Source organism: Microterricola pindariensis, assembly GCF_002936985.1.
In the GTDB taxonomy this organism is placed as follows: Bacteria; Actinomycetota; Actinomycetes; order Actinomycetales; family Microbacteriaceae; genus Microterricola; species Microterricola pindariensis.
On record NZ_MPZN01000024.1, the window covers coordinates 1 to 51,215 of the forward strand.

At 69.9% G+C, this 51,215-nt stretch carries 49 protein-coding genes and 7 tRNA genes; 42 read left to right on the forward strand and 14 right to left on the reverse strand.

The window, feature by feature from the left end; genetic code table 11:
- The 6 genes from dut to GY24_RS17635 all read left to right on the forward strand — a co-directional run.
- Positions 1 to 403, forward strand: a 403-nt coding sequence (dut, locus tag GY24_RS08765) for a dUTP diphosphatase (RefSeq protein ID WP_104475292.1), incomplete at its 5' end; no start/stop codon positions are given.
- Positions 400 to 1,026 (forward strand): DUF3710 domain-containing protein, encoded by a 627-nt coding sequence (locus GY24_RS08770; protein WP_083363754.1) that lies wholly within the window; start codon positions 400 to 402, stop codon positions 1,024 to 1,026. The genes dut and GY24_RS08770, both read left to right, overlap by 4 nt.
- Positions 1,027 to 1,037: 11 nt before the next feature.
- Positions 1,038 to 1,790 carry a DUF3159 domain-containing protein gene (locus tag GY24_RS08775; protein WP_233279282.1) on the forward strand — a complete coding sequence of 251 codons (753 nt, stop codon included), beginning with the start codon at positions 1,038 to 1,040 and terminating at the stop codon, positions 1,788 to 1,790.
- Positions 1,791 to 1,964: 174 nt separating this feature from the next.
- Positions 1,965 to 4,778: an aconitate hydratase AcnA gene (gene acnA, locus GY24_RS08780; RefSeq protein ID WP_104475293.1), complete on the forward strand. Its 2,814-nt coding sequence runs from the start codon at positions 1,965 to 1,967 to the stop codon at positions 4,776 to 4,778.
- 157 nt (positions 4,779 to 4,935) lie between these two features.
- On the forward strand, positions 4,936 to 5,880 hold the full coding sequence (locus tag GY24_RS08785; protein ID WP_104475294.1) for a hypothetical protein: 945 nt from the start codon (positions 4,936 to 4,938) through the stop codon (positions 5,878 to 5,880).
- Positions 5,881 to 5,956: 76 nt separating this feature from the next.
- Positions 5,957 to 6,265, forward strand: a complete 309-nt coding sequence (locus GY24_RS17635) for a 4a-hydroxytetrahydrobiopterin dehydratase (RefSeq protein WP_161498713.1) — start codon at positions 5,957 to 5,959, stop codon at positions 6,263 to 6,265.
- A gap of 66 nt (positions 6,266 to 6,331) precedes the next feature.
- Here GY24_RS17635 and GY24_RS08795 read toward each other — a convergent pair whose 3' ends face one another.
- From GY24_RS08795 to GY24_RS08805, 3 genes are read right to left on the reverse strand one after another with little or no spacing between them, the layout of a single operon-like run.
- Positions 6,332 to 6,796, reverse strand: coding sequence for a hotdog fold thioesterase (locus tag GY24_RS08795; RefSeq protein WP_233279283.1), 465 nt, complete (start codon positions 6,794 to 6,796; stop codon positions 6,332 to 6,334).
- 44 nt (positions 6,797 to 6,840) lie between these two features.
- Complete coding sequence (locus GY24_RS08800; RefSeq protein WP_104475296.1) at positions 6,841 to 7,512, reverse strand: class I SAM-dependent methyltransferase; 672 nt, start codon at positions 7,510 to 7,512, stop codon at positions 6,841 to 6,843.
- Between the two features lie 48 nt (positions 7,513 to 7,560).
- Complete coding sequence (locus tag GY24_RS08805; protein WP_104475297.1) at positions 7,561 to 8,592, reverse strand: alpha/beta fold hydrolase; 1,032 nt, start codon at positions 8,590 to 8,592, stop codon at positions 7,561 to 7,563.
- Positions 8,593 to 8,748: 156 nt separating this feature from the next.
- Here GY24_RS08805 and GY24_RS08810 point away from each other — a divergent pair, with 156 nt between their 5' ends.
- The 5 genes from GY24_RS08810 to GY24_RS08830 are packed head-to-tail and all read left to right on the forward strand — an operon-like array spanning position 8,749 to position 12,608.
- Positions 8,749 to 9,468: a GntR family transcriptional regulator gene (locus GY24_RS08810; protein ID WP_161498714.1), complete on the forward strand. Its 720-nt coding sequence runs from the start codon at positions 8,749 to 8,751 to the stop codon at positions 9,466 to 9,468.
- 20 nt (positions 9,469 to 9,488) lie between these two features.
- Positions 9,489 to 10,229, forward strand: coding sequence for a BtpA/SgcQ family protein (locus GY24_RS08815; RefSeq protein ID WP_104475299.1), 741 nt, complete (start codon positions 9,489 to 9,491; stop codon positions 10,227 to 10,229).
- Positions 10,226 to 10,726: an ureidoglycolate lyase gene (locus GY24_RS08820; RefSeq protein WP_104475300.1), complete on the forward strand. Its 501-nt coding sequence runs from the start codon at positions 10,226 to 10,228 to the stop codon at positions 10,724 to 10,726. Before GY24_RS08815 ends, GY24_RS08820 begins: the two co-directional genes overlap by 4 nt.
- The gene (locus GY24_RS08825; RefSeq protein WP_104475301.1) at positions 10,723 to 11,694 is read left to right on the forward strand and encodes a carbohydrate kinase family protein; all 972 of its coding nucleotides are present in this window, start codon (positions 10,723 to 10,725) and stop codon (positions 11,692 to 11,694) included. Before GY24_RS08820 ends, GY24_RS08825 begins: the two co-directional genes overlap by 4 nt.
- 8 nt (positions 11,695 to 11,702) lie before the next feature.
- Positions 11,703 to 12,608, forward strand: coding sequence for an ABC transporter substrate-binding protein (locus GY24_RS08830; RefSeq protein ID WP_104475302.1), 906 nt, complete (start codon positions 11,703 to 11,705; stop codon positions 12,606 to 12,608).
- A gap of 69 nt (positions 12,609 to 12,677) precedes the next feature.
- On the opposite strand, the gene GY24_RS08835 is transcribed toward GY24_RS08830, so the two are convergent.
- Together GY24_RS08835 and GY24_RS08840 are read right to left on the reverse strand one after the other, a co-directional pair.
- Entirely contained in the window at positions 12,678 to 14,198 is a 1,521-nt protein-coding gene (locus tag GY24_RS08835; RefSeq protein WP_104475303.1) for a carboxylesterase/lipase family protein, read from the reverse strand.
- A gap of 61 nt (positions 14,199 to 14,259) precedes the next feature.
- Positions 14,260 to 14,958, reverse strand: coding sequence for a DedA family protein (locus GY24_RS08840; RefSeq protein ID WP_104475304.1), 699 nt, complete (start codon positions 14,956 to 14,958; stop codon positions 14,260 to 14,262).
- Positions 14,959 to 15,145: 187 nt separating this feature from the next.
- Between GY24_RS08840 and dxs the strand changes: the two genes are divergently transcribed.
- A complete protein-coding gene (gene dxs, locus GY24_RS08845) occupies positions 15,146 to 17,062 on the forward strand; it encodes a 1-deoxy-D-xylulose-5-phosphate synthase (protein ID WP_104475305.1) in 1,917 nt (638 codons plus the stop codon).
- 3 nt (positions 17,063 to 17,065) lie between these two features.
- On the opposite strand, the gene GY24_RS08850 is transcribed toward dxs, so the two are convergent.
- Together GY24_RS08850 and GY24_RS08855 are read right to left on the reverse strand one after the other, a co-directional pair.
- Complete coding sequence (locus tag GY24_RS08850) at positions 17,066 to 17,596, reverse strand: dihydrofolate reductase family protein (protein ID WP_104475306.1); 531 nt, start codon at positions 17,594 to 17,596, stop codon at positions 17,066 to 17,068.
- Between the two features lie 41 nt (positions 17,597 to 17,637).
- Positions 17,638 to 18,303 carry an NUDIX hydrolase gene (locus GY24_RS08855; RefSeq protein WP_104475307.1) on the reverse strand — a complete coding sequence of 222 codons (666 nt, stop codon included), beginning with the start codon at positions 18,301 to 18,303 and terminating at the stop codon, positions 17,638 to 17,640.
- Positions 18,304 to 18,520: 217 nt separating this feature from the next.
- Between GY24_RS08855 and GY24_RS08860 the strand changes: the two genes are divergently transcribed.
- On the forward strand, positions 18,521 to 19,495 hold the full coding sequence (locus GY24_RS08860) for an aldo/keto reductase (RefSeq protein ID WP_104475308.1): 975 nt from the start codon (positions 18,521 to 18,523) through the stop codon (positions 19,493 to 19,495).
- Between the two features lie 82 nt (positions 19,496 to 19,577).
- On the opposite strand, the gene GY24_RS08865 is transcribed toward GY24_RS08860, so the two are convergent.
- From GY24_RS08865 to GY24_RS08880, 4 genes are all read right to left on the reverse strand, one after another.
- On the reverse strand, positions 19,578 to 21,716 hold the full coding sequence (locus GY24_RS08865; RefSeq protein ID WP_104475309.1) for a 3-hydroxyacyl-CoA dehydrogenase NAD-binding domain-containing protein: 2,139 nt from the start codon (positions 21,714 to 21,716) through the stop codon (positions 19,578 to 19,580).
- Positions 21,717 to 21,729: 13 nt separating this feature from the next.
- Complete coding sequence (locus GY24_RS08870; protein ID WP_104475310.1) at positions 21,730 to 22,929, reverse strand: thiolase family protein; 1,200 nt, start codon at positions 22,927 to 22,929, stop codon at positions 21,730 to 21,732.
- A 78-nt stretch (positions 22,930 to 23,007) separates the two neighbouring features.
- On the reverse strand, positions 23,008 to 24,210 hold the full coding sequence (locus GY24_RS08875; RefSeq protein ID WP_104475311.1) for an HRDC domain-containing protein: 1,203 nt from the start codon (positions 24,208 to 24,210) through the stop codon (positions 23,008 to 23,010).
- Positions 24,203 to 24,799 (reverse strand): DUF3000 domain-containing protein, encoded by a 597-nt coding sequence (locus GY24_RS08880; RefSeq protein ID WP_083363773.1) that lies wholly within the window; start codon positions 24,797 to 24,799, stop codon positions 24,203 to 24,205. Before GY24_RS08880 ends, GY24_RS08875 begins: the two co-directional genes overlap by 8 nt.
- Before the next feature lie 73 nt (positions 24,800 to 24,872).
- On the opposite strand from GY24_RS08880, the gene GY24_RS08885 reads away from it, so the two are divergent.
- A complete protein-coding gene (locus tag GY24_RS08885; RefSeq protein WP_104475312.1) occupies positions 24,873 to 26,066 on the forward strand; it encodes an alpha/beta hydrolase family protein in 1,194 nt (397 codons plus the stop codon).
- A gap of 28 nt (positions 26,067 to 26,094) precedes the next feature.
- Here GY24_RS08885 and GY24_RS08890 read toward each other — a convergent pair whose 3' ends face one another.
- Positions 26,095 to 26,544: a SufE family protein gene (locus tag GY24_RS08890; protein ID WP_083363775.1), complete on the reverse strand. Its 450-nt coding sequence runs from the start codon at positions 26,542 to 26,544 to the stop codon at positions 26,095 to 26,097.
- A gap of 4 nt (positions 26,545 to 26,548) precedes the next feature.
- A complete protein-coding gene (locus tag GY24_RS08895) occupies positions 26,549 to 27,466 on the reverse strand; it encodes a sulfurtransferase (RefSeq protein ID WP_104475313.1) in 918 nt (305 codons plus the stop codon).
- Between the two features lie 138 nt (positions 27,467 to 27,604).
- Between GY24_RS08895 and zapE the strand changes: the two genes are divergently transcribed.
- From zapE to GY24_RS09035, 28 genes are all read left to right on the forward strand, one after another.
- Positions 27,605 to 28,645, forward strand: a complete 1,041-nt coding sequence (gene zapE, locus GY24_RS08900; RefSeq protein WP_104475314.1) for a cell division protein ZapE — start codon at positions 27,605 to 27,607, stop codon at positions 28,643 to 28,645.
- A 127-nt stretch (positions 28,646 to 28,772) separates the two neighbouring features.
- Entirely contained in the window at positions 28,773 to 29,993 is a 1,221-nt protein-coding gene (locus GY24_RS08905) for an ammonium transporter (protein ID WP_104475315.1), read from the forward strand.
- A gap of 81 nt (positions 29,994 to 30,074) precedes the next feature.
- Positions 30,075 to 31,142 (forward strand): ammonium transporter, encoded by a 1,068-nt coding sequence (locus GY24_RS08910; protein WP_104475316.1) that lies wholly within the window; start codon positions 30,075 to 30,077, stop codon positions 31,140 to 31,142.
- A 5-nt stretch (positions 31,143 to 31,147) separates the two neighbouring features.
- Positions 31,148 to 31,645, forward strand: a complete 498-nt coding sequence (locus tag GY24_RS08915) for a type II toxin-antitoxin system PemK/MazF family toxin (RefSeq protein ID WP_104475317.1) — start codon at positions 31,148 to 31,150, stop codon at positions 31,643 to 31,645.
- 43 nt (positions 31,646 to 31,688) lie between these two features.
- Positions 31,689 to 32,333 carry an SOS response-associated peptidase gene (locus GY24_RS08920; protein ID WP_104475318.1) on the forward strand — a complete coding sequence of 215 codons (645 nt, stop codon included), beginning with the start codon at positions 31,689 to 31,691 and terminating at the stop codon, positions 32,331 to 32,333.
- Between the two features lie 824 nt (positions 32,334 to 33,157).
- Complete coding sequence (locus GY24_RS08925) at positions 33,158 to 34,594, forward strand: HNH endonuclease signature motif containing protein (RefSeq protein WP_104475319.1); 1,437 nt, start codon at positions 33,158 to 33,160, stop codon at positions 34,592 to 34,594.
- A gap of 216 nt (positions 34,595 to 34,810) precedes the next feature.
- Positions 34,811 to 34,883: transfer RNA gene (locus GY24_RS08930), tRNA-Val, on the forward strand.
- Between the two features lie 131 nt (positions 34,884 to 35,014).
- A complete protein-coding gene (locus tag GY24_RS08935; protein ID WP_104475320.1) occupies positions 35,015 to 35,296 on the forward strand; it encodes a hypothetical protein in 282 nt (93 codons plus the stop codon).
- 85 nt (positions 35,297 to 35,381) lie between these two features.
- A tRNA-Gly gene (locus GY24_RS08940) sits at positions 35,382 to 35,453 on the forward strand.
- 52 nt (positions 35,454 to 35,505) lie between these two features.
- Positions 35,506 to 35,576, forward strand: a tRNA-Cys gene (locus tag GY24_RS08945).
- 35 nt (positions 35,577 to 35,611) lie between these two features.
- Positions 35,612 to 35,686: transfer RNA gene (locus GY24_RS08950), tRNA-Val, on the forward strand.
- Between the two features lie 70 nt (positions 35,687 to 35,756).
- Positions 35,757 to 35,828 (forward strand) — tRNA-Gly (locus GY24_RS08955).
- A 93-nt stretch (positions 35,829 to 35,921) separates the two neighbouring features.
- A tRNA-Val gene (locus GY24_RS08960) sits at positions 35,922 to 35,996 on the forward strand.
- 32 nt (positions 35,997 to 36,028) lie between these two features.
- A tRNA-Gly gene (locus GY24_RS08965) sits at positions 36,029 to 36,100 on the forward strand.
- A 150-nt stretch (positions 36,101 to 36,250) separates the two neighbouring features.
- Entirely contained in the window at positions 36,251 to 38,218 is a 1,968-nt protein-coding gene (gene thrS, locus GY24_RS08970) for a threonine--tRNA ligase (RefSeq protein WP_407662166.1), read from the forward strand.
- Positions 38,219 to 38,782 (forward strand): HIT family protein, encoded by a 564-nt coding sequence (locus GY24_RS08975; RefSeq protein WP_104475322.1) that lies wholly within the window; start codon positions 38,219 to 38,221, stop codon positions 38,780 to 38,782.
- A 38-nt stretch (positions 38,783 to 38,820) separates the two neighbouring features.
- Positions 38,821 to 39,912: a DUF4232 domain-containing protein gene (locus GY24_RS08980; RefSeq protein ID WP_104475323.1), complete on the forward strand. Its 1,092-nt coding sequence runs from the start codon at positions 38,821 to 38,823 to the stop codon at positions 39,910 to 39,912.
- 56 nt (positions 39,913 to 39,968) lie between these two features.
- Positions 39,969 to 40,871 (forward strand): pyridoxal 5'-phosphate synthase lyase subunit PdxS, encoded by a 903-nt coding sequence (gene pdxS, locus GY24_RS08985; RefSeq protein WP_083363787.1) that lies wholly within the window; start codon positions 39,969 to 39,971, stop codon positions 40,869 to 40,871.
- 9 nt (positions 40,872 to 40,880) lie between these two features.
- Positions 40,881 to 41,474 (forward strand): pyridoxal 5'-phosphate synthase glutaminase subunit PdxT, encoded by a 594-nt coding sequence (pdxT, locus tag GY24_RS08990; RefSeq protein ID WP_104475324.1) that lies wholly within the window; start codon positions 40,881 to 40,883, stop codon positions 41,472 to 41,474.
- Positions 41,471 to 42,040: a DUF1697 domain-containing protein gene (locus GY24_RS08995; protein ID WP_233279284.1), complete on the forward strand. Its 570-nt coding sequence runs from the start codon at positions 41,471 to 41,473 to the stop codon at positions 42,038 to 42,040. The genes pdxT and GY24_RS08995 overlap by 4 nt, the downstream gene beginning before the upstream one ends.
- A 56-nt stretch (positions 42,041 to 42,096) precedes the next feature.
- Complete coding sequence (locus tag GY24_RS09000; protein WP_083363789.1) at positions 42,097 to 42,855, forward strand: YebC/PmpR family DNA-binding transcriptional regulator; 759 nt, start codon at positions 42,097 to 42,099, stop codon at positions 42,853 to 42,855.
- 10 nt (positions 42,856 to 42,865) lie between these two features.
- A complete protein-coding gene (ruvC, locus tag GY24_RS09005) occupies positions 42,866 to 43,468 on the forward strand; it encodes a crossover junction endodeoxyribonuclease RuvC (protein ID WP_193953545.1) in 603 nt (200 codons plus the stop codon).
- Between the two features lie 9 nt (positions 43,469 to 43,477).
- Complete coding sequence (ruvA, locus tag GY24_RS09010; RefSeq protein WP_104475326.1) at positions 43,478 to 44,104, forward strand: Holliday junction branch migration protein RuvA; 627 nt, start codon at positions 43,478 to 43,480, stop codon at positions 44,102 to 44,104.
- Entirely contained in the window at positions 44,101 to 45,147 is a 1,047-nt protein-coding gene (gene ruvB / locus GY24_RS09015) for a Holliday junction branch migration DNA helicase RuvB (protein ID WP_233279285.1), read from the forward strand. Before ruvA ends, ruvB begins: the two co-directional genes overlap by 4 nt.
- 75 nt (positions 45,148 to 45,222) lie before the next feature.
- Positions 45,223 to 45,609: a preprotein translocase subunit YajC gene (yajC, locus tag GY24_RS09020; RefSeq protein ID WP_083363793.1), complete on the forward strand. Its 387-nt coding sequence runs from the start codon at positions 45,223 to 45,225 to the stop codon at positions 45,607 to 45,609.
- Between the two features lie 66 nt (positions 45,610 to 45,675).
- Positions 45,676 to 47,424: a protein translocase subunit SecD gene (secD, locus tag GY24_RS09025; protein WP_104475327.1), complete on the forward strand. Its 1,749-nt coding sequence runs from the start codon at positions 45,676 to 45,678 to the stop codon at positions 47,422 to 47,424.
- Positions 47,424 to 48,440: a protein translocase subunit SecF gene (gene secF, locus GY24_RS09030; protein ID WP_104475328.1), complete on the forward strand. Its 1,017-nt coding sequence runs from the start codon at positions 47,424 to 47,426 to the stop codon at positions 48,438 to 48,440. Before secD ends, secF begins: the two co-directional genes overlap by 1 nt.
- 39 nt (positions 48,441 to 48,479) lie before the next feature.
- Positions 48,480 to 50,732 (forward strand): RelA/SpoT family protein, encoded by a 2,253-nt coding sequence (locus GY24_RS09035; protein ID WP_162842930.1) that lies wholly within the window; start codon positions 48,480 to 48,482, stop codon positions 50,730 to 50,732.
- Positions 50,733 to 50,760: 28 nt separating this feature from the next.
- On the opposite strand, the gene GY24_RS17640 is transcribed toward GY24_RS09035, so the two are convergent.
- Positions 50,761 to 51,215: hypothetical protein (locus GY24_RS17640; RefSeq protein WP_104475330.1), on the reverse strand; the 455-nt coding region annotated here is incomplete at its 5' end.

Consider the following 51,215-nt stretch of genomic DNA (forward strand, 5'->3'; position numbering starts at 1 on the left):
AGCCGACCTGCACTCCGCCGAGGAGGTGACCCTCGCCCCGGGCGAGCGCGCCCTCGTCGGCACCGGCGTGTCGATCGCGCTCCCGGCCGGATTCGCCGCATTCGTCGTGCCGCGCAGCGGCCTGGCCGCCAAGCACGGCATCACGATCGTGAACAGCCCGGGCACCGTCGACGCCGGCTACCGCGGCGAGATCAAGGTCGCTCTGCTCAACACCGACCAGAGCGAGCCCTTCCAGATCGCCCCTGGCGACCGCATCGCACAGCTCATCATCATGCCCGTGACCCGGGCGACCTTCATCCCCGTCGAGACGCTGCCGGGCAGCGCGCGCGGCGAAGGCGGCTTCGGATCGACCGGCACTGCCGCCATCGGCAGTGGCACCCCAACTTCAGGAGGCATCGCGTGAGCGACGTTGAGAACATCGGCGACCTGCCGGTGGAGCACCCCAAGTCCGCACCAGAGGACCGCGCAGAGAACGGTCCGCTCGACGACAGCGAGGCGAACCCCGTTCGCCCCTACGTCGACCTCGGCGGCGTCAAGATCCTTCCGCGCGAGGGCCTGCACCTCCGCCTCGAGATCGAGGAGGAGAGCAAGCGCGTCGTGGCGATCGGCCTCGACTACGCCAACTCCACCCTGCAGGTGCAGCCGTTCGCCGCACCGCGCTCGAGCGGCCTCTGGCACGAGATCCGCGGCCAGATCTCCGAGCAGATCGCGCGTCAGGGCGGAACGACTACCCTCCGTGAGGGAACGTTCGGGCCCGAGCTGCTCGCCCAGATCCCTGTCGCGGCCGGCTCCGGCACGGCCGGCGGCACGCGCCTCGCCCGTTTCGTCGGCGTCGACGGCCCGCGCTGGTTCCTCCGCGGCGTCATCGCGGGTGAGGCGGCGGTGAACCCCGACGCCGCCGCAGCCGTCGAGGAGCTGTTCCGCAGCATCGTCGTCGTGCGTGGCACCACGCCGATGCCTCCGCGCGACCTGATCCCGCTGCGCATGCCCGCCTCGCCGGCATCCGACGCCCCGAGCAACGTCTGACCCGCGGGACAGTGGCTGCCCCAGAGGACCAGCACGGCGACGAGCCTCGTGAGCACGAGCCGCTCGAGCCGGTGGCCAGTTTCGGCAGCCAGCTCGCCGACGCCGCCCGCAAGGCGGGGCTCGGCAAGCTGGCCGAGGACGAGCGGCTCTCGCCGCGTGACATGCTCGCGGCGCTCGGCGGCATCCGCGGCCTGGCCGAGACGATCCTGCCCGGCCTGGTGTTCCTCATCATCTACACGTTCAGCCAGGAGCTGAGCTGGGCGCTCGGCGTCTCCGTCGGCCTCGCCGTCGTCTTCACGACGCTCCGCATCGTGGGCAAGACGCCCGTCATGCAGGCCGTCGCCGGCCTGATCGGCGCCGTCGTCTCGGCTGCGCTCGCGCTCTGGACGGGGCGCGGCGAGGACAACTTCGTCCTCGGGCTCATCACGAACGCGGTCTACGCGATCGCGCTGCTCGTCTCGATGCTGGTGCGCTGGCCACTGATCGGGCTCGCCGTCGGCTACCTGATGGGCGACGGCCTGGCCTGGCGGGAGAACAAGCGCCGCTTCCAGGCGATGCAGCTGCTCACCGCCTGCTGGTTCGGCCTGTTCGCGCTGCGCCTGCTCGTGCAGGTGCCGTTGTACTTCGCCGGCAACGTCGAGGGCCTCGCCATCACCAAGCTGCTGATGGGCGTCCCGCTCTATGCGCTGCTGCTGATCCTGTCCTGGCTCATCGTCAAGGCGATCTATGCCAAGCCCGCGGATGCCGCGGCGCGGCGCCCCTGAGCGACCCGTCCCTCCTGCTAGAGTTATCTCGACATCGAGATAAAATCTTCCGCCGAATCAGCCCTGACCGGTAGAGCCGACTTAGGCTAACCTTGCTGGCAGAACGCGCAGTGCGGCCGCGAAGATTGAAGATATGCCGCGCATTTGGCGGCGCCCAGCAAAGGAGACGGCCACGTGTCTGCAGTAAATAGCTTTGGAGCAAAAGACACCCTCCGGGTCGGTGAGACCGACTACGAGATTTTCCGTGTCGACACCGTCGCCGGCTACGAGAAGCTCCCGTTCAGCCTCAAGGTGCTTCTGGAGAACCTCCTCCGCACCGAGGACGGCGCGAACGTCAGCAAGTCGCAGATCGAGGCCCTGGGGTCCTGGGTCCCCGAGTCCGAGCCGGACACCGAGATCCAGTTCACCCCCGCCCGTGTGATCATGCAGGACTTCACCGGTGTTCCCTGCATCGTCGACCTGGCCACCATGCGTGAGGCCGTCGCCGCCCTCGGTGGCGACCCCAACAAGATCAACCCGCTCGCCCCGGCCGAGATGGTCATCGACCACTCCGTCATCGCCGACCTCTTCGGCACCGAGAACGCGCTCGAGCGCAACGTCGAGATCGAGTACGAGCGCAACGGCGAGCGCTACCAGTTCCTCCGCTGGGGCCAGACCGCGTTCGAGGACTTCAAGGTCGTCCCGCCCGGAACCGGCATCGTGCACCAGGTCAACATCGAGTACCTGGCCCGCGTCACCATGACCCGCGAGGTCGGCGGCGTGCTGCAGGCCTACCCCGACTCCTGTGTCGGCACCGACTCGCACACGACGATGGTCAACGGCCTCGGCGTGCTCGGCTGGGGCGTCGGCGGCATCGAGGCCGAGGCGGCCATGCTCGGCCAGCCCGTCTCCATGCTCATCCCGAAGGTCGTCGGCTTCAAGCTCACCGGCGCCATCCCCACGGCCGTCACCGCGACCGACGTCGTGCTCACGATCACCGACATGCTGCGCAAGCACGGCGTCGTCGGCAAGTTCGTCGAGTTCTACGGCGAGGGCGTCGCCTCCGTGCCGCTGGCCAACCGCGCCACCATCGGCAACATGAGCCCGGAGTTCGGCTCCACCGCCGCCATGTTCCCGATCGACGACGTCACGCTCGACTACATGCGCCTGACCGGCCGCGACGCCGAGCAGATCGCCCTCGTCGAGGCATACGCCAAGACGCAGAAGCTCTGGCACGACGCCAGCGCCGAGCCCGTCTTCAGCGAGTACATGGAGCTCGACCTCTCCACCGTCGTGCCCTCCATCGCCGGCCCGAAGCGCCCGCAGGACCGCATCGAGCTCAGCGTCTCCAAGTCGGCGTTCGAGCGCGACCTGCTCAACTACACCGACATCGAGCACGACCTGGTCGACCTCGAGATCTCCGAGTCCTTCCCGGCATCCGACCCGCCCGCGAACACGCCGGAGAGCGAGCACAGCCAGCACCACCACGTGCACCACAGCCACGCCCCCGCCTCGGCCTCCAAGCCGACCGCGGTGTCGCTGGCCAGCGGCGAGAACTTCGTGCTCGACCACGGTGCCGTGGCCATCGCCGCGATCACCTCGTGCACCAACACCTCGAACCCCTCGGTGATGCTCGCCGCCGGCCTGCTCGCCCGCAACGCGGTCAAGAAGGGCCTCAAGGCCAAGCCGTGGGTCAAGACCACGCTGGCTCCCGGCTCCAAGGTCGTCACCGACTACTACGCCAAGGCTGGCTTGACCGAGGACCTCGAGGCGCTGGGCTTCTACACCGTCGGCTACGGCTGCACCACCTGCATCGGCAACTCGGGCCCGCTGCTCGACGAGATCTCGGCCGCCATCAACGAGCAGGACCTCGCCGTCACGGCCGTCCTCTCCGGCAACCGCAACTTCGAGGGTCGCATCAGCCCCGACGTCAAGATGAACTACCTGGCCAGCCCGCCGCTGGTCATCGCGTACTCCATCGCCGGCTCGATGAACTTCGACTTCGAGGTCGACGCCCTGGGCCAGGACCAGGACGGCAACGACGTCTTCCTCAAGGACATCTGGCCGGACGCCGCCGAGGTGCAGGCCACGATCGACAGCTCGATCAACGAGGGCATGTTCAAGACCCAGTACGCCGGTGTCTTCGAGGGCGACGAGCGTTGGCGTTCGCTGGAGACCCCCGCAGGTGCGGTCTTCGAGTGGGACGAGAAGTCGACCTACGTGCGCCGCCCCCCGTACTTCGACGGCATGACGATGGAGACCACCCCGGTCAGCGACATCCAGGGCGCCCGCGTCCTGGCCAAGCTCGGCGACTCGGTCACCACCGACCACATCAGCCCCGCCGGCAACATCAAGGCGGACAGCCCGGCCGGCCAGTACCTCGTCGAGCACGGCGTCGAGCGCAAGGACTTCAACTCCTACGGCTCGCGCCGCGGCAACCACGAGATCATGATCCGCGGCACCTTCGCCAACATCCGCCTGCGCAACCAGCTGCTGGACAACGTCGAGGGCGGCTACACCCGCGACTTCACCCAGGAGGGCGCACCGCAGTCGTTCATCTACGACGCCAGCCAGAACTACCAGGCCGCCGGCATCCCGCTGGTGATCTTCGGTGGCAAGGAGTACGGCTCCGGCTCCTCGCGTGACTGGGCAGCCAAGGGCACCAGCCTGCTGGGCGTCAAGGCCGTCATCACCGAGAGCTTCGAGCGCATCCACCGCTCCAACCTCATCGGCATGGGCGTCGTGCCGCTGCAGTTCCCGGTCGGCGAGAGCTGGGCGACGCTCGGCCTCGACGGCACGGAGTCCGTCTCGATTCTGGGCCTGGAGGAGCTGAACAACGGCGCCACCCCCAAGACGGTTCGTGTCGTCGCCACCCCGACCGAGAACTCGCCGGCCGGCAAGGCCGTCGTCGAGTTCGACGCCGTGGTGCGCATCGACACCCCTGGTGAGGCTGACTACTACCGCAACGGCGGCATCCTGCAGTACGTGCTGCGCTCGCTCGTAGCCTAGTCGTTACTCCGAGTACCAGAAGGGGCCGGATTCCTGTGGAATCCGGCCCCTTCTCCGGTCCCGGACGCACCCAGCCCGCGTCGAACGCTGATTCGAGGCTGCCAGTGGGGAGTGAGGGCAGCGCTCAGAGCAGGCTTTCGATGCGCAATGATGAGGGGTGGACTTTCTCGAACTGCAGCAGAATCTTCGTGACGCCCGGCTCGACCCCTTCTTGGCCTACGACGGGCGGTACAACCGGCTGAGCCCCCGGGACTACGTGCCCCGGTATTGCCGTTTCGCTTGGTCTGTGCAGGTACATGACGACCTGCCCCTGCCGTTCAGTGTGTCCCAACGAGAACTCTTCAGGCCGTCGCGATTCCCGGCCGACCGAGAAGGTCCTGAACCGGTCTATTTCAGCACGGCCGGGCAGGCCTACGCCTACATTTGGGAGCTCATCGAGCCGACCTCTCATGCGGGTCCAGTCGACGCCATCACGATCGCCGACTTACCGGGTGAGGTATCGGAGTGGCTGGCCGCCGTGGGATGGGCGCCGCCGCAGGAGCTCTTCGGCAATCCGTTTGTGGCAAGTTCCGGCACCCAGTCTCTGCGAATTGCTCTCACCGCTGCGGGCTACCAGGTGCAGTTGGTGGATCACATCGTGCTCAGGAACGATCCGCCGAGTTACAGCTCCGAGCTTCTCGAAGATGTCTGCCGGTGGCTCATGCTGTTTGTCGGTGCGCGTTACGAACGCCCCCTCGGCCACGCCATCTGGGGCCTCCTGGATCGGGCCAGCGCGATGGAACGCGTCCAGCGATTCACCCTGCGTCAACTGGGCAATGCGTTTTTGGACAGCGAGGGTGGCGGCATCCTCGACTTCCTCTCTCACGGCCCGGCGCTGGATCTCGTGACCCCCGCGTTGCTCGCTGAAGCTCAGTCGGCCGGCTTCATCGTCGCGCAGCGGGCGGAGCCTCGTTCGATTCGATTCTCTGACTACACGCTGCGTGAACAGAGCGATGGCTACACCATCAGCTATCGGGAACGAAACGACGATGAGTTGCTCGTGCGCGTACACACTGTCGACGAGTTGCGAGAGAAGTTTTCCGAGATCGTACGCAGTCGCTGACTGCTTTCCCGGGCTGCGTGTGAGCCGCTCTGGGCTGCCCGTTGTGCTTTCGGCACGCCGGGCGCAGCATGGAGGCATGCGCGCACACCACTCACTGCTGCTGCCCAGCGACACCGCCGACGCCCTCGCCGGGACGGCGTTCACGCACAAGCCGGGGAGGCTGGAGGCGGCCTACCAGACCGGTGACTTCTCCGGCGCCGTGCGCCTGCTGGACGCCGTCGCCCAGATCGCCGACCAGATCAACCACCACCCCGATGTGCGACTCGGCTACGGCCGCATCGCCTTCGAGCTCAGCTCGCACGACGCCGGCGGCGTGACGGAGCGGGACGTCGCGCTGGCGCTGCGGATCCAGGCCCTCGCGGACGCCGCGGGCCTCCCGGCCTGATCGCGGGCCGGATCGCGGGCCGGGCGTGCGCCGGATCGCCAGGTGCGCCGGCTCGTCGTGTCGGTGCTACGCCCGCTGTTCGGCGCCCAGGTACGTGGTCGGCACCTCGAGCACCGCGAGGGTGCACCGCGAGATGCAGACCAGGCGATCATGGTCGTCGGCGATCCGCACCTCCCAGACCTGGGCCCGCCCGCCACGGTAGACCGGGCGGGCGACGCCGGTCACCCACCCCTCCGCAACGGGCCGCAGGTGGTTCGCGTTGATCTCCATGCCGACGACATGGAAGCGTGCGCGGTCGACCGCCAGGAATCCCGCAATCGACGCGAGCGTCTCCGCGAACGCGACGGAGGCGCCGCCGTGGAGCATCCCGGCTGGCTGGGTGGTCCGAGAATCGACGGGCATCCGACCCTGCAGGGAATCGGGCAAGACCGCGGTGACCTCGATTCCGAGCGTCTCGATGAGGGTGCCTCGCCGCATGCCGGTGAGGACGTCGGGTGGCACATCGCCGTGCCAGATGGGTGGGGTGTTCATCATGGTTTCCTTTCGGGGGAGGCGGTCGGCCGCCGGCCCGGGGGTCAGGCCCGCGCGATGCCGGCGATGTGGGTGTTGAACGGGAGAAGCGGGGTGTGCACCCGGTAGCGCGTGATGGTGACGCTCGCGAACCCGGCGGCGCGCACGGCGGATTCCAGATCGCGTTGACACGAGCAGCCCTCGAACGCCCAGGCCCACGGTCGGCGCAGCAGCCGTTGTGCGGCATGGGTGGGTGTGCCGCTCCGGGCGGCGACATGTTCGAGGAACCGGAAGGTGCCGCCCGGGCGGAGGATGCGCCGGATTTCTGTGAGCACGGTCGCCGGGTCCTGCACCGAGCAGAGCACGAGCGAGGAGATCACGGCGTCGACGCTGTCGTCGGGGAGGCCGGTGTGCTCGGCCATGCACTCGTGCAGGTCGAGGTGCACCCCTCTGCGGCGGGCGGCGGCGTGGAGGGGGCCGTGCATGTAGCGGTTCGGCTCGAAGGCGACGAGGGTGCCGCCGGCCGGGAGGTAGCGGAGGTTGGCGCCGACGCCGGACCCGATCTCGACGACCTCCCGCGGAAGCCCGGCGAAGACGCGTCGTTTCTGCCGGTGCAGGCTCCACTCCAGGTACGGGTCCATCAGCCAGAAGAAGGCGGCGTTGAACCGGCCACGGCCGGCGTGCAGCTCGAAGCCGGTCGATGCCGGCGTGGCGGTGGGTGTGACACTGATGCTCATGTCACCAGCGTGCCGGATGCCGTCCGCTCCGTCAGGCGTGGAACTACCTCAGTTCGCCGGTCCCGGCCGGCCGCGCTGCGCGACGTACCATGCGGCGATCTGGGCGCGCGACCGGAAGCCGAGGCGCAGGCGGATCCGTTCTACGTGCCCCTCGGCCGACCGCTCGTCTATGCCCAGCCGTGCGGCGATCTCGCGGTTGGTGCAGCCCTCGCTGATCAACGCCGCGACCTCGCCCTGGCGGGCCGTCAACGCTCGGGCGCCGCGCCTCGGCACCGGCAGTCCGAGGAACCGGCGGACCGTCCCGACGAGCGCGGCGGTGTCGCCAACGTACGGCAGATGGGAGCGGCCGGGCAGCACGACGAGCTGCGCGCCGGTGATCCCTGCTGCGAGTGCCCTCGCCTGTGCGACGGGAGCGGCCCGGTCGCGGTCCCGGTGCACCACCACTGTCGGGGCCTGCACGAGAGGGAGGAGGCTGCTGACGTCGAGCTCGTAGCTCAGCGCCAGGAGCGCTCGCGCCGTGGCGGCGGTCGCGCAGGCGCGTTGGTAGCGGCCGAACGCCCTGCGCGTCGCGTCATCGGCGTCCGGCGCGAAGATCTCGGTCAGAACGTCGGACCCCAACCCCCAGTGCGACTCGACCAGCCCCAGGACGTGCTCCCGGGCGCTGGGCGGGGAGATGTCCGCGCCGGACACCCAGCCGCCGTAGAGCACCAGCCGTCGGACGGCGCCCGGGTGCGCCGCCGCCCACGCCACGGCGACCAGCGCCCCCAGTGACGTCCCGACCAGGTCGAAGGGCTCCGCGTCGAGGGTTGCGACCACCGCGTCGAGCTGTTCGAGCTCGTACGCCAGTGACGGCGGCCGGGGCGATGGCGCCGACAGCCCAGATCCGGCGCGGTCGTAGCGGACAAGCCGGCAGCCCTGCGCGAGGCTCTCGTAGTAGGCCCGCTCGGGAGGCAGCTCCCAGCTCAGCTCCAGATGGCCGAGCCAGCCCGCGACGTACATCACCGGCCGGCCGGCGCCGATCGAGGCGTACGCCAGTCCGGTGCCGTCGGTCGTCGTCACCCGGGCCATCTCCTGCTGCACACTGTCAGTGTGAGCGCCGAGTCTGGCAAATCGGCGCGGAACCTCTTGTCGACGAGCCCCTCCGTCTCGGAAGCCCGAGGCCCCGCCGCACACCAGTCTTGCCTCGCACACCCCGTGATTGTATGGTCGTCTATACAAGCACACGAGGAGGCACCAATGGCTGCACAGGACTATCTGCCGCTGTACGCGCAGATCGGGCGCCACGTGCGCTCGCTCATCCTGAACGGCGAGCTGCTCGACGGTGAGGCCATCCCCTCTGAGCCCTCGCTCATGGAGACGTTCCAAACCACGCGCGGCACGGTGCGGCAGGCCATCGGCGAGCTCGTCACCGAGGGGCTCGTGCGCCGGGTCCAGGGCAAGGGCACCTTCGTGCAATTCCGACCGATGACGCACAGCATCTGGAACTTCGGCGGCTTCAGCGACACCATGCGCGGCCGCGGCGGCATCCCGATCTCCCGCGTCGTCGAGCACGAGGTCATCGAGGCGGGCGGCACGCCGCAGCTGCGCCTGGTGCGCCTGCGCGGCGTGCGCATCGCCGAGACGGAGAGCATCTTCTCGCTGGACACCTCGCACCTCTCGCTCGAGCTGTTCCCGGGGCTCGACACCGTCGACTTCGAGAACGCCTCGCTCTACGACACGCTGCGCGCCCACTACGGCGTGCACCCGTCGCGCACCGAGCTGACCCTCAGCACCGTGATCCCGGACGCCGCCATGAGCGCCGTCCTCGGCGAGACGCGCGCCGATCCGGCCCTCGTCACGCTGCACGGCGCTGCCTTCGACCAGCACGACCGCGAGATCGAGCAGATCGAGATCGTCTACTCGTCCACGGTCCAATTCAACATTTCCACCACGCTGCCGGCCGCGCGCCAGGCCTGAGACCCATCGGGACCCACCACATGACTTCCAGACGCACCGCCTTCCTCGACCGCCTCGCAGCGGCCCCCGTCGTTCTCGGCATGGTCCACCTGAAGGGTGAGACCGCCGAGGAGAAGCTCGACATCGCCCGCCGCGAGATCGAGACCCTCTACAGCAACGGCGTCGACGCCGTCATCGTGGAGAACTACTTCGGCACGCCGGCTGACGTCGAGGCGGTGCTGCGCGTGCTGCAGCAGGAGCGCCCGACGGCCTGCTACGGCGTCAACGTGCTCGACGACGACGAGCGCGGCTTCGCCCTGGCCGGGCAGTACGGCGCCAGCTTCGTGCAGCTCGACTCGGTCGCCGGCCACCTCGGCGCCGAGGACGAGCCGGCCTTCGCCGAACGGCTCGCCGGCTGGCGCGCGTCGACGGATGCCGCGGTGCTCGGCGGCGTGCGCTTCAAGTACCAGCCCTACCTGAGCGGCAACGACTTGGGCACCGACCTCGGCCTCGGCCGGGAGCGGGCAGACGCCATCGTCGTGACCGGAGAGGGCACCGGCATGGAGACGAGCCTCGAGCGCATCCGCGAGTTCCGCGGCATCCTCGGCGAGTTCCCCCTAATCGTCGGCGCGGGCATCACCGCCGCCAACTGTGTGGCCCAGCTCGAGGACGCCGACGGGGCCATCGTGGGCAGCTTCCTCAAGGACACCCGCAAGGATGACGGCGATGTGCTGGCCGCGCACGTCGCGGAGCTCACCTCCATCGCGCACGGTGCCCGATGAGCCCGCAGACGCGCACGCTGACCGCCGAGCCGCTCAGCGCCGACGCCTTCGCCGCCTTCGGTGAGTACCTCGACCTCGGCGCGGGCGGCGAGCGCGTCCTGACGACGCGCGGCGACGGCTGGACCGACCGCCGCTCGCTGCACGCGGTGCTGGAGACACCCGGCCACCTCGGGTTCACCCTCGGCGCCGCCACCCCCTTCCAGATCACCGGAATGGAGCGCCACCACCACACCCGCGAGGTGCTGCTCTGCGCCGCCGAGCCCGTCGTGGTCGCCGTCGCCGCCACCGCCGGCGAGCGGCCGGACGCCGCCGACCTCCGGGCGTTCCTGCTGCAGCCGGGCGACGTCATCGTGCTCGCCGAGGGCATCTGGCACACGGCCTGCCACGGCGTCGGCAAGCCCGCGCACTACTACTGGATGGCGACCGCCGACGACAGCATCGCCGACGAGTGGGTGCTGCCGACCGGGGCCGCGGTGACCGTGGAGGCCGCCGCATGAGTGCCCAGAGCACCATCTTCATCGGCGACGTCGCGCTCGACGAGTACTTCACGGCCGAGAGCTGGCCGGCCCTCGGTGACAAGGCGTGGCTCGACCCCCTGCCCGCGGTCGTCGGCGGCATGATCGCCAACGCCGCCTGCGTGCACGCCGCGCTCGGCGCGCCCACCCGCTTCGTGACCGCCATGAACGACGGGGCCGTCAGCCAGCGGCTGCTCGCCGACCTCGAGCAGAGCGGGGTGGACACCGCGCTCTGCCTCGTCGACAACGAGCTGGCCGACTCGCGCTGCCTGATCTTCCTCGCCGGGGGCCAGCACGTCGTGCTGACGCCGCGCATCGGTGACCAGCGCTTCGAGCTGGACACCGTGCGGATGGACCTGCTCGGCGCGGCCCGCAGTGTCTACAGCTCGATCGGCGACCTGCGCCGCCTCCGCCACGGCGCGCTCAGCCCGGCCGAGATCCTCCGCGCGCTCCGCGCCGCCGGCACCCGGATCGTGCTCGACCTGGACGTGGCCGACCTCGAGCCGGGCGACCTCGAGCTGATCGGCACGGTCGACCTCCTCTTCGTCAACCGGATCGGCTTCGAGCGCCTCCGCGCCGGTCGGAGCGCTGCCGACTGCGCCGCCGCCCTCCTCGCCGGCGGCCTGTCCCACCTCGTGGTGACCCGCGACGCCGACGGCTGCATCGTCTACTCCGGCTCCGAGCCCATCGAGGTCCCCGGCATCGCGGCCGCCGTGCTCGACGTCACCGGCGCGGGCGACGCCTTCTGCAGCGCCTTCCTGTTCGCCCTGGACCGCACCGCGGATTCCGGCCTCGCCGCGCTCTTCGCCAACGGCGCCGGCGCCCGGGCCACCGAGGCCCACGGCGCCCGCTCCGGCGCGGCATCCGTCGGCGAGGTCCTCGCCTACCTCGCCGCCGCCGGCACCGACATCGACTCCCTTTCCACAGCACTCACAGCAGAATCACACTAAGGAGCACCATGACTTCCGTTCGCCCCGCACGCCGCCTGCTCTTCGTGGCAGCCGCGTCCCTCCTCGCGGTCAGCCTCGTCGGCTGTGTCCAGAACGCGCCGACCACGGCCGCCCCGACCGGTGAAGCGGTGGCCGTCGGCGCCGACGACGCCGTCACCGCCCTCGTCCCGGCCGCGATCGCCGAGAGCGGCGCGCTCCGCGTCGGCGTCAACCTCACCTACTCGCCGAACGAGTTCAAGACGGCGGAGGGCGCCCCGACCGGCTGGGCCATCGAGCTGATGGACGCCATCGGCGCCAAGATGGGCCTCGAGGTCGAGTACCAGGGTGCGGCCTTCGACAACATCCTGCCCGGCGTGATCGGCGGCAAGTACGACGTCGGACAGGGCTCGTTCACCGACACGAAGGAGCGCGAGAAGATCGTCGACTTCGTCAACTACTACTCGGCGGGCACCCGCTGGGCGGCCGCGGCCGGCAGCACGCTGAACCCGGACGACGCCTGCGGCCTGGTCATCGCGGCGGGCGCCACCACCTACCAGGAGACCGACGACATCCCCGCACGCTCCGAGGCCTGCGTCGCCGCCGGCAAGGAGCCCATCAGCATCCTCAAGCTGGAGACACAGGACGACATCACCAACGCCGTCGTGCTCGGCCGCGCGGCCGGCTTCGCCGCCGACTCGCCCGTGACCGCCTACGCCGTCTCCGCCACGCAGGGCAAGCTCGAGCTGATCGGCGAGCAGTACGACTCCGCGCCGTTCGGCTTCGCCGTCGCCAAGGAGTCCGGCACGCTGGCCCAGGCCGTCGAGGCGGCCGTGCAGTCGATCATCGACGACGGCAGCTACGGCGCGATCCTCGCCAAGTGGGGCGTCGAAGACGGCGCCGTCAGCACGGCCGGCATCAACGGCGCGCTGTTCTAAACCCGCAGCACCCGATCCCAGCGGACGGCCGGCCCCGACGGGGCCGGCCGTTTCTGCTGTCAGGGGCACTCAGCGCCAGCGGGCGCGCTCGTCCTCCCGCGGCGCCAGCACGACGGCATCCGCGGCCCCGTCCCACACCTTGACCGGGCGCTCGGGCGACCAGGCCGGCCAGCCGGGGTCGCCGGTGGCGGCGAAGCGCACCCAGGCCGCGTGCATGTCGGTGGCCAGGCGTCGGGGCGCGTCGGGGCCGGCCATCGCGACGGCCTCCTCGCTCTCGATGTTGTCGAAGACGAAGCCGAGCTCAAGCGCGTGGCAGGCGCCCAGCCCGTCGACGGGGGAGCGCCAGGCGAACTCGTAGACGAAGCTCGGGGCCGCGCCCGGCACCCGCAGCCGGGCGTCCGCGAGCTTGTTCAGGGGGATCCGCAGCAGCAGGTCGGTGGCCAGCGCGCCGAACAGCTCGCCGAGGCCGGCGCCCGGCCGGTTGCGCCGGTACAGCCGCACCGTGCCGGGCGAGATCCCGAACTTCGCCATCGCGACGGCGATGTGCGCCCTGCCGATCTTCGCGAGCAGCCCGGTCGGGACGAACCAGAGCCGGTACTCCTCGGTGTTCGCGCCCATCAGCACGGGAATGCCGGAACCGGCCCCGCCCGTCAACGCGGCCATCGGATGCCGCGGCACGGTCTCTGTGCCGAGGGTGAGCGCGAACGCGGGGCCGCCGGTGATCGGCGTCGTGCCGGCCGTGGCCCGGCGCTGGGCGTCGAGCAGGCGGGCGGGGGAGAGCTCGGCAAAGGTGGCGCGGAGCGGTGCCACGCCGAGCAGTTTGGCCATGCGGCGGGTCACCGCGCCCGCGGTCTTCGCCGGTTTCGCGTCCGGCGGGCCGCTCTGCATGATCGCGCGGTCGAAGAGGCTCGCGGCGTCCGGCCGCGCCAGCAGGGCGGCGATCGTGATCGCGCCGGCCGACTCGCCCATCACGGTGACCCGGCTCGGGTCGCCGCCGAAGGCCCAGATGTTGCGGCGCACCCAGCGCAGCGCCGCGATCTGGTCGGCGAGGCCGAGGTTCGCCTCGCCGTCGGCGAAGACGGAGAAGCCCTCTGCGCCGAGGCGGTAGTTGACGCCGATGAAGATGACCCCGTCTCGGGCGAAGCGAGTGCCGTCGTAGGCCTCCAGGGCGTTGCTGCCGCGGCTGAGGGACCCGCCGTGGATCCAGACGATGACCGGTGCGAGGGCGGCGTCGCGCCGCTCCGGCGCCCAGATGGCCAGGTTCAGGATCTCCTCGCCCGGCACGCTCACACTGCCGAGAAGCCGCTCCATGCCGCCCGCGTAGGGCAGCTGCGGCGACGTCGCCCCCGGTGTGGTGCAGTCCCGCTCGCCGGGCCAGGAGGGGACGGGCTGTGGCGGCCGGAAGCGCAGGGCGCCGAACGGCGCCGCCGCGTATGGCACACCGAGGAAGCGGCGCACCCCGCCCGCCAGGCTGCCCCGGATGCGGCCGGACTCCGTGTCCACGCCGACGTCTGAGAGCTCACTGCTCCGCGGTCCGTCCGTGCTCTCTGGGACCTCTGTGCTCTCTGGGACCTCTGTGCTCTCTGGCATCTCGCTCCTTCGCGATCCGGTGGGATCACTCTGTCACAGGACGGCGTGAGAGCGGGCGGCCTCAGCGCGCGGCGAGCTCGTCTGCGGCCGGCTCGGCCGGGGCCGCGGCGGCCGGGCTCCGGCGCTTGGCCAGAGCCGCGCGGGCCGCCTTGCCGAGCTCGAGCAGGATCGGGATGCCGGAGAGCAGGATGATCCCGATGATGAAGAACTCGGAGTAGCGGGCCACGAAGTCGATCTGGCCGAGGAAGAAGCCGACCAGGGTGAGGCCGACGCCCCAGAGGAACGCGCCGATCAGGTTGAAGGTGATGAAGGTGCGGTAGGGCATCCGGCCCACGCCGGCCGCGACGGGCACGAAGGCTCGGAACACGGGCAGGAAGCGGGCCAGGATGATGGCCTTGCCGCCGTGCTTGTCGAAGAAGGCGTTCGTGCGCTCGACGTTCGCCGGGTTGAAGAACCGGCTCTGCTCGCGCTTGAAGATGGCCGGGCCGGCCTTGCGCCCGAGGTAGTAGGCCAGTTGGTCGCCCGCGAATGCGGCGACGAAGATGACGGATGCCGTCACCCAGATGGGGAACTGGACGAAGCCGGTCGCGGTCAGCAGGCCGACGGTGAAGAGCAACGAGTCGCCGGGGAGGAAGGAGAGCACGATGAGTCCGGTCTCGGCGAACACGACGGCGGCAACACCCAGCAGGATGAAGGGGCCGAACCAGTGGACGAGCCAATCGGCGTCGAGGAAGTCGATTCCGAGGAGGGTGGGCTGCATGGAGGGGCTGTTCCTTTCGGGTGGGCGCGAATGCGCGGTCCGCCGATCGACGCTAGCAGAGGGCGTCTGTGCAAACAGTGGGCGGCAGCGGATGCTTCGGCGCCGAATGCGGGGGTGGCAGCGCGATACGCGTAAACTCGATGGGTACCGCCGATGTGAGGCGGTCGCTTCTGAAAGGCGGTAGGGCGTGAGCCTTCTCGAGACGATCAAGGGTCCGCGAGACCTCGACGCACTCTCGAAAGACCAGCTCGTGCAACTCGCCGCAGAGGTGCGGGAGTTCTTGGTGCAGAACGTCGCCAAGACGGGCGGGCACCTGGGACCCAACCTGGGCGTGGTCGAGATGACGATCGCGATGCACCGCGTCTTCGACTCCCCGCGCGACGCCATGGTCTTCGACACCGGCCACCAGTCCTACGTGCACAAGCTGCTCACCGGCAGGCAGGACTTCAGCACGCTGCGCCAGCGCGGCGGCCTGGCCGGCTACCCGCAGCGCTCGGAGTCCGAGCACGACATCGTCGAGAGCTCCCACGCCTCCAGCTCGCTGAGCTGGGCCGACGGCATCTCGCGCGCGTTCAGCATGACCGGGCAGAACGACCGGCACGTCATCGCCGTCGTCGGCGACGGCGCGCTCACCGGCGGCATGACCTGGGAAGCCCTCAACAACATCACAGACGACAACGCCCGTCGCCTGATCATCATCGTCAACGACAACGGCCGCTCCTACGCCCCGACCATCGGCGGCATGGCCCGCTTCCTCAACACCGTGCGCACGCGCAAGAGCTATCGCGAGCTGTACATGTCCAGCCGCAAGGCCTTCGACAAGATGGGCGGCCCCGGCCGGGCCGTCTACCGCGGCGTCCGCGGCGGCCTGCACGGCTTCCTCAGCCGCTTCTCCAACAACGAGGCGCTCTACTCCAACCTCGACATCAAGTACATCGGGCCGGTGCACGGCCACGACCTGGTGGCGATGGAGGAGGCGCTGCGCCAGGCCAAGGGCTACGGCGCACCGGTGATCGTGCACACGATCACCGACAAGGGCCGCGGCTACGAGCCCGCCCGCCAAGACGCCGCCGACCAGTTCCACGCGGTCGGCCAGATCGACCCGGAGACGGGGGAGTCGCTGGACTCCTCCTCCGCGGCCTCCTGGACCTCGGTCTTCGCCGACGAGATGGTGCGGCTCGCCGCCGCCAATGAACGGCTCGTCGGCATCACCGCCGCCATGCTGCGCCCGACCGGGCTGCACCGCATGGCCGAGCGCTTCCCCGAGCGGGTCCTGGATGTCGGCATCGCCGAGCAGCACGCCGCCACCTCCGCCGCGGGCCTGGCGTTCGGCGGCATGCACCCCGTCGTCGCCGTGTACGCCACCTTCATCAACCGGGCGTTCGACCAGGTGCTGATGGATGTCGCGCTGCACAAGGCCGGCGTCACCTTCGTGCTGGACAGGGCCGGTGTCACCGGGCCGGACGGCCCCAGCCACCACGGCATGTGGGACCTCGCCATCCTGCAGGTCGTCCCCGGCATCCGCCTGGCCGCCCCGCGTGACGCGACCCGCCTGCGCGAGGAGCTCGCCGAGGCCGTGGCCGTCGACGACGGCCCGACCGTGCTGCGCTTCCCGAAGGGCAGCGTCGGCGTCGAGTTCGAGGCCGAGCGGCGCACCGAGGACGGCGTGGACGTGCTGCGCGAGTCGGCCACCAGCGATGTGCTCCTCGTCGCCGTCGGCCCGATGGCCAGCGTGGCGCTCGAGGTCGCCGATCTGCTCGCGGAGCAGGGCATCGGCGCGACCGTCATCGACCCGCGCTGGGTCGTCCCCGTGCCGCGGAGCGTGATCGAGCTCTCCCGCGGGCACCGCCTCGTGGTGAGCATCGAGGACGGCATCAAGGTGGGCGGCATCGGCACCCGCATCCGTCAGGACCTGCGCGGCGCCGGCGTCGAGACCGCCGTGACGGAGCTCGGCCTGCCCGACGAGTTCATCGACCACGCCACCCGCGGCCAGATCATGTTCGACATCGGGCTGACGGCACCGCAGATCGCCGCCGACATCGCCGCGATGTTCGCCGGCAGCAAGGTGCCGCACGTGGGCCCGCCGAAGAAGGCCGAGGGCTAGGCCCTAGCCCCGTCCGACCCGGTACCGCAGCTCGATCGCGCCGCCGGGGAACGGCGTCGTGCCCGTTGCGGTGAGCGCCGTGGTGCGGGCCAACGGCAGCAGCGGCCGGCCCGCGCCGAGCGCGATGGGCATGATCGTGACCAGCAGCTCGTCGAGCAGGCCGGCATCGGCGAACTGGGCCGCGACGTTGCCGCCGCCGATCACCCAGACATGCTTGTCGCCCGCCGCCGCGACCGCCGCAGCGTGCACCTCGGCGATGGGGCCCTGGGCGAAGCGGATGTCGGCCCCGTCGACCCCGGGCATCTCGCGGTGCGTGAGCACCCAGGCCGGCATCGTGTAGCCCCAGCCTGAGTCGTCGTCGAGCAGGAACTGATAGGTGTCCGCGCCCATCACGACCGCCCCGATGCCCGCCAGGAAGTGCTCGTAGTGGGAGCCGAACTCCTCGAAGCCGAACTGCAGCAGCCAGTCGATCGAATTGTCGCGGTCGGCGATGAACCCGTCCAGGCTGCAGGCGACGTAGTACTGAGTAGTCATGCACCCAGCCTAGAAGGGGCCTCCGACATCGGTGAGGGGTATCAGCTGTCTGGCTGCACGACCCGGCCATGGTCCCAGGGCTCGGCCCAGCCCAGCTCGTCGAACAGGCGCGCCAGCACGAGCGCGGTGAAGCCCCAGACCAGGCGCCCGCCGACGGTGAATGCCGGCATCCGATAGTCCCCGTGCGCGGTCACCGCCCTGTTCGCCGGGTGCACCAGCTCGGCGACCGGAACCCGGAACACCTCCACCGTCTCGGCATGGTCGATCGCGACGACCTCGGAGGGCCGGGTCCACCAGGCGAGCACCGGGGTGACGAGGTGGTTGCTCACCGCCAGCGGGATCTCCGGCAGGGCGCCCAGGGTGCGCACACCTCCCGGGTCCACCCCCGTCTCCTCGACGGCCTCGCGCAGTGCGGCCGCCGTCGCATCGGCGTCGGTCTCGTCCAGCCGGCCGCCGGGGAAGGCGATCTGCCCGGGGTGGCTGCCGAGCGTCGAGGCGCGCCGCACGAGCAGCACGTCGAGGTCCTGCGGCACCGGTCCGCCCGCCGCCGCCGGCACGTCGTCGAGCACCCCGAAGAGCACGAGCACGGCGGCGTGCCGAGCGTGGCCGGCATCCGGCAGGCTGCGGATCAGCGTGGAGCTCCAGTCCAGGCTGCGCGCGGCCAGCGCCTCGAGATCCGCGAGGGGGCCGTCGGGGGAGGGGTGCATGCCCCCAGCCTAGGCAGGAAACGTCGCAGCGTGCGCGCGCGTGGCGGCAGGCGCGCCGATGCCGGGCGCCCTCCGGACGCGGGCGTACTCGCGAGGTTGCTGGGTGTTGCCGCCCCGCCCTTGACCGGCGCCGCCGCCGCGGGTTTAGGTAGCGGTGTGCAAGGGTGCATGCGGGCTCACCCTGGCGCGGTTCGCGAACAGGACGGGGAGTCCAGCCATGAAGCACATCACGTTGGGAAGCACCGGGCTCGAGGTCGGCCGGATCGGCCTGGGCTGCATGGGGATGTCGGCGTTCTACTCGGGTGCCGGCTCCGACGAGGCGGAGTCGATCCGCACCATCCACCGGGCCGTCGACCTCGGCGTGACGCTGTTCGACACGGCGGAGATGTACGGGCCGCACCTCAACGAGGAGCTCCTCGGCCGGGCACTGGCCGCCCGCCGCGACGAGGTCGTGCTCGCCACCAAGTTCGGGCTGGTGCGCAGGCCGGACGGCAGTCGCGGCTACGACGGCAGCCCCGCGAATGTGCGCGCTTCCGTCGAGGGGTCGCTCCGGCGCCTCGGCACCGATCGGATCGACCTCTACTACCAGCACCGCATCGACCCGGCCGTGCCCATCGAGGAGACCGTCGGGGCGCTGTCGGAGCTCGTCACAGCCGGCAAGATCCACCACTACGGCCTCTCTGAGGCGTCGCCGGAGACGATCAGGCGGGCGCACGCCGTGCACCCGGTGACGGCGGTGCAGATGGAGTACTCACTGTGGACGCGCGACCCCGAGCGCGCCGTCCTGCCGGTGCTGCGCGAACTGACCATCGGGCTCGTGCCGTACTCGCCGCTCGGGCGGGGCTTCCTGACCGGTGCCATCCGCTCGATCGATGAGTTCGAGGAGGACGACTTCCGGAGGCACAACCCGCGCTTCATCGGCGACAATCTGGCGGCCAACCTGCGCATCCTCGAAGAGGTGGACGCCGTCGCCGACGAGGTCGGGGCGACGCCGGCGCAGGTGGCCCTGGCCTGGCTGTTGGCCCAGGGCGATGACATCGCACCCATCCCCGGCACGAAGCGCGTCTCACGGCTGGAGGAGAACGTCGCGGCGGACGCCCTCGTGCTGAGCCCGGAGCAGCTCGGGGCGCTGACCGCGATCGAGGCACCGAAGGGCGACCGCTACGCCGACATGTCGCCGCTGAACGGCTGAACGGCTGAACGGCTGAACGGCTGAACGGTTGAATGCGCAGAAGGGCCCGACCACACCGTGGTCGGGCCCTTCCGCGTGGCTGCTAGTTGCCTACGCCCCGAATCTCGGGGTCGTGGAACGTGGCGCCGAAGACGCGCCGGCTGGCGCCGACGCGGTCCAGGTATGGCGTCGCCCCGCCGGCCTGGAACGGCCAGCCGGCACCGAGGATCAGGCAGAGGTCGATGTCCTCGGCCGCGGCCACCACCTTCTCGTCCAGCATCAGCTTGATCTCGCCGGCGAGCTCGTCCTCGACGCGGCGCAGGATCGTCGCCTCGTCGACGGGCGTCGAGCCCACGCTCATCAGCTTCTTCGCCTCCTTGGTGAAGTCGGTGACCTTGCCGGCCTTGTTCTTCTCCACCACCTGGGACAGCTGGGAGAGCTTGTGCATGTTCTCCGAGGCGTAGAAGCGCTCCGGGAACTTGTCCACCATGGTGTCCTGCACGTGGGCGGCGACCGCCCAGCCGACCAGGTCGATCAGCTCGAACGGGCCCATCGGCAGACCGATCGGGGCCAGCGCCCGCTCGACGACCGGCACCGGGGTGCCCTCGTCGACCGCGCGCGCGGCCTCGCCCATCACCTTGGCCAGCAGGCGGTTCACGACGAAGCCGGGGGCGTCGGCCGTGAGCACGGCGCTCTTGCGCAGCGTGGCCGCGGTCGCGAACGCCGTCGCCAGCGTGGCGTCGTTCGTGGCCGGGGCCTTCACGATCTCCAGCAGCGGCATCACGGCCACCGGGTTGAAGAAGTGGAAGCCGACGACGCGCTCCGGGTGCTCGAGCTTCTCGCCGATCTGCTCGACCGAGAGCGAGGAGGTGTTCGTGGCGAGGATCGTGGTCGGGGAGACATGCTTCTCGATCTCGGCGAACACCTGCTGCTTGACGGCGAGGTCCTCGAAGACGGCCTCGATGACCCAGTCGCAGTCGTTGAAGTCGGCCTTGTCGGTGGTGCCGGAGACGAGGGCCCGCAGCCGGTTGGCCTCGTCCGGGGAGATGCGGCCCTTGGCCTCCAGCGCGCCGATCTCCTCGGCGATGTAGGCGAGGCCCTTGTCGACGCGACCCTGGTCGAGGTCGGTGATGACCACGGGCACCTGCAGGCGGCGCACGAAGAGCAGCGCGAACTGGCTGGCCATGAGGCCGGCACCGATGACACCGACCTTCGTCACCTTCTGGGCGAGCGCCTTGTCCGGGGCGCCGGCCGGGCGCTTGGCCCGCTTCTGCACGAGGTTGAATGCGTAGATGCTGGCCTGCAGCTGGTCGCTGATGATGCGATCGGCCAGGGCCTCGTCCTCGAGCGCGAAGCACTCCTCCCTGGTGCCGTTCTTGGCGGCCTTCAGCAGGTCGAGGGCGGCGTAGGGCGACTGCGGAACGGTGCCGATCTTGCTCTCGAGCATCTTGCGGGCGATGCCGATGGCGGCATCCCACTTGACCAGGCGCTCGATCTTGCCCGGCGCGTTCTTGCGCTCGATGGTGACCGTGCCGGAGAGCACGCCGTCGGCCCAGCGCAGCGAGTCCTCGAGGAAGTTCGCCGGGGCGAACATCGCGTCGGCCATGCCGAGCTCGAACGCCTGCGGGCCTTTGAGCATGCGGTTCTGCTTGAGCGGGTTCTCGACGATGACTTTGAGGGCGTTCTCGATGCCGATCAGGTTCGGCAGCAGGTAGGTGCCGCCCCAGCCGGGGATCAGGCCGAGGAAGACCTCGGGCAGCGCGATGGCGGGAACCGAGCTGTCGATGGTGCGGTAGTCGGCGTTCAGCGGCAGCTCGGTGCCGCCGCCGAGGGCGAGGCCGTTGATGAACACGAAGGATGGGACGCCGAACGTGGCCTGCTTGCCGAGCACGTAGTGGCCGAGCTGGGCCATCTGCAGTCCGACGGCGCGACTCGGGATCTCGTTGATCTTGGAGAGGTCGGCGCCGGCCGCCAGGATGAACGGCTTGCCGGTGGTGGCGACGGCGTGGATCTCGCCGCGCGCGGCGCGCTCGGTGAGCGCGTCGTAGGTGCGGCCGAGCTCGAGCATGGTTTTCGGGCCCATGGTGTTCGGGCGGGTGTGGTCGCGGCCATTGTCGAGGGTGACGAGGGCGAGCACCTTGCCGCTCGGCAGCGGCACGTCGCGCACGTAGGAGTGCGAGACGACCTCGTCGGGGTCGAGGGAGGCGATCAGCGAGAAATCGATCTTCGAGTAGTCAGTCATGTGTGCTCCCGCCTTAGTTCGCAGCGTTGGTGTAGTGGGGGTTCTCCCAGATGACGGTGCCGCCCTGGCCGAGCCCGACGCACATCGCGGTGAGGCCGAAGCGCACCTCGGGGTGCTGCTCGAACTGGCGGGCGAGCTGGATCATCAGCCGCACGCCGCTCGCGGCCAGCGGGTGGCCGATGGCGATCGCGCCGCCCCAGGGGTTGACCCGGGGGTCCTCGTCGTCGATGCCGAAGTGGTCCAGGAAGGAGAGCACCTGCACGGCGAACGCCTCGTTCAGCTCGAACAGGCCGATGTCGGTGATGCTGAGGCCCGCCTTGCGGAGCGCCTTCTCGGTGGAGGGAACGGGGCCGAGGCCCATGATCTCCGGCTCGACGCCGGCGAAGGCGAAGCTCACCATGCGCATCTTGGCGCGGAGGCCGAGCTCGGCCGCGGTCTCGGCGCTGGCCAGCAGGCTGGCGGTCGCGCCGTCGGTCAGGGGGGAGGCGTTGCCCGCCGTGACCCGGCCGTGCGGACGGAACGGCGTCTTCAGCGTGGCCAGGCCCTCCATGGTGGTCTCGGGGCGCATGCCCTCATCCTGTGTGGCGAGGCCCCAGCCGGCATCCGTGCGCAGGGCGACCGGCACGAGGTCGGGCTGGATCTCTCCGGCGGCGTAGGCGGCGGCGACCTTCTGCTGGCTGCGCATGCCGAAGCGGTCTGCGCGCTCCTTGGTGAGCTGCGGGAAGCGGTCGTGGATGCGCTCGGCCGTGTTGCCCATGTTGAGCGCGTCGGCGCTCACCAGCCGCTCCGCGAGGAAGCGGGGGTTGGGGTCGGCGTTCATGCCCATCGGGTGGCGGCCCATGTGCTCGACGCCGCCCGCGATGACGAGGTCGTACGCGCCGAAGCCGATGCCGGAGCCGAGCGTCGTCACCGAGGTCATCGCGCCGGCGCACATGCGGTCGATCGCGAAACCGGGCACCGACTTCGGCAGGCCGGCCAGCAGCGCGGCCGTGCGGCCGAGGGTCAGGCCCTGGTCGCCCTGCTGCGTCGTGGCGGCGATGGCCACCTCGTCAATGCGGTCCTTCGGAACGCCGGGGTTGCGCTCGAGCAGCCCGATGATCGCCTTGACCACGAGGTCGTCGGCTCGGGTGTTCCAGTACATTCCCTTTTCGCCTGCTCGCCCGAATGGGGTGCGAACCCCATCCACGAACACGACATCAGTTCTCTCGGCCACTTTGCCTCCATCGTTCAGATCGACTCTGAGTTGATCCTATGGAGTGCCCGGGGCGGCCCCGGAATCGTTTGCCGGTTCCTACGAGGGGGCTTCGGACGATTCGAGCAATGATTGGTGGGCTTCTACAAAGGCGTCACTGATTCTCTGTGCACAAGCGTCAATCTGCCACGGGCGCGCGCCGAGGTCGCGCAGCGCAGCGGCGAGCGAGTCGGGGTCGACGGATTCCGGGGGAGTCCAGGCCAGCCGGCGCAGGTACTCGGGGGTGAGCAGGTTCTCCAGCGGGATGTTCAGCTCCTCCGACACCTCGGCCAGGGCGCCGCGGGCCGCCTTCAAGCGCAGGTCGGCCTCCGGGTTGCGCTCCGACCAGGCGCGGGGAGGGGGCAGAGTGTCGTTGCTGGCGCGCACCGCGGGCAGATCGGTCGCGTTCAGCCCGCGCTCGACGGCCTCCCACCAGCGGGCGATCTCGCTGCGGCTGGCCCGCCCGGTGAACTCGCGGATGTCGGAGAGGGCCTTGCGGCTGCGCGGCATCGCCTTGACGACGGCGAGCAGCGAGGAGTCGGGGACGAGCCGGCCGGGAGCCGTGTCGATCTCCTGGGCGTAGGCGTCGCGGGCGAGCCAGAGCTCCCGGGCGACGGCGAGGCTGCGGCGGTCGCGCACCCCGTGAATCCCGGAGAGACGGCGCCACGGCTCGGCGGCGGCCGGCTTGGCCTCCTTGGTCAGGACGGCCGCGAACTCCTGCCGCGCGATCTCCTCCTTGCCGGACTCCACGAGCAGCTTCTCCAGCGAGTCGCGCAGGTCGACCAGCAGCTCCACGTCGAGGGCGGCGTACTCCAGCCAGGATGCGGGCAGCGGGCGGGTGGACCAGTCGGCGGCCGAGTGTTCCTTGGCCAGGTGGATGCCGAGCTGCTGCTCGATCACGGTCCCGAGGCCGACCCGGGCGAAGCCCAGCAGGCGGGCGCAGAGCTCGGTGTCGAAGATCGTCGCCGGGTCGAGGCCGACCTCGCGCAGGCAGGCGATGTCCTGGCTGGCGGCGTGCAGCACCCACTCGACGTCGGCGATGACGGCCTGCAGCTCCTCGAATCCGCCGACGGCCGGCGGGTCGAACAAGAACACGCCGGCGCCGCGGCGGAACACCTGGATCAGGTAGGCGCGCTGCGAGTAGCGGAAGCCGCTGGCGCGCTCGGCGTCGATGGCGATCGGGCCGGTGCCGGCCGCAATCAGCTCGACGGCCTCGAGGTACTCGGCCCGCGTGTCGATGACGTGGCGCTGCGGTTCAGCCACGGTTGTGTCGTTTCGGTGTCAGCATGCTCACGCCTTCCATTGTCGGGGGCAGCCCGGCGAGCATGCACAGGAGTTCACCCCAGCCTTCGACGTGAGGAGCAACGTTGTGATCGCGTGGCGTCCAGGAGGCGCGCAGTTCGATCTGGGCGCCATCGCCTTGTGCAGAGAGCTCCCCGAAACCGGTGGAGAGAATTTTGGTTGCCGTGCCGGATGCCGCGGAGTATTCCGCCCCACGGGCGTCGAGCGCGTCGACAAGCCATGACCATGCTACGTCGGCGAGGAACGGATCGAGGCCAATCTCGGTCTCCAATGGAGCCTGGGCGAAGCAGACGACACGGAACCGCCCACCCCATTCCTCCGGCTCCGAAGGGTCGTAGAGCAGGATGAATCGGCCCGTTCCGAAGTCGGAGTCGCTGCCGTGCCGGGAGGGCGAGACATCCGCCGCCAGGGCGAGCGCGTGCGGCGCCAGGCTGCCTGGCGCCGGGATCTCGGTGACGATCAACTCCGGGCGGGTCGCGGCCCGACGTGCCGCGTCGATTGCCGCTTGGAACTCCGGCGGGAGGTGAGGCTCAGACGGTGATTCGGGCACGAGTGCAGACTAGAGTTTTTTCATGGCGCTGTCGGTGAGGCACGCCGCACGATGTGGCTGACGGGGAATTCGCATGGATGCACACGGAACCGGTGGGAATGTGCGGGGTGGGCGTGCCCTCCGCCGCTGGCTGATCGGCGGCGGTATCGCACTGGGCGCCACCGTGCTCACCGTCGGCGCCGCGCTGGCCACCGTGGTCGCCGTCTTCGCCCGCACCGTGGTCACACCCCCGCGCGGCAGGAAGGACGAGCAGCGCATCCTCGACGCCAACCTGGCGGATGCCACCATCGTCCTCGCCGCGGACAACGACACGGTCGTCGACGGCCGTTACGGCCTCTGGTTCAGCGCCGACCAGGGCCACGCCCGTGTCGGCGAGGTCCTGCGGCGCTCCGAGTCCACCGTGACCCGGCGGCTGCTCGGGGTCGACTTCGGCCAGCTGGCGCTGGCCTCGGAAGGGCGGTGGAGCGGCTGGTTCTACCTCGGGCCGTGGGAGTTCGAGCTGCCCTACGAGAACGTCACCGTGCCGACGCCGGTCGGCCCGGCCCCCGCCTGGTGGGTTCCGGCGGCCGGGCCGAGCACCCGGTGGGTGGTGCAGGTGCACGGCCGCGCGGTGCGCAGGCAGGAGTGCCTGCGCGCGATCCCCGTCTTCCACGAGGCAGGCATGCACAGCCTCATCGTCTCCTACCGCAACGACGGAGAGGCGCCGGAGAGCCGCGACGGTCGCTACGGCCTCGGCGACACGGAATGGCAGGATGTCGCCGCCGCCCTGCGCTTCGCGCGCGAGCACGGCGCACGCGACATCGTGCTGATGGGCTGGTCGATGGGCGGCGCGATCGCCATGCAGACGGCGCTCAGGGCCGAGGAGCGCGATCTGCTGCGCGGGATCGTGCTGGAGTCGCCGGCCGTCGACTGGCACGACATCCTGCACTTCCAGGGGGCGGGCTACGGGCTGCCGCGCGCCGTCAACAGCGCCGCGATCCAGGCCATCTCCTCCCCGTGGGGGCGCGCCGTCACCGGCCTCGAGCGGCCGATCGACTTCGAGCGCCTCGACATGGCGGTCCGGTCGGCGGAGCTCACGCTGCCGATCCTGCTCATGCACAGCGTCGACGACGGCTTCGTCCCGATCGCGGGCTCCCGCGAGCTGGCGGCGGCCCGTCCGGACATCGTCACCTTCGAGGAGTTCGCGCGCGCCCGGCACACCAAGCTCTGGAACTACGACCCGGAGCGGTGGAACGGGGCGATCCGCTCCTGGCTGGCCGGGCTCTGAGCCGCGAGCGCTCCAGCCCGCGACCGCTCTAGCCCGCGAGGGCGAGGCGGGCGCGGATCTGGCGCTTGGTGCGGCCGAGCATGCCCGTCATCCCGCGGATCCGCAGCGGCGAGACGGCCTGGGTCAGGCCAAGCGTCTGCGGGAAGTCGTCGGGCACGGCGAGCACCTGCTCGGCGCTCAGGCCGGACAGGCCCTGCGCCAGGATCGACGCGAAGCCGCGCGTCGTCGGCGACTCGGCCGGGGCCGTCGCGTACAGCTGCACGGCGCCGGCGTCGTCGACCTCGACGAAGAGGAAGACGGGGGACTGGCACTCCTCGACGCGCTCGAACAGGTCCGGGTGGTCCTGGTAGCGCTCGGGCAGCTCGGGCAGCTCGTTCGAGAACTCGAGCAGAAGTTGCAGCCTGTCGCGCTGCTCGAGGGCGAGGAAGTCGTCGCGAATCTCGGCCAGTTGTTCAGGGAGCTCTGCTGTCGTGGTCACCCGACTATTTTGCCACGCTGGTGTGCGGAGCGGTCGCGCTGCCGGGCTCGGCGCCCTGGGCGATCGGCGCGCGCACGGCGCTGCCCCACTCCGTCCAGGAGCCGTCGTAGTTGCGCACGCCCTCGAAGCCGAGCAGGTGGGTGAGCACGAACCAGGTGTGGCTGGAGCGCTCCCCGATGCGGCAGTAGGTGATGACGTCGTCGCCCTCGGCGAGACCCGCCTCGCCCTGGTAGATGGCCTCGAGCTCCGCGCGGCTCTTGAACGTGGCGTCCGGGGCGGCCGCCCGTGCCCAGGGCACGCTGGCCGCGCTCGGGATGTGGCCGGCGCGCAGTGCGCCCTCCGAGGGGTAGCCGGGGATCTCGGTGCGCTCACCGGTGTACTCCTCGACGGAGCGCACATCGATCAGCGGGTTGCCGAAGTGCGAGAGCACGTCCTCCTTGAAGGCGCGCAGGGTCGCGTCGTCCCGCTCGACGACGGGGTACTCGACGGATGCCGGGGCCGGGGCCTCCGTGGTGAGCTCGCGCCCCTCCGCGATCCACAGGTCGCGGCCGCCGTCCAGCAGCCGCACGTCCTCGTGGCCGAACAGCGAGAAGATCCACAGGGCGTACGCCGCCCACCAGTTGTTCTTGTCGCCGTAGAGCACGACCGTGCTGTCGCGGCTGATGCCCTTCTCGCCGAGCAGGCGGGCGAACTCCTTGCCCTGCACGAAGTCGCGCAACACGTGGTCGTTCAGGTCGGTGTGCCAGTCGATCTTCACCGCGGTGGGGATGTGCCCCATCTCGTAGAGCAGGATGTCCTCGTCGCTCTCCACGACGACCAGACCGGGCTCGCCGAGGTGGGCGGCCAGCCACTCGGTGGAGACCAGCCGTTCGGGGTGCGCGTACTCGGCGAACTTCGAAGCGGTGTCGTTGTCGACGGGCATGGTGGCCTCCTGGCTGGCGCCCTGGCGGGCGAAAGAATGTGGGGGAGCAGATTAGGCTGGATGCCTGTCCACACCCCCAAATCTACGCGTCCTCGACAGAGCGTGCGCGTCTCCACAGCAGAAACGGCACGCGCGCGCATGCAGAGCTCCACCGCACTTCGTCTGATCGATCGTTCGCCGAGCATCACCGGCAGCGAGATCGCCGGTGGCCTCGTGCCGCCGCCCCAGTTCGCGCACGCCTCGTTCGAGTCCTACCGTCCCGACGCCGACTACCCCTCCCAGGCGGGGGCAATAGAGCACCTCAAGGAGTTCGAGGCGGTCTGGCGCGCCCAGCGCCCCGGCGGCTTCTTCTCGCGCAACCGCAAGCCCAAGGCTGCGCTGCCCGGCATCTACCTCGACGGCGGCTTCGGCGTCGGCAAGACGCACCTGCTCGCCTCGCTCTGGCATGCTGCGCCCGGCCCCAAGTACTTCGGCACCTTCATCGAGTACACGGCGCTCGTCGGGGCGCTCGGCTACGCCGAGACCGTGGCGCTGCTGCGCGGCACCCAGCTGATCTGCATCGACGAGTTCGAGCTGGACGACCCGGGCGACACCATGCTGATGACCCGCCTGCTCGGCGAGCTGATGGCCACGGGCACCCGCGTGGCCGCGACATCCAACACCCCGCCGAACTCGCTCGGCGAGGGCCGCTTCGCCGCCTCAGACTTCCTCCGCGAGATCCAGGCGCTCTCCTCCAACTTCATGACCGTGCGCATCGACGGCCTCGACTACCGCCGCCGCAACGTCGAGGGGCGGGCCACGACGGTCGAGGATGCCGCACTGGCACACATGGTCGGAACGATGGCCGAGCGCGGCAGCGCGGTCAGCTCCGACAGCTTCGACGAGCTGATGGCGCACCTGGCTACGGTGCACCCGTCCAAGTACATCAAGATGATCCGCGGCATCGACGTGATCTCCCTCACGGGCGCGCACGTGCTGCACAACCAGACCGACGCGCTGCGCCTCGTCGCCTTCATCGACCGCGTCTACGACGCCGAGATCCCCATCATCGCCAGCGGCACCCCGCTCAGCGAGGTCTTCGACGACGACATGATGGGTGGCGGCTACCGCAAGAAGTACCAGCGCGCCATGTCACGCCTGATCGCGCTGACCACGGGGGAGCTGCCCCCGCACGACTGAGCGCGAAACACGCCCGTTACGCGCGGCCGGCATTCGTAACGCCGCTGAAACACGAGCGGCACTCTCGCCGAAACCTCCGAGGGCCACTGTGGGCACGTCCCCAATGGAAACTTCGAGAGGTGCAATCATGGACACAGGCAGCATTGCTTGGGCGATCACGGCAACGGCACTCGTGCTGTTGATGACGCCGGGCGTCGCATTCTTCTACGGGGGATTGGTCAAGGCCAAGAGCGTCGTCAGCATGATGATGATGAGCTTTGGGGCACTCGGGCTGATCAGCGTGCTGTGGATCCTGTACGGGTTCAGCATGAGCGCGGTCGACGCGCCGACCGACTTCGCCGGCAACCCGTTCGCCGACTTCGGCCTCGGCTCGCTCGCGACCGGCGAGACGTCGAACACCGACCTGCTCGGCGCCACGTTCGGGGCGACCTTCGCGATCATCACCGTCGCGCTGATCTCCGGGGCGATCGCCGATCGGGCCAAGTTCGGCGCCTGGATGATCTTCGCCGGCATCTGGGCAACCCTGGTCTACTTCCCGGTCGCGGCCTGGGTGTGGGGCGGCGGCTGGATCATGGAGCTCGGCAACACGCTCGGCCTGCCCGGCGTCATCGACTACGCCGGCGGCACGGCGGTGCACATCAACGCCGGTGCGGCGGCGCTGGCCCTGGCACTCGTCCTCGGCAAGCGTGTCGGCTTCCAGAAGGGCATCACGAAGCCGCACAACGTGCCGCTGGTGCTGCTCGGCGCCGCGATCCTCTGGTTCGGCTGGTTCGGTTTCAACGCCGGCGCCGAGTGGCTGAACGGCCTCGCCAACGTCGGCCTCATCGTCGTCAACACGCTGGGCGCAACCGCCGCCGCCATCCTCGGCTGGATGGTCGTGGAGAAGATCAAGGACGGCAAGGCCACGGCAGTGGGCGCGGCATCCGGTGCGGTTGCCGGCCTCGTCGCCATCACCCCGGCCTGCGCCAACCTCGAGCCCGGCTGGGCGCTGCTGCTCGGCGTGCTCGCCGGCGCCGTGTGCGCCCTCGCGGTGGAGCTCAAGTTCAAGCTCGGCTTCGACGACTCGCTCGACGTTGTCGGAATCCACCTGGTCGGCGGCATCATCGGCACCCTCTACCTCGGCTTCTTCGCGATCGGCACCGGCCTGTTCACCGGCGGCGACCTCGGCCAGCTGGCGGTCCAGGTGATCGCGGCCGCCGCGGTGCTGCTCTACTCCTTCGCGGTGGCCTTCGGCCTCGGCTTCGCCATCGAGAAGACCATCGGCTTCCGCGTCAAGAACGCCGACGAGGTGGCTGGCATCGACACCGTCGTGCACGGCGAGGAGGGCTACGCGCTGAGCGAGCTCTAGACGACGACGGCCCCTGCAGCGCGCCCGCTAGGGTGTTCTGCAGGGGCCTTCTCGTGCGCCCGGCGCCCGGAGAGGACCCCAGTGAACTACGACGATCCCGGCTTCGTTTTGGCCTTCGCGGCGTTGCTGCCGGTGCTCGCCGCCGGCCTCGCGCTGCTCGGCGGGCTCCGCATGCAACAGCTGCCCTGGGTCGCCGCCGCTGCCGCCCTCGTGCTGGCGCTCTGGGCGCTGACCGGCGCCCAGAGCGTGCTCGGGGCCGATGCCTCGCCGGGGCTGAGCATCTTCTACGGCATGACGGTCGCGTTGACGGCGGTGCAGCTCGGTGCCGTGATGCCCCGCGAGTCCGCAGCAGCCGGCGGCAGGGTTCCGCTCATCGGCTGGCTCGTCTTCGTGGCGGTCTGGGCCCTGATCGTGGCGTTCCCCGTGGCCGGGTGGACCCTCAACCTCGTCGACGGCTGGCTGGTCGTCGGCCTCGGACTGCTCGACTTCGGCGGCGCCGCCCTGCTGTTCCTCGGCAGCTCGGCGGCCGGCCTGGGCTGGCTGCTCGTGGCCAGGAACCGGGGGCCCATCGTGGCCGTCGCCGCGCCGCGGCGGGCCATGCTGACGATCGCCGCCCTCTGGATCGGCTTCTTCGCGGTGACGGTGGGCTCCGAGGCGGTGCCGGATGCCACGGCGCTCGTCGCCGCGGCGAACACCCTCGTCGCGCCGCTCTGCGCGGCGCTGGCCTGGGCCGTGGTCGAACGCATCCGACACCGCCGCTTCAGCCTTGACGGGGCGGTGCGCGGCGTGTTCGCTGGGCTCGTCGCCATCACGGCGGCGGCCGACGTGCTCACCCCGTTCTGGGCCGGGGTGCTCGGCCTGGCGGCCGGCGCCGTGGCGTCCGCCATTGCTGGCCCGCGCGGCTCGGTGTTCGGGCTGCTGCTCACCCAGTTCGCCGCGGCCGCGCTCGGGCTCGTCTTCATCGGGATCCTCGGGGACGGGGTCGGCGGGCTGCTGACCGGCAGCTGGATGCAGCTGGGCGCGCAGCTGTTCTCCATCGCCGTCGTGACCGCGTTCGCGTTCGCGTTCGCCGCGACGCTCGCCTTCGTCATCCGCCGGGTCAGTGCGCAGCTGGTCTGGCTGCGCCAGCGACCCGAGCTGGCCGAGTAGGCGCCATGGCCGCGTTCACGGGGCTTTGGTCGGCGCTGCGGGGCGCGCTCCGGGGCCTGCCGCGCACCGACGGGGAGGCATCGCCGGGGCGGTACGGGAGGGAGGCGACGAGCGAGGTCGACCCGCGCACCGTCGGCCGCGTGCGGATGAGCTACAGCCCGAGCACCGACGGCAACCCGGATCCGGGCGAGATCGTCTGGACGTGGGTGCCCTACCAGGAGCACGACGGCCGCGGCAAGGACCGCCCCGTGCTCATCGTGGCGGGCGGCCGGGGCGGGGCGCTGCTGGCAGTGCAGCTCACCAGCAAGGGCCACGACGGCGACCCGGACCAGCTGGCGCTCGGCTCCGGCCCGTGGGATTCCAGCGGCCGGGCGAGCTGGGTGAAGATCGACCGGGTGTTCCGCGTCTTCCCGTCCGGGATGCGTCGGGAGGGGGCCTCGCTTGACCGGCGTCGTTTCGACGCGGTGGCGTCCGCCCTGCGCGCCCGATATGGCTGGAGGTAACCCGGGGCTGTGCTCTGTCGGCCGGTGGGGTTAGCCTGAGCGCATGTGTGCGAGCTACGGACTGGAAACGACCCCGGAAGAGCTGGACGAGCACTTCGCCTTCGACGAGCGCGGCCGCAACGACGCCGTCGTCGACTGGCTGGCGCAGAATGCCGGCACCGTGGTCAAGCCGACGGGCCCGCGCGCTCTGAACCTCAACCCGTTGGTGCGCGAGCGCCTGCTCGACGGTGAAGCGGTGCGCCGGGTGGACCTGGCCTGGTGGCAGCTCTGGGTGGGCGGCCAGCGGCCGAAGTTCTCGACCATCAACGCCCGCAGCGAGAACCTGCTGAAGGGCGCCTGGCTGGGGCCGGCGCGGGCGCGCCGGGCGCTCGTGCCCGTCACCCACTACTTCGAGAAGGGGCGCCGCTTCGACCTCGGGGGAGAGCTGTTCAGCCTGGCCGCGATCTACAACCTCGATCGCTCCGACGCGGCGGGCACGGATGACGGCTGGGTGGTGTCCTACGCAATCGTCACCAGGCCGGCCGCCAGCCACGTCGAGGAGATTCACGACCGGATGCCGCTGATCGTGCCGCCAGCGATGTACGCGGACTGGCTCGCCCCCGACGTCACCGCAGACGGCACGCTCATCGGCGCCACGCTCGCGGCCTCCAACGAGCTCGCCGACGCCGTCGTCCCGCACGCCGCCTGAGCCGCGCCGACGAGGCCGTGGAGCCCTGCCGAGGCGACGATCTGCGGACGACTGCCGCACCGGGCCGCGATCCGACGTCGGCTGCGCACCCGTCCCCACCCCCTCTCCACTGGCCTCTCCACGCCGGCTGAGCGAGGAACGAGCGAAGCCCCGGAGCCAACCCGACACGGTTGCTCGTGTGCGCACCAACGACGCACGAGGCTCGGGTGCCGTTCCCGTCGGATGCTGCGGGCGCCTGTTCCCTGTCAGCTCCCGGGCTTCGGGGGCTGCGCTGCTCGTTCCTCGCGGCGCGGCCCCCTCCAGCCGACGTGCGGACGGCCGCCGCGGGGGCAAGCTGCCGCCACCACCGTTGGTCGAGTAGGCGCGCCAGCGCCCGACGCGACAATCGCCCGAGCCTGCTCGCGCGGGAGAACTCGCGTCGACGCGGATGCCGGCGCAATCGTTCGTTGTCCGCTCCCGGGCTTCGGGGGCTGCGCTGCTCGTTCCTCGCGGCGCGGCCCCCTCCAGCCGACGTGCGGATGGCCGCGGCGGCGGGCTGTCGCCACCACCGTTGGTCGAGTAGGCGCGCCAGCGCCGTATCGAGACCCGGCGACCCGACCTCGCCAACCTGCCCCCGCGCTCCGAGTCCCCGCTCGTCTCCATGCCGGCTGAACGTCCCTCCCCACGTCGGCTGAGCGAGGAACGAGCGAAGCCCCGGAGCCAACCCGCAACGCTCGCCGCCGAAGGTCACGATTAGGTAACAGAACTCGAGCATCACTCAGAAACGGCCTGTTTTGGGCCTGTTTCCGCCACTCAGTGTCAGAGGTCGGTGAGACGCTTCAGTCATGGAAACGCAGCCAGCGCAGGCCCCCGGGATCGGGTCCGACCCGGTGCTGGATGCGTGCCTGGCCGAGCTGAGTTCGGGGGCTTCCGCAGAGTGTGTTCTGCAGGCGGAACGCTACCGGCGGATCGACGAGGCGGTGCGCCGGGCGGTGGCGATCGCCGACCCGCTCGGCGGCCGACCCTCCCTGGATGAGCAGTTCGCCCGGCGCAGCATCACCGCCGAGCTCGCCCTCATCCTGCGGGTGCATGAGCGGACCATGGTCGGCCTGATCTATGAGGCCGGCCAGCTCTGCGGGCCCTTCACCAACACGCTGGCCGAGCTGGGCTCCGGGACCATCACGCTCCGGCATGCCCGCGAGATCCTCGCCGCGGCCGTCTTCCTGCCGCCCGCCGTGCACGCCCGGTTCGAGCGGGAGGCGCTGGTCAAGGCCCGCACCATGAATGTGTCCGCCTTCCACAAAGCCGTCTCCCGCCTTCGCGACCGGCTGCACCCGGACGCCCTCGCCGAGCGCGCGGCCCGGTCGAGGGCGGACCGGCGGCTGGTGTTCGAGCCCGACGCCGACGGGATGGCCTGGCTGCACCTCTACCTGGAGGCGGAGAAGGCGCTGGCCATCAGCACCCGGGTGGGCGATCTTGCCACCGAAGCGCAACGCGAGGCCTCAGAAAGCGCCGAGGGTGTGATTGTGGAGGCGCGCGAGACGACCGACCGCATCCTCAGCGCAGGCACGCACGCCCAACTGGAGGCCGACATCGCCGCCGAACTCCTCCTCGGCCTCCCCGCCCAGAGTACCGACGACGGCCAGACCCACATCCCGACGCTCGCCTTCGCCCGCCCCGAGGTCTTCGTCGCCGTCCCCAAACTCACCATCGGCATCGACACGCTGATCGGCACCTCCGAGGAGCCGGCCGAGCTGCACGGCTACGGGCCGATCGACGCCGACACGGCCCGCCGGCTCGTCGCGCAGGCGCCGACCCTGTACCGGATCCTGATCGACCCGCTCGACGGCACCCCGCTGCAGCTGGACCCGACCCAGTACCGGTTGAGCGCGTCGCTGCGGCGCTGGATCCTGTACCGGGACGAGACGTGCCGGTTCCCGGGCTGCACCCGCAAGGCGGAGTGCTCGGAGACCGACCACACCCGGGCCTGGGAGAGCGGCGGGCTGACCGTCGAGGAGAACCTGGCGGTGCTGTGCAAGAAGCACCACCGGCTCAAGCACAACTCCCGCTGGCGGGTGGAGCAGACCGGCAACGGCACCCTGAGCTGGACCTCACCGAGCGGCCGGGAGTACACGACCACAGCACCCCGGATGCAACACGCGCCGCCCCGACATCCGGGGCCGTCCGGGTCACAGGTTTCGACAGGCTCCACCGGCGGGGGAGAGCCAGTGGGGATTCGCGGCACGGCTGGTTCAACTCGCGAAGTGGCCCCGCCGTTCTAGAGCCCCGTACCGCTGGGCCTGTGGTGCCGAAAGCGGCTTCGGTCGCACGCTCCCTCGAGCCAGCGCGACACCGGTGTGTGGACGGGCTGGAGCACTCTCTGCCGCACCCCGAAACGCCGGGGCGCACGCTCGATGTGCATTGAGGCACCGGCGTCGGCTAGTATCGGTAATCGCGATCACGGCACGTTGGTGAGAGCGAGAAACAGTTCCAGAAATGGGCGATTGGCGCAGTTGGTAGCGCGCTTCCTTCACACGGAAGAGGTCATCGGTTCGAGTCCGGTATCGCCCACACACAACCCCCGGCCTCGGTCGGGGGTTTTTTGTTGCCCCGGTGCGGAACGGTGCAGAACGCTGCAGGGCACGCCGGCGGACCTAGCGTGCCGGCAGGCGGCGGAGTATCTTGCCCACATGACTGAGGACATGAACCGCGCACCGGAATCCGAAGCCAACGACGCGGCGGCAGAGAACGCAGCGGCCGCCGCAGCCGGTGAAGCCGACGCCGCAGCAGCAGCCGCTGTGCGGGCAGAAGCCGAGGCCGCCGCCGAGGAGGAGGCTGAGGAAGAAGCGGAGGAGCGCGAACTGGCCGAGCAGGTGGAGAGGGACCCGCATGCCGGCTTCAATGGCTTCTTCCCCGGGGAGGGTCAGCTGCACGAGATTGGCGGGTTCTCCAACCCCGCGCGGCACCACGACGGCGATGATTGAACACGCCCGGGTTTCGCCGGTTTGGTGATCGAGAGATCCATCGGTTAGAGTTTCTGACGTCGCAGAAATGCGATGAAAAAGAAATGCGGATGTGGCGCAGTGGTAGCGCATCACCTTGCCAAGGTGAGGGTCGCGAGTTCGAATCTCGTCATCCGCTCGAGTGAAGCCGAGCAAGCCAGTTTCGGTAACACAGGTGGGGAACCCACAATGGTGGCGTGGCCGAGAGGCGAGGCAGCGGCCTGCAAAGCCGTCCACACGGGTTCGAATCCCGTCGCCACCTCGTAGCACTCCACCCCCAAGCAGCACCCCAGAAATGGGCGATTGGCGCAGCGGTAGCGCGCTTCCCTGACACGGAAGAGGTCACTGGTTCGATCCCAGTATCGCCCACCAAGTAAAGCCCCCGGACTGCCGGGGGTTTTTGCTTGAAGCACAGGTGTAAGATCCTGGGCAGCAACACAATGCGGATGTGGCGCAGTGGTAGCGCATCACCTTGCCAAGGTGAGGGTCGCGAGTTCGAATCTCGTCATCCGCTCAGAAACATGAAGAGCCCACCAGGAGATCTGGTGGGTTTTTTGTGGCTCACGGGCATTCTCGGCCCGCGAGTGCAGGCAACACCCCCAGAAATGGGCGATTGGCGCAGCGGTAGCGCGCTTCCCTGACACGGAAGAGGTCACTGGTTCGATCCCAGTATCGCCCACCACGCATCGCAGGAGCGTGTGGCAGCAACACAATGCGGATGTGGCGCAGTGGTAGCGCATCACCTTGCCAAGGTGAGGGTCGCGAGTTCGAATCTCGTCATCCGCTCAGAAACGCAGCAGGCCCGTCAGAGAAATCTGGCGGGCCTTTTTCGCGCCGGCGGCACGGCCTCGGCGGCATTTGAGCGCGTCCGACGGCGCTAAAGTTGATGAGTCCGTGAATTCGCGGGCATCAATCAATTTTTGGGAGTGGATGAAGGTGGCTGACGGCTTCGAGCTTTTCACCGACCGGTCCGTTGTCGCGATGCGCGTCAACGGTGAGCTGAAAGACCTCGCCACGCAGACTACGACCACCGACGTCGTCGAACCGGTGACGATCGACTCCCCGGACGGCCTCAGCATCCTGCGCCACTCGGCGGCCCACGTGCTCGCCCAGGCTGTGCAGTCGATCAACCCGGAGGCCAAGCTCGGCATCGGCCCGCCCGTCACCGACGGCTTCTACTACGACTTCGACGTCGCAGAGCCGTTCAGCACGGCCGACTTCAAGGGCATCGAGAAGGCCATGAGCCGCATCATCCGCCAGGGCCAGCGCTTCGTGCGCCGCGTCGTGACTGAAGATGAGGCCCGTGCCGAGCTCGCCGACGAGCCGTACAAGCTCGAGCTCATCGGGCTCAAGGGCGGTTCGGATGCCGGTGCGGACAACGAGAACGTCGAGGTCGGCGGCGCCGAGCTCACGATCTACGACAACGTCGACCCGAAGACGGGGGAGACGGTCTGGAAGGACCTCTGCCGCGGCCCGCACCTGCCGAGCACCCGCCTGATCGGCGAGGGGCACGCACTCATGCGCGTCGCCGCCGCCTACTGGCGCGGCTCCGAGAAGAACAAGCAGCTGCAGCGCATCTTCGGCACGGCCTGGCCGAGCAAGGACGAGCTGCGCGCGTACAAGGAGCGCCTCGAGGAGGCCGCCAAGCGCGACCACCGCAAGCTCGGCGCAGAGCTCGACCTGTTCAGCTTCCCCGAGGAGCTCGGCAGCGGCCTGCCCGTCTTCCACCCCAAGGGCGGCATCATCCGCGCCGAGATGGAGAACTACTCGCGCTCCCGCCACGTTGAGGAGGGCTACTCCTTCGTCAACACGCCGCACATCACCAAGGGCAAGCTCTACGAGGTCTCCGGGCACCTCGACTGGTACCGCGACGGCATGTTCCCCCCGATGCACATCGACGCCGAGATCGGCGAGGACGGCACCGTGCACCGCGAGGGCCAGGACTACTACCTGAAGCCCATGAACTGCCCGATGCACAACCTCATCTACCGCTCCAGCGCGCGCTCCTACCGCGACCTGCCGCTGCGCCTGTTCGAGTTCGGCAGCGTCTACCGCTACGAGAAGTCCGGCGTCGTGCACGGCCTCACCCGGGTGCGCGGCATGACCCAGGACGATGCCCACATCTACACGACGCGCGAGAAGATGCGCGAGGAGCTCACCGGAACCCTGAACTTCGTGCTCAGCCTGCTCAAGGACTACGGCCTCGACGACTTCTACCTCGAGCTCTCCACCAAGGACCCGGAGAAGTTCGTCGGCAGCGATGACGCCTGGGAAGAGGCCACGGCCACGCTGGCCGAGGTGGCCGCGGAATCCGGCCTCGAGCTCGTCGCCGACCCGGGCGGAGCCGCCTTCTACGGGCCCAAGATCTCGGTGCAGGCGCGCGACGCCATCGGCCGCACCTGGCAGATGTCCACGATCCAGCTGGACTTCAACCTGCCGGAGCGCTTCGACCTCGAGTACACCGCCCCCGACGGCAGCCGCCAGCGCCCGGTGATGATCCACCGCGCCCTGTTCGGCTCGATCGAGCGCTTCTTCGGCGTGCTCACCGAACACTACGCCGGCGCGTTCCCGGTCTGGCTCTCCCCGGTGCAGGTCGTCGGCATCCCCGTCGCCGAGCAGTACGCCGACTACCTGGGCGACGTCATCGACCAGCTCAAGAAGGCCGGCGTCCGCGCCGAGCTCGACCTCTCCGACGAGCGCATGCAGAAGAAGATCCGCAACCACACCATGGCCAAGGTCCCCTTCCAGCTCATCGTCGGCGAGGAGGACCGCGCCAACGGCAGCGTCAGCTTCCGCTTCCGCGACGGCACGCAGGAGAACGGCGTGCCCGTTGCCGACGCCATCGCCCGCATCACGAACGCCATCACGACCCGTGCCCAGGTCACCTCGCAGGGACAGATCTAGATGACGGATCCAGGGGCGCCGGCCGGCGCGGTACCGGTGGAGAACTCCAGCGAGTTCGCCGCCGCGCCCGATGCCTTCCAGCGCCTCTGGACCCCGCACCGCATGGTCTACATCCAGGGCGGGCAGCAGCCGGCCGAGCACGAGTGCCCGTTCTGTGTTGCGCCGACGCTGGACGACGAGAAGTCGCTGATCGTCGCCCGCGGCACCCACGCCTACGCGCTGCTCAACCTCTACCCGTACAACAGCGGCCACCTGCTGGTCTGCCCGTACCGCCACATCGCGACCTACGACCAGGCCACGCCGGAGGAGGTCGCTGAGATCGGCGAGCTCACCCAGATCGCCATGCGCGTCATCACCGAGGTCTCGCACTGTGACGGCTTCAACCTCGGCATGAACCAGGGCAAGGTTGCCGGCGCCGGCATCGCGGCCCACCTGCACCAGCACATCGTGCCGCGCTGGGAGACCGACGCGAACTTCTTCCCCATCATCGCCGGCACCAAGGCGCTGCCGCGCCTGCTCGGCGACGTCCGCCAGGAGATCGCGGAGGCGTGGCCGAAGGCCTGACCGCCGCCCGAATCGGGCGCCTGCGCTAGAGTCGGCGGATGCCTCGCCGCCCAGCACCGCTGACAGCCCTGCTTCCCGCCCTGCTCGTCGCCCTGCTCTGGGTGGCCAGCGACGCCGTCGCCCAGCTGGGCCTGGCGACGCCATCCCTGGTGCTGCGCACCCTCGTGCGCGCCGTTGCGCCCGACACCATGACCGTCGCTGCCGCCGCGCCCTGGCCGCAGGGGGCGCTGGCCGGCGCGGTCTGGGCGGCCGCCGTCGCCTGCGCCTACCTGCTGGTGCGGGGCCTGCTCCGCCCCGATCGCAGCCGCAGCGGCTTCGCGGCCGGCTGGTTCGCGGTCATCGCGGCCGGGGCGCTCGTGCAGGGCGTGCTCGCCGTCGGCCTGGCCGCGATGGGCTGGCTCGACCCGAGCGCGCGTGCCGCGTTCTCGGTCGAGCCGGTGCAGGCCGCCGCCTACTGGGGCCTCGTCTGGGGCTGGCTGCCGGCACTCCTGCACGCACGCCTGCAGGCCCGGCGCCCGCGCGGCGCCCGGCGTCCCGCCACGGCCGCCGTGGCCGCGCCGGCCGTGGCCGTGGCGCTCGCGCTGGTCGCCCTCCTCGCCCTGGTCCCGGCCGGCGAGGACGCCTGGCACCGCGCCCTGGCCGCGGAAGAACCGGCCCCGGAGCCGGTGCCCACGGGCACGCCCGTGCCGGAGATCGCCCCGGGTGAGTGGCAGCTGGACCCGGAATGGTGCACGGAGAACCAACTGAGCCTGGCGGCATCCGAACCCGACGCCGCCGCGGGAAGCCGGGGGATGAGCGTCATCGCGACGAACGTGAGCCAGGCCCCGTGCGTGCTCGACGGCTACCCCGACGTGGCCTTCAGCGATCAGGAGACCGGCCTCGTCGACGTCCGGATCCAGCACGGCTCGTCCATGGGCGGCACGGATGTCGGCCCGGTGCGCCTGCTGCTGGGCCCCGAGCAGCAGGCGGTCGCCTCGATCGCGTGGCGGGCGATGCCGACGGAGGGTCTGGCCACGGCCGACTGGCTGCACCTGGCGCCCTACCACGGCGGGCTCCGCGAAATGCTGGCGTTCCGCAGCGACGTGACGGGCGGCGAGGTCGTCGTCGGGGCGTGGCGCAGCGCGACCTGAGGCGCCCGCCGTCATGGCGCGCAACCACCCCGCGGCCACGGAATAGGATTGGGATCATGACTGAGAGCACTTCTACCGAGCAGTTCGGCTCCAGCCGCGTCAAGCGCGGCCTCGCCGACATGCTCAAGGGCGGCGTCATCATGGACGTCGTCACCGCAGAGCAGGCCCGTATCGCAGAGGACGCCGGCGCTGTCGCCGTTATGGCCCTCGAGCGCGTTCCCGCAGACATCCGTTCGCAGGGCGGTGTTGCCCGCATGAGCGACCCCGACCTGATTGAGGCAATCAAGGCCGAGGTGTCCATCCCCGTGATGGCCAAGGCCCGCATCGGCCACTTCGTCGAGGCTCAGGTGCTGCAGGCACTCGAGGTCGACTACATCGACGAGTCCGAGGTGCTGAGCCCGGCCGACTACGTCAACCACATCGACAAGTGGGGCTACAACGTTCCCTTCGTCTGTGGCGCGACCAACCTCGGTGAGGCCCTGCGCCGCATCAACGAGGGTGCGGCGATGATCCGCTCCAAGGGCGAGGCCGGCACCGGCGACGTCTCTGAGGCGACCAAGCACATCCGCAAGATCAAGAGCGAGATCGCCCAGCTCAGCTCGATGAGCAAGGACGAGCTCTACGTCGCCGCCAAGGAGCTGCAGGCTCCCTACGCGCTCGTCGCAGAGATCGCCGAGACCGGCAAGCTCCCCGTCGTGCTGTTCACCGCCGGTGGCGTCGCCACCCCGGCCGACGCCGCGATGATGATGCAGCTCGGCGCAGACGGCGTGTTCGTCGGCTCCGGCATCTTCAAGTCGGGCAACCCGGCGCAGCGCGCAGCGGCCGTCGTCAAGGCCACCACCTTCTACGACGACCCCGCGGTCATCGCCGAGGTGTCGCGCGGACTCGGTGAGGCCATGGTCGGCATCAATGTGTCCGACCTCGCCGCACCGCACCGCCTCGCAGAGCGCGGCTGGTAACGCAGCACTATGACAGTTGGCGTTCTCGCCCTCCAGGGTGATTTCCGTGAGCACGCAGACGTGCTCCGCACCCTGGGGGCGGACGTCATCCACGTTCGCCGTCCGGAGGAACTGGCCGTCGTCGACGGACTCGTGATTCCGGGCGGCGAGTCCAGTGTGATGGACAAGCTGGCCCGCGCCTTCGGCCTGGCCGAGCCACTGCGCGCGCGCATCCGCTCCGGCCTTCCGGTCTACGGCACCTGCGCCGGGCTGATCATGCTCGCCGACAGCGTGCTCGACGCGATCGTCGGGCAGGAGAGCCTCGGCGGCCTCGACGTCGTCGTGCGCCGCAACGCCTTCGGCTCGCAGACGCAGTCCTTCGAGACGGACCTCGACATCCCGGTCCTCGGCGCCGACCCGGTGCACGCCGTCTTCATCCGCGGCCCCGTCGTCGAGTCCGTCGGTCCGGCCGCGACTGCCCTGGCCACGCTGGCCGACGGCCGCGTCGTCGCCGTGGAGCAGGGCAACCTGCTCGGCACCAGCTTCCACCCGGAGATCACGGGGGAGTACCGCTTCCACGAGTACTTCCTGTCGAAGGTGCGCGCCCGTACACTCGCGGCATGACCACCCGCGGCATGACCACCTCAGGAACGACCCGCTACGTCGCCCTGCTCCGCGGCGTGAACGTCGGCGGCGTCACCATCAAGTCCGCAGACCTCGCCGAGCTGTTCCGCTCGCTCGGCTTCGCGAATGTGAAGACGGTGCTGGCCAGCGGCAACGTCGTGTTCGACGCAGCCGCCGATCCCGCGGATGCCGGGGCGACCGCCGCGCTCAAGGCCCGTGTCGAGCAGGGCCTCGCCGAGCGCTTCGGCTACGACGCCTGGATCGTACTCGAGACCCTGGAGCGCGTGCACCAGGTCATCGACGGCTTTCCGTTCGACGCGCTGCGGGAGGGCTGGCATCCGTATGTCCTGTTCAGCTCCTCGGCCGGCTCCCTCACCGAGCTGCTCGAGGCCGCACCCGGCCTCGACCCCGCCGACGAGAGCGTCGTCGCCGGCGACGGGGTGCTCTACTGGCACTGCCGGCGCGCCGTCGGCATCGACAGCCCGTTCAGCAAACTCGCCGCGCGCACCCGCTTTCGCAGCACAACCACCAACCGAAACCTCCGCACCCTGCAGAAACTCGCCTAGGCCCTCACTGTCCTAGACTGGTCAAGCAGATTTCAGCGAGCACACTCAGGAGACTCATGTCCGGGCATTCCAAATGGGCAACGACCAAGCACAAGAAGGCCATCACCGACTCGCGCCGGGCGAAGGCCTTCGCCAAGCTGATCAAGAACATCGAGGTCGCCGCCAAGATGGGCGGTGCGGACCTCTCGGGCAACCCGACCCTCGTCGACGCCATCCAGAAGGCCAAGAAGACCTCGGTCCCCAACGACAACATCGACCGCGCCGTCAAGCGCGGCGCCGGCCTCAGCGGTGAGTCGGTCGAGTACACGACGATCATGTACGAGGGCTACGCACCCAACGGCGTCGCCATGCTGATCGAGTGCCTCACCGACAACAAGAACCGTGCAGCCGCCGAGGTGCGCACCGCGGTCAGCCGCAACGGCGGCACCATGGGCGACCCGGGCAGCGTGGCGTACAACTTCCACCGCAAGGGCGTCATCGTCGTCTCCAAGACCGACGACCTCACCGAGGACACCATCCTGGACGCCGTGCTCGACGCCGGCGCGGAGGAGGTCACGGACGAGGGCGAGACCTTCGAGATCATCACCGATCCGAGTGACATGGTCGCCGCCCGCGTCGCCCTGCAGGAGGCCGGCATCGACTACGACTCCGCCGACTCGGCCTTCGTGCCGACGCTGAAGATCGAGATCGACGCCGAGACCGCGACCAAGGTGTTCCGTCTGATCGACGCCCTGGAGGACCTCGACGACGTGCAGAACATCTACACCAACTTCGACCTGACCCCCGAGGTCCAGGCGGAACTCGAGGCGCAGTAACACCATGGCCGTGCGTGTGCTCGGCATCGACCCCGGCCTCACCCGCTGCGGTGTCGGCGTCGTCGATGTCGAGCCCAACCGCACGGCCAGGCTCGTCGATGTGACCGTCATCCGGTCCTCGCCGGACGAGCCCATCGAGAAGCGCCTGCTCACCGTTGCCACCGGCCTGATCGAGCTGCTGGACCGCCACCAGCCGCACGCCGTGGCGATCGAGCGCGTCTTCGCCCAGCACAACGTGAGCACCGTGATGGGCGTCGCCCAGATCAGCGGCGTCGCCCTCTTCCTCTCCGCCCAGCGCGGCCTGGCCGTCGGCATGCACACGCCGAGCGAGGTGAAGGCCTCCATCACCGGCTACGGCTCGGCCGACAAGGCCCAGGTGGGGGCGATGGTCACCCGCATCCTCAAGCTCAGTGAGCTGCCGAAGCCGGCGGATGCCGCCGACGCCCTCGCCATCGCCATCTGCCACGCCTGGCGCACTGGCGTCAGCGGCGGCACCCTGCCGAACGCGGCCGGCGCCCCGGCCTCCGGGCTCACCCCCGCGCAGAAGGCATGGCGCGCCGCGGAGGCCGGCACCCGCATGTCGGCGGCGCCCCGTGGTCTGAAGGCCCCGTAGTCTGAAGCGGTGATCTCTTCCGTTCGTGGCCTCGTGCTCTCCGCCCTCGGGTCAACCGTCATCATCGAGGTCGGGGGAGTCGGCCTCGCCGTCAACGTCACCCCGGCCACCGCACTCGCGGCCCGCATCGGGCAGGAGCTGCGCCTGCACACCACCCTGGTGGTGCGCGAGGACGCCTTGACCCTGTACGGCTTCGACAGCCCCGACGAGCTGGCCGTCTTCGAGCTGCTCACCGGCGTCACCGGCGTCGGCCCCAAGTCGGGCCTCGGCGTGCTCGCCGTGCTCAGCCCGGACCAGGTGGCCCGGGCGGTCGCGGATGACGACGATGCGGCATTCCGCAAGGTCAGCGGCATCGGGCCCAAGACCGCGAAGCTCATCGTGCTCTCGCTCACCGGCAAGCTCGCCGTGACCGCCGCCAGCGCGCCCACCCTGGGCCGGCTCGCCCCGGCCGGCGTCGGCGAGAGCGTGCTGGCCGCACTGGTCGGCCTTGGCTGGTCGGAGAAGGTGGCCGCGCCCGTCGTCGAGCAGACACTGACCGAGGCCGGCGACGCAGACAAGGGCTCCGTCGCCGTGCTGCTCCGCCTCGCCCTCGGCAAGCTCGGTCCCGCCCAGCACACGATCGGCGGCCGCGCGTGAGCTTCGACGACACGCCAGCGGAGCTGCTGGCCCCCGAACTGGAGTCGGAGACCGAGCTCGCCTTCGAGGGCGCCCTCCGCCCGTCCTCCCTGGCCGAGTTCGTCGGCCAGGTCAAGGTGCGCGGCCAGCTGCAACTGCTGCTCACCGCCGCGACCATGCAGGGCCGCACCCCCGACCACATCCTCTTCGCCGGCCCGCCCGGCCTCGGCAAGACGACGCTGGCCATGATCGTCGCGCACGAGGGCAACCGGCCGCTGCGCATGGCCAGCGGCCCGGCCATCCAGCACGCCGGCGACCTCGCCGCCGTGCTCAGCTCGCTCGTCCCCGGCGAGGTCCTCTTCATCGACGAGATCCACCGGATGGCGCGCTCCGCCGAGGAGATGCTCTACCTGGCGATGGAGGACTTCCGCATCGACATCATGGTGGGCAAGGGTGCCGGCGCCACCTCCGTGCCGCTCGAGCTGGCCCCGTTCACGCTCGTCGGCGCCACCACCAGGGCCGGGTTGCTGCCGAACCCGCTGCGCGACCGCTTCGGCTTCACCGCCCACCTCGAGTTCTACGGCGACGACGAGCTGGAGCGCGTGCTCAGTCGGGCGGCCACCCTGCTCGGGCTGGACATCGACAAGGCGGCGATCGCCGAGATCGCCGGCCGCTGCCGCGGCACCCCGCGCATCGCCAACCGGCTGCTGCGCCGCGTGCGCGACTATGCGCTGGTGTACTCGACCGGGACGGGCACGGCCGATGTGCACGCCGTGCGGGCGGCCCTCGAACTCTATGACGTCGACGCGCTGGGCCTGGACCGGCTGGACCGGGCAGTCATGGAGATCATCCTCAGCCGCTTCGACGGCGGGCCAGTCGGGCTGAACACCCTCGCCGTCTCGGTGGGGGAGGAGGCCGAGACGATCGAGGCCGTTGTCGAGCCATTTCTGGTCCGCATCGGACTGTTAACGCGCACCCCTCGGGGACGCGTGGCGACGGCCGCCGCCTGGCAACACTTCGGCATGCAGCCGGCTGCGGCCCGCTCCATGCAAGATGACCTATAATTCAAGCTGGCTCACCAAGTGCCGCCCTCGACTGAGGCGGGCGTACAGCCGCAAATCGGAAGGTTTTCCAACTTTATGGATCCGTTGACAATGATCATGCTCGCCGTTCTCGCGGTGCTCATCTTCTTCATGTTCCGCAACAGCCGCAAGCGCCAGAAGGATGCAGCTCAGCTGCAGACCCAGGTCGTTCCCGGTGCCAAGGTCATGACCAACTCCGGTTTGTTCGGAACGATCCTGTCGATTGACGACGAGGAGAACGAGGTCCTCCTCGAGTCCACCCCCGGCACCGTTCTGGCCCTGCACCGCCAGACCATCGCCCGCGTGGTCACTCCGGTCGAGGCCGTTGCCACCGCAGAGAGCGTCGTCGACGAGGCCGCTCCCGAGTTCGGTGAGCGCATCGAGGACGCCGGCACCGATTCCGGCGACGTCGACGGCTCCGCCGACAAGAAGTCGAACGACTAAATAGTCCGTTTTCCGTGCCCACGCCAATGATGGCGTGGGCACGAACGTAGAAAGCTGAGTTCCGCGGTGGCAAAGTCGACCCCGGTCAAGAAAGCCTGGCGTAGCCTCTCCTGGCTCGCCGTCATCATTGTTGGCCTGTTTGCCATCAACGCAGCAGGCGTGATGTGGGGCGGTGGATCGTGGACGCCGAAGCTCGCACTCGACCTCGAGGGCGGAACGCAGATTATTCTCGCCCCGAAGACCGAGAGCGGCCAGACTGTCTCGCAGGAGCAGCTTGACCAGGCGGTGACGATCATCCGCCAGCGCGTGGACGCCTCCGGCGTCTCCGAGGCGGAGATCAGCACGCAGGGTGGGCAGAACATCGTCGTCGCCATCCCCGGCGAGCTCGACGATGAGACCCGCAACCGCATCCAGTCCTCCTCGAAGCTCGAGCTCCGGCCCGTCCTCGTCGCGGGAACCCCCACGGACCAGTCCGTCGGCGGAAACACCGCGACCCCCGAGCCGAGCGCAGAGCCGACCCCCGCGGCCACCCCGAGCGTCACGCCGAGCAACGGCAGCGACCTCGCCTGGGTGACCCCGGAGCTGCAGGCCCAGTTCGAGACCTTCGACTGTGCCTCCACGGAGGCCGAGACGGCCAACGCGGCGCCCGCCGACCAGCCGCTCATCACCTGTGACGACACCGGCACGGTCAAGTACATCCTCGGCCCGGTCGAGGTCGAGGGCGCGAACATCTCCGACGCCACTGCCGGCATGGAGACCACCCAGTCCGGTGCCAGCACCGGCCGCTGGGTCATCAACCTCGTCTTCGACGGCCAGGGCACCAAGGACTTCGCCGAGGTCAGCACTCGCCTCTTCGGCCTGAAGTCGACGCCGCCGCTGGACCAGTTCGCCTTCGTGCTCGACGGCCAGGTGCTCTCCGCCCCGGCGATGAACGGCATCATCACCGACGGCCGCCCGTCGATCTCCGGAAACTTCACCGAGGCCAGCGCCAAGGCCCTCGCCGACCAGCTCAAGTTCGGCGCCCTGCCGATCAGCTTCACCGTGCAGAGCTCCGAGACGATCTCCGCCACGCTCGGCAGCTCGCAGCTGCAGAGCGGAATCATCGCCGGTATCTTCGGTCTGATCCTGGTCATCATCTACACGCTGTTCCAATACCGCCTGCTCGGCATGGTGACGATTGCGTCCCTCGTCGTCGCGGCGATCATGACCTACATCACGATCACGATCCTGTCCTGGACGCAGGGCTACCGCCTGTCCCTGGCCGGCGTCGCCGGTCTGATCGTGGCCATTGGTTTCACCGCGGACTCGTTCATCGTCTACTTCGAGCGTGTGCGCGATGAGCTCCGCGAGGGGCGCATCCTCACCTCGGCCGTCGAGGCCGGATGGAAGCGCGCCGTGCGGACGATCTTCGCCTCCAAGGCCACCAACCTGCTCGCGGCCGTCGTGCTGTACCTGGTCGCGGTCGGCAGCGTGCGCGGCTTCGCCTTCACCCTCGGTGTGACGACGATCATCGACGTCATCATCGTGATCATGTTCACCCACCCGATGCTGCAGCTGCTCTCGCGCACCAAGTTCTTCTCGAGCGGCCACCCCTGGAGCGGTCTCGACCCGCAGGCGCTCGGCGCCGTCTACCGGGGGCGCGCGGAGTTCCGCAAGCCCGCGGCATCCCTCGACCCGAAGAAGGCCGCGTCCAGCGCCCGCGAGGCAGGCAAGCGCCAGACCATCGCCGAGCGCAAGGCCGCTGAGCTCGCCGCCGCGAGCCACGGCGCCTCCACCGGCGGCGACACCAAGACCACGGAAGGCAAGGAATCCTGATGGCCAACCGCATGGCTACCTTCGGCAACGACCTCTACACCGGCAAGCGCTCCTTCAACTTCGTGGGCAAGCGCAACACCTGGTACATCATCATCGGCGCGCTCCTGCTCGCCGCCATCCTGATCCCGATCGTCAAGGGCGGGTTCAACTTCGGCATCGAGTTCCGCGGCGGTTCGCAGTTCGTCGTCACCAGCGTCGCGGACGCCAGCCAGGAGCCGGCCATCGAGGCCGTCGCCTCCGTGGTCCCCGAGGCCGTCGCCCGTGTCAGCACGGTCGGCGACAGCGGCGTGCGCGTGCAGACCGACCAGCTCACCCAGGAGCAGACCAGCGAGGTCGCCACCGCCCTCGCCGACGCCTACGACGTGCCGGTGAGTGAAGTCGCATCCTCGTTCATCGGCCCGGTCTGGGGCGCGGACATCACCAGGCAGACGATCCAGGGCCTCATCGTCCTGCTCGTGCTCGCCGCCGTCGGCATGGCGCTCTACTTCCGCACCTGGAAGATGTCGCTGGCCGCCATCGGCGCCCTGCTCGTCGACCTCATCGTCACGGTCGGCATCTACGCCGCCACCGGTTTCGAGATCACCCCGGCCGCGGTCATCGGAATCCTGACGATCCTCGCCTACTCGCTGTACGACACCGTCGTGGTGTTCGACAAGATCCGCGAGAACACGACGGAGGACGCCGTCAAGTCCAAGCACACCTTCGCCGAGTCGACGAACCTCGCCGTCAACCAGACCCTGGTGCGCTCCATCAACACCAGCGTCGTGGCTGCCCTGCCCGTCGCGGCGATCCTGTTCTTCGGCGCGTTCGTGCTCGGCGCAGACACCCTGCGCGACATCTCGCTCGCCCTGTTCATCGGCATCCTCGTCGGCACCTGGTCCACGGTGTTCCTCGCCGCGCCGCTGTACTCGCAGCTGCGCGAGGGCGAGAAGGACGTCGTCAAGCACGACAAGCAGGTGCTCGCGGCCCGCGAGAAGGCCGCAGCCGCTGCATCCGCCGACGCCGTCACGGCGTAGGCTGACCGAGCGCATGGCACGCAGGGAGGAGATGAGATGATGAGCGATTCCACGTCGTCCACCGCCTCCCTGCGCCGCCTTGTGCCCCGCATCTTCTCGAAGGCCCAGCCGGCCGGCGCCGTCGACACCCTGGTGCGCACGGTGCGCATGCACCACCCGAAGGCCGACCTCGCCGTCATCGAGCGGGCGTACACGGCGGCCGAGCGCGCGCACAGCGGGCAGAAGCGGCGCAGCGGCGAGCCGTACATCACGCACCCGCTGGCCGTCGCCCAGATCCTAGCCGACCTCGGCATCGGCTCGAAGACCGTCGCAGCGGCGCTGCTGCACGACACGGTCGAAGACACCGAGTACACGCTGGAACAGCTGCGCGCCGACTTCGGCGACGAGATCGCCATGCTCGTCGACGGCGTGACCAAGCTCGACAAGGTCAAGTACGGCGACTCGACGCAGGCCGAGACCGTGCGCAAGATGATCGTGGCGATGTCCAAGGACATCCGCGTGCTCATCATCAAGCTCGCCGACCGCCTGCACAACGCGCGCACCTGGGGCTTCGTGCCCGCGGAGTCGGCCGCCCGCAAGGCGACAGAGACGCTCGAGATCTACGCCCCGCTGGCCCATCGCCTCGGAATCCAGGCCATCAAGTGGGAGCTGGAAGACCTCTCCTTCGCCGTGCTCTACCCCAAGCTCTACGCCGAGATCGAGTCCCTCGTCCGCCAGCGCACGCCGCAGCGCGAGGAGTTCGTGCAGCAGGTCATCGACGCCGTCAACGAAGACCTGCGCGCCTCCAAGATCCGCGGCCAGGTCGTCGGGCGCCCCAAGCAGTACTACTCCATCTACCAGAAGATGGTGCTGCGCGGCCGCGACTTCGACGAGATCTACGACCTCGTCGGCATCCGCATCCTGGTGAACTCCGTCCGCGACTGCTACGCCGTGCTCGGCGCGATCCACGCCCGCTGGACGCCACTGCCCGGCCGCTTCAAGGACTACATCGCCACCCCGAAGTTCAACCTCTACCAGTCGCTGCACACCACGGTGCTCGGCCCGGAGGGGCGCGCCGTCGAGCTGCAGATCCGCACCCAGGAGATGCACCAGCGCGCCGAGTTCGGCGTCGCGGCGCACTGGAAGTACAAGGAGCAGATGGCCACCGGCAAGGCCGGCAGCTCCGCCCTGCAGAGCGACACAGACATGGCATGGCTCGCCCACATCTCCGACTGGCAGGCCGAGACGGCCGACCCCGGAGAGTTCCTCGACTCCCTGCGCTACGAGATCGGCGCCAAGGAGGTCTACGTCTTCACGCCCAAGGGGCGCGTCATCGGCCTCCCGGCCGGCGCGACCCCCGTCGACTTCGCGTACGCCGTGCACACCGAGATCGGGCACCGCACCATGGGGTCCAAGGTCAACGGCCGCCTGGTGCCGCTCGAGACCCCGCTGAACACGGGCGACGTCGTCGAGGTGTTCACCTCGAAGAACCCGGACTCCGGGCCGAGCCAGGACTGGCTGAACTTCGTCAAGAGCCCGCGCGCGCGCAACAAGATCCGGCAGTGGTTCACCAAGGAGCGCCGCGACGAGGCCATCGAGCAGGGCCGGGACGCCATCGCCCGCGCCATGCGCAAGCAGAACCTGCCGCTGCAGAAGCTGATGAGCCAGGACTCCTTCGCCGAGGTGGCCGCCCAGATGAAGTACGTCGACGTCTCCGCGCTCTACGCGGCCGTCGGCGAGGGGCACGTCTCCACGCAGTCCGTGCTGGAGAAGGTCGTCGCCGCCGTGCAGGCCGTCGACGACTCGGAGGGCCCAGAGCTCTCCCTGCCGGTCAAGGGCCGCACCCAGCAGCTGCGCAGCAGCGACTCCGGCGTGCTCGTGCGCGGGGCGCCGGACATCCTGGTCAAGCTGGCCCGCTGCTGCACCCCGGTGCCGGGTGACGAGATCGTCGGTTTCATCACGCGCGGCTCCGGTGTCTCCGTGCACCAGGCCAACTGCCACAACGTGCAGTCGCTGCTGAACGAGCCGGAGCGGATGATCGAGGTGGCGTGGGCGCCGACCTCCAAGAGCCTGTTCCTGGTGCAGATCCAGATCGAGGCGCTGGACAGGGCCGGGCTGCTCTCCGACGTCACCCGGGTGCTCTCCGAGCACCACGTGAACATCCTCTCCGCCAACGTCTCCACCTCCAGCGACAGGCTGGCGCTCAGCCGCTTCGTCTTCGAGATGGGCGACACCACCCACCTCGACCGCGTGCTGAACGCCGTGCGGCGCATCGACGCCGTCTACGACGTGTACCGCGTCAGCGACGGCTAGAGTCAGCGACGGCTAGAGTCAGCGAAAGCTAGGCGCCGAGCAGGGCCAGCCGGCGCTCCGCCAGCGCCCGATTCGGCAGCGGCCGGCGGCGCCGCAGCGCCGAGCGCGCCGCGGCGGGGGAGAGGCCGGCCCGCGCGCCCAGCGCGGACGCCGCGGAGAGCGACTCCGCGTCCCCGAGCGCATCGTCCAGCAGCAGATCGACGAGCGTGCGCACCGCCGACGTCACCGGGCAGCCGCCGAGCAGCTGGAGCTCGCCGGGGGAGATCGCGACCTGGCGCAGGGCGAGCCTGCTGTTGCGGCGCGGCCGTGCCCCCACCCCGGTGGGCAGCGCGAACTGTCCGAGCGCGGGTGGATCCTCCACCGCGCCGTGCAGCCAGGCGGCGCTCAGCCGCTCCGCGAAGGCGTGCTCCGGGCGCAGCGCGAGCAGGACGGCCGCGCGGGCCGACGGGAACGGCGGCAGGTCGATCGGGCAGTACTGCTCCG

Bases quoted from the DNA above. Each gene is read 5' to 3' on its own strand.
- GY24_RS17635 (WP_161498713.1), top strand. From the start codon at position 5,957: ATGCGCGCACACCACTCACTGCTGCTGCCCAGCGACACCGCCGACGCC.
- GY24_RS08795 (WP_233279283.1), bottom strand. From the start codon at position 6,796: ATGAACACCCCACCCATCTGGCACGGCGATGTGCCACCCGACGTCCTC.
- GY24_RS08800 (WP_104475296.1), bottom strand. From the start codon at position 7,512: ATGAGCATCAGTGTCACACCCACCGCCACGCCGGCATCGACCGGCTTC.
- GY24_RS08810 (WP_161498714.1), top strand. From the start codon at position 8,749: ATGGCTGCACAGGACTATCTGCCGCTGTACGCGCAGATCGGGCGCCAC.
- GY24_RS08815 (WP_104475299.1), top strand. From the start codon at position 9,489: ATGACTTCCAGACGCACCGCCTTCCTCGACCGCCTCGCAGCGGCCCCC.
- GY24_RS08820 (WP_104475300.1), top strand. From the start codon at position 10,226: ATGAGCCCGCAGACGCGCACGCTGACCGCCGAGCCGCTCAGCGCCGAC.
- GY24_RS08825 (WP_104475301.1), top strand. From the start codon at position 10,723: ATGAGTGCCCAGAGCACCATCTTCATCGGCGACGTCGCGCTCGACGAG.
- GY24_RS08830 (WP_104475302.1), top strand. From the start codon at position 11,703: ATGACTTCCGTTCGCCCCGCACGCCGCCTGCTCTTCGTGGCAGCCGCG.
- GY24_RS08835 (WP_104475303.1), bottom strand. From the start codon at position 14,198: ATGCCAGAGAGCACAGAGGTCCCAGAGAGCACAGAGGTCCCAGAGAGC.
- GY24_RS08840 (WP_104475304.1), bottom strand. From the start codon at position 14,958: ATGCAGCCCACCCTCCTCGGAATCGACTTCCTCGACGCCGATTGGCTC.
- GY24_RS08850 (WP_104475306.1), bottom strand. From the start codon at position 17,596: ATGACTACTCAGTACTACGTCGCCTGCAGCCTGGACGGGTTCATCGCC.
- GY24_RS08855 (WP_104475307.1), bottom strand. From the start codon at position 18,303: ATGCACCCCTCCCCCGACGGCCCCCTCGCGGATCTCGAGGCGCTGGCC.
- GY24_RS08860 (WP_104475308.1), top strand. From the start codon at position 18,521: ATGAAGCACATCACGTTGGGAAGCACCGGGCTCGAGGTCGGCCGGATC.
- GY24_RS08865 (WP_104475309.1), bottom strand. From the start codon at position 21,716: ATGACTGACTACTCGAAGATCGATTTCTCGCTGATCGCCTCCCTCGAC.
- GY24_RS08885 (WP_104475312.1), top strand. From the start codon at position 24,873: ATGGATGCACACGGAACCGGTGGGAATGTGCGGGGTGGGCGTGCCCTC.
- GY24_RS08895 (WP_104475313.1), bottom strand. From the start codon at position 27,466: ATGCCCGTCGACAACGACACCGCTTCGAAGTTCGCCGAGTACGCGCAC.
- zapE (WP_104475314.1), top strand. From the start codon at position 27,605: ATGCAGAGCTCCACCGCACTTCGTCTGATCGATCGTTCGCCGAGCATC.
- GY24_RS08905 (WP_104475315.1), top strand. From the start codon at position 28,773: ATGGACACAGGCAGCATTGCTTGGGCGATCACGGCAACGGCACTCGTG.
- GY24_RS08915 (WP_104475317.1), top strand. From the start codon at position 31,148: ATGGCCGCGTTCACGGGGCTTTGGTCGGCGCTGCGGGGCGCGCTCCGG.
- GY24_RS08920 (WP_104475318.1), top strand. From the start codon at position 31,689: ATGTGTGCGAGCTACGGACTGGAAACGACCCCGGAAGAGCTGGACGAG.
- GY24_RS08925 (WP_104475319.1), top strand. From the start codon at position 33,158: ATGGAAACGCAGCCAGCGCAGGCCCCCGGGATCGGGTCCGACCCGGTG.
- GY24_RS08935 (WP_104475320.1), top strand. From the start codon at position 35,015: ATGAACCGCGCACCGGAATCCGAAGCCAACGACGCGGCGGCAGAGAAC.
- GY24_RS08975 (WP_104475322.1), top strand. From the start codon at position 38,219: ATGACGGATCCAGGGGCGCCGGCCGGCGCGGTACCGGTGGAGAACTCC.
- GY24_RS08980 (WP_104475323.1), top strand. From the start codon at position 38,821: ATGCCTCGCCGCCCAGCACCGCTGACAGCCCTGCTTCCCGCCCTGCTC.
- pdxS (WP_083363787.1), top strand. From the start codon at position 39,969: ATGACTGAGAGCACTTCTACCGAGCAGTTCGGCTCCAGCCGCGTCAAG.
- pdxT (WP_104475324.1), top strand. From the start codon at position 40,881: ATGACAGTTGGCGTTCTCGCCCTCCAGGGTGATTTCCGTGAGCACGCA.
- GY24_RS08995 (WP_233279284.1), top strand. From the start codon at position 41,471: ATGACCACCCGCGGCATGACCACCTCAGGAACGACCCGCTACGTCGCC.
- GY24_RS09000 (WP_083363789.1), top strand. From the start codon at position 42,097: ATGTCCGGGCATTCCAAATGGGCAACGACCAAGCACAAGAAGGCCATC.
- yajC (WP_083363793.1), top strand. From the start codon at position 45,223: ATGGATCCGTTGACAATGATCATGCTCGCCGTTCTCGCGGTGCTCATC.
- secF (WP_104475328.1), top strand. From the start codon at position 47,424: ATGGCCAACCGCATGGCTACCTTCGGCAACGACCTCTACACCGGCAAG.
- GY24_RS09035 (WP_162842930.1), top strand. From the start codon at position 48,480: ATGAGCGATTCCACGTCGTCCACCGCCTCCCTGCGCCGCCTTGTGCCC.